The sequence below is a fragment of the Methylophaga sp. UBA2012 genome (assembly GCF_002335235.1).
GTDB lineage: Bacteria > Pseudomonadota > Gammaproteobacteria > Nitrosococcales > Methylophagaceae > Methylophaga > Methylophaga thalassica.
Genome location: NZ_DDCG01000007.1, coordinates 1 through 45,390, shown reverse-complemented (window position 1 = coordinate 45,390; position 45,390 = coordinate 1). Strand labels below are relative to the sequence as shown.

The following is a 45,390-nucleotide window of genomic DNA, read 5'->3' as shown; positions in this document are numbered from 1 at the left end:
CTTCCTGAGCATCGGCAAGAGCCGTGCCAAGGTATTCATGGAGAAGAACACTGGCGTGACCTTTGCCGATGTCGCTGGCGTCGATGAAGCCAAGGCGGAGTTGGTTGAGATCGTCGATTTCCTCAAGAATCCGCAGGAGTATGGACGGCTCGGGGCGCGCATTCCCAAGGGCGTGTTGCTGGTGGGCCCGCCCGGCACCGGCAAGACATTGCTGGCCAAGGCTGTTGCCGGCGAGGCGGCGGTGCCCTTCTTCTCCATCTCAGGCTCGGAGTTTGTCGAGATGTTCGTCGGCGTGGGTGCGGCCCGTGTGCGCGACCTGTTCAAACAGGCGCGCGGGCAGGCGCCGGCGATCATCTTCATTGATGAACTGGATGCTTTGGGCCGCGCACGCGGTGTCGGAGGACCGACCGGCGGACACGACGAGCGTGAGCAGACGCTGAACCAGTTGCTCACCGAAATGGATGGCTTCGACAGCTCGGTCGGGCTGATCATCCTCGCCGCCACCAACCGCCCCGAAATCCTCGATCAGGCCTTGCTTCGCGCCGGTCGCTTCGACCGTCAGGTGCTGGTGGACCGGCCCGACAATAAAGGTCGCCTGGATATCCTGAAGGTCCATGTCAAGAAGATCACCCTGGCCCACGGTGTAGATCTGGAACAGGTGGCGGCGCTAACCACCGGCTTTTCCGGCGCTGATCTGGCCAATCTCGTAAACGAAGCAGCGCTGAACGCGACGCGGCGCAAGGCGCAGGCTGTGGAACTGCAAGACTTCACCGCCGCCATCGAGCGCATCGTGGCCGGCCTGGAAAGGAAGAACCGTGTGCTCAATCCGAAGGAGCGGGAAACCGTGGCCTATCACGAGATGGGGCATGCGCTGGTGGCGCTGGCGCTGCCCGGCACCGATCCGGTACACAAGATTTCCATCGTTCCGCGTGGCATCGGTGCACTCGGCTACACCCTGCAGCGGCCCACCGAAGACCGATTTCTGATGACACGTGCCGACCTGGAGCACAAGATCGCCGTGCTCCTGGGAGGGCGTGCGGCTGAGAAGCTCGTGTTTGGCGAGCTGTCCACAGGGGCTTCAGACGATCTCGCGCGGGCCACCGACATCGCCCGCGACATGATTACGCGCTTCGGCATGGATGAAGGCTTGGGATACGTTGCTTTTGAGGCACAGCGGCCGCGTTTTCTTGATGCGCCTGAACTGGTACAGGGTGGCTGCCGGGTAGCCGAATCGACTCAGGCACGCATCGACCAAGCCATCCGTGACATCGTGATGGATGTGTTTGATCGTGCATACCGAATTCTCGAAATTAACCGAGAAGTGCTGGAGCGGTGCGCGCGCGAACTACTCGCACGGGAAACGCTGGATGAATACAGCATCCGGCAACTGACGCAGGGGCTACAGCTCGAACCCCCATGTCACAGCGGCCCAACTGCCGGAGCCATGACTTCCTCTGCGTCCCAAGGACCCACCTCATGAGTAACAGCATTCATATCGTCTACCCACACTGCTTATCAGCTGTTCGACCCTTGCAGAAAGTGCGTAGCCGCGATGCATAGCGACCCCAGCCACACAATCTTTGACGAAATGCGCTCCGAGTTGCAGAAACTTTGGAACCTCTGTTTCCCCCATAAGGAGCGTCACCTTTGAACGAGACGCCTCAAATCTCAGCCCGACACGGTGGCCAGATTAACCAGAATGCCCATTTTGGCAGTTGGTATCTCGATCTTGGCTCGCAACTCCTCACTTGCTCCGATGAAGCCTGCCGCGTGCTCGGCCTGGATGTTGGTGCGCCAATAGCCTTCGAGCGATTCCTGCAGTGCATTCACCCTGAAGACCGCCCCCTCTTCGATAGGGCATGGGATGCTGCCATGTGCGGAAAGTCCCTTGATCTGCAGTATCGCATCGTCAGCGGAGGGCAGGTTCGCTGGATACACCTGCGGGCAACATTCAAGGGCGACGCCTCTGGTCGGCCCAGAGCGGCAGAGGGGACGGTAGAGGACGTCACCGATCTCAAGAGGATCGAGCAGGCGCTGAACTCTATGCGCCTACAGCGAGAAGAGTTGGCCAGCCACGTTCCCGGTATGCTTTACCAATACCGTCTTCGTCCGGACGGCAGCTCGCACTTCCCTTATGCCAGCGCGAAGATACGGGAAATATACGGGGTTGCACCGGAGGATGTTGTCGAAGATGCCACTCCGGTGTTAGCGGCGCTCCATCCTGAAGACCGCGACCGTGTGCATGAAACCATACAGGCGTCGGGGCAGTCACTCGCGCTTTGGCATGACGAGTACCGGGTGCAGTTTCCAGACGGTCGGGTGATCTGGGTCGAAGGCGAGGCGTCGCCTGAAGCCATGCCTGATGGGAGCATCCTCTGGCACGGCTATATCCATGATGTTACCGCACGCAGAAGATCCGCGGAAGAGCTCCGCCTTGCGGCTAAAGTTTTTGAGCACGCAGGAGAGGGCATCCTCGTTACGGATGCTCAAGGCCACATTGTCAACGTCAATCGGGCGTTTTCCGTGATCACTGGTTATGCGCGGGAGGAAGTATTGGGCCAGACACCCCGTCTGCTCGAGTCCGATCGCTATGACGATGAGTTCTATCAGACCGTTTGGCAGGCTCTGCTTGAGCACGACTACTGGCACGGAGAGCTCTGGTGCCGACGCAAGAACGGCAGTCAGTTTGCCGCGCTGCTGACAATCAGTGCAGTGCCGGATATGCGTGGCAATATCGAGCATTACGCAGCCATGTTTTCCGACATCACAGCGCTGAAGGAGAACCAGCAACAGCTTGAACGCGTTGCTCATTACGACCTGCTCACCGGCTTGCCCAATCGACTATTGCTTGGAGACCGCCTTAAGCAGGCCATTTGTCAGACACGTCGGCGTGGCATGCACCTGGCGGTTGTCTTCATCGATCTGGATGGATTCAAGAAGGTCAACGACCAGCACGGCCACGCAGTCGGCGACAAATTGCTTTCCGTCCTGTCCAGACGTATGACGCAGGTGTTGCGCGAAGACGATACCTTGGCCCGTCTTGGTGGTGATGAGTTTGTCGCTATTCTGCTCGACCTGCCGGATATTTCCGTCAGCGTACCGATTCTCGATCGCCTGATCGAGGTGGCTGCACAGCCCATACCGATTGGTGACGCACTGTGCGAGGTGAGCGCGAGTATCGGTGTGAGCTACTACCCGCAAGGCGAAGATATCGACGCCGACCAACTGCTGCGGCAGGCAGATCAGGCTATGTATCGTGCCAAGCAAGCCGGCAAGAATCGATATCACGTTTTCGATACGGAGAAGGATCGTACGCTGCGCACCCGTCACGAAGGATTTGACAGCATAGAGAATGCACTTGCCAATGGGCAGTTTCTGCTTTATTACCAACCTAAGGTCAACATGCGCACCGGTGAGGTGCTGGGCGCCGAAGCCTTGATCCGCTGGCAACATCCGACGCGTGGCTTGTTATCTCCTGCCTCCTTCATACCGATCATTGAGAACCATCCGCTCGGGATTGACGTGGGGGAATGGACCATCGAGGCTGCGTTGACCCAGATCGAAGTTTGGCGTAAAGCCGGCCTTCATGTACCGATCAGCGTGAATATCGGTGCGCGGCACTTGCTGCAACCGGACTTCATCAGGCATCTACGGGGTATGTTGTCACGACATCCCGGCGCCCAGCCGCAAGACCTTGAACTGGAAATCCTCGAAACCAGCGCCGTGGAGGACTTCGCTCAAGTGTCACAGTTGATGGCGCTGTGCGGGAGGATGGGATTGCGGTTTGCCCTCGACGATTTCGGCAGCGGCTATTCATCGCTGACCTATCTGAAGCGCCTGCCCGCGCACCTGCTCAAGATCGACCAGGGTTTTATACGCGACATGCTCGAGGATCCGGACGATATCGCCATCCTGGATGCGCTACTGGCACTGGCAAGGTCGTTTGGCAGGAACTGCATCGCGGAGGGCGTCGAATCCATCCAGCATGGTGAAATGCTGCTGCGTATGGGATGCGAGTGGGGCCAGGGTTATGCCATCGGGCATCCGATGCCGGCGCAGGAATTCGAGCAATGGCTACACACCTGGCAGGTACCCTTATCCTGGATGGGATTCAAGCCTGACAGTCGCTCCTCGCTGCCCGTGCCGTTCACATACGCCGACCACCGGGTCTGGATTTCCCAGATGATCGACTATCTGTCAGGTAAGACCCAAGTGCCGCCTCAACCCGAAGCACTCCAATACTGGCGGGATCAAAGTGGCCGCCCTACGTTCTTCGGCAAGGACCCCGATGATCAGGTCGATGTCCTGCATCAGAGCATCCAGCAGTTAGCGCACACCCTGAGTGAAATGAAAAATGCCGGCCGTGTCGAGGCATTGAGGGCTGGCATCGACAAGTTGCAACATTTGCAGGCGGATCTGCTGGGATTGCTGCCGCCAGACCAGAAGCCGGATGCAAGAGGCTGATCCACCCATCGGCGGCGCCACTGGCGCGCAGGACATTATGCGCTGGGTGGCTTCGCAATTGCCTCGGCAATCCAGGTGTAATCGGGTCGTCTTCTCGGACTCCCCGTTCCATTAACGTTTCATTGAAAGAGAGAGCAACGCTTATGCATAAAGAATCTGGCCACACGACCCTTGACGAGATGCGCTCCCAGTGGCGGTTGATGACGGTTTACGAGCGCTTCGAGCAGGTCGTCGCCCTCGTTCTGTCGGCGGTAATTGCCGTCATCATCGTGGTGTCGCTGTTCCAGCTCATCGCTATCGTCTTCACGCTGCTGGTCCTCGATGCCTTCAATCCCCTGGATCACAAGGTATTCCAGAATGTGTTCGGCATGATCATGACGCTCCTGATCGCGATGGAATTCAAGCATTCGATCGTCAGAGTGGCGCTGCGTAAGGAAAGCATCATCCAGGTCAAGACCGTCATTCTGATCGCGATCCTAGCACTGGCCCGCAAGTTCATCATCCTTGGCCCCGACGTTGATCCTGCCAAAGTGGCCGCCCTGGCGGGGACGATACTGGCCTTGGGTCTGACCTATTGGCTCATGCGTGAACGCGACGACCGGAAGACCGAGTGATTGAACCATGGCTCTTAATAGTCTAGACGGTCGACACGATGCTAGGTCGAGGCACCGCTGGCTCAATCGCTTTCAAACCGTGTTGCTGGTTTTTACCCTACTGATCGAACCTGTCGTCCCCTCCGCGACGACCTTGCGCCTGTATGGCGCCCGTCCCTTGCGCAGCAATGAAGCCCCTGTAATCTGGTCGTTGCTGCGAGCACTTATGCCAAGGTCGTTCGCCCCGATGTGCCCAGCACGCCGGGGCCTGAGCGGCCTTTGGCGCTAAATCACTCGAAAGGAGCCTCCGTCATGTCTTTCCCCGGTCCTTACCCACAACGCCCAGCTCCGGATCATTTCGTCCGGCGCTGGCTCGTCATCACAGCATGCGTTGCAGCACTCATGCTGTTCTGGCAGTTCCTGCCCGCCATCGAAGCCTGGTTCAGCCCGCGCCAAGCTGCTGAGCGCACCGTCACGCCGCGTGGCGATCTGGCCGCTGACGAACAGGCCACCATCGAACTGTTCGAAAAATCACGCGCCTCGGTGGTCTACATCACCACCGCGCAGCTGGTGCGCGACGTCTGGACGCGCAATGTCTTCTCCGTGCCCCGTGGCACGGGATCGGGCTTCATTTGGGACGACGCCGGCCACGTGGTGACCAACTTCCACGTGATCCAGGGGGCATCGTCTGCCACGGTCAAACTGGCCGACGGTCGCGATTATCAGGCTGCGCTCGTTGGCGCCAGTCCTGCGCACGACATCGCGGTACTCAAGATTGGCGTCGGCTTCAAGCGCCCGCCGGCGGTGCCGGTGGGCACCAGTGCCGATCTCAAGGTGGGGCAAAAGGTCTTTGCCATTGGCAATCCCTTCGGGCTCGACTGGACGCTCACCACTGGCATCGTTTCCGCGCTCGACCGCACGCTCGACGGCGAAGGTGGCGGCCCTGCCATCGATCACCTGATCCAGACCGACGCCGCTATCAACCCCGGCAATTCCGGTGGCCCGCTGCTCGATTCGGCTGGGCGGCTGATCGGCATCAATACCGCCATCTACAGTCCGTCTGGCGCCTCGGCCGGCATCGGCTTTGCGGTGCCGGTCGATACCGTCATGCGCGTGGTGCCGCAACTCATAAAGACCGGCAAGTACATCCGTCCGGCGCTGGGCATCGAGGTGGATGAGCAGCTCAACGCGCGTCTGCAGGCGCTGACCGGCAGTAAGGGCGTATTCGTATTGCGCGTGACGCCGGGCTCGGCGGCGCACAGAGCCGGGCTCGTCGGCGTCGAGGTCACCGCAGGCGGTATCGTGCCCGGCGATCGCGTTATCAGCATCGACGGTATCGCCGTCGACGACGTCACCACATTACAGGCCCGGCTAGACGACAAGAACGTTGGAGATGTTGTGGTCTTGTTAGTGGAGCGAGCCGGCAAGACTCGCGAGATGCTTGTGGAACTACAACCGGGAGTTTGATGGAAAGTGGGTCATGGATCTGCACAGCGAAGGAGCGCGACGGTATCACGCCAGCGACCAAGGCGCTGACACCGGAGCAGCAACGAATACAGGAGCTTGAAGCTCGCGTGAATCGGTTAGGGCGGGAAAAATCGATTCTAAAAAAGACTACAGCGGCTTCCTTTAATATATGCCGTTCTTGCTCGGAACGTTTCAGCTCCCGTTTTAGCCGGGCGTTCTCGGCACGAAGATCTTGCTCTTCTTCCCGCTTTTCGGTTGGCTTAGGGAAGCGCTTTAACCAGCCATACAGGGTTTTTGTGCTGATCCCCAAACGTTCTGAAACGTCGGCAACGCTATAACCATGAACCGAAACCTGATTCACTGCTTCTTGTTTAAACTCATCTGAGTATCGAATACCTTTACCCATATTTTTCCTCTTATGGTTTAAGTTACATTTTTACCATAAAAGGTGTCGGGAAATCTCAGGCCTTACCATATCTTTGTGCGTCAAGTGGTACATGAGAATAACTGATTTCACCACTAATTAGTGATAGCATCTAGGCAGTGCAAATGCGGCTAGAGAGCAAACAGCAGTATTTGTCTTGCGGATATGAAGTGAGGAACTTTAAGGGTATTGATATCCCAGTTTCCCACTTATCCCAGTTCTAAAATGGGTGGTCAGAAGCTAGTTTTGAAGGAGTTTCCCAATATTTACACTTTTTTTTGCAAATTTCGGTGCTCCGAAAGCACTCCGAAAAACTTACAAAATATTATTTTTAAACGATTTTTTACTTTCTGTATCGGTAAATAAGCCAGTCAGAATCTATCTTTACGCATCTCCAGCGTTTGCAAACTGTTTAGTAAGAAGTCGATAAATAGTCGGATTCTGGCTGGTTGATGCTGGTTTTTTAAGGTAATGACATTAATTGGCGCACTAATGACGGCCTGTTCTGGCAATACTTGCACTAATTTGCCTGTGCTTAAGTCCTCAGCTACATCCCAATACGACTTCAGCACTATACCCATACCATTTAATGCCATAGCATGAGCTGCCTCACCATCATTACAACTTATGGCTTGCTGAATGTGTAAGGTTTGCGAAGGAAAGGCCCAGTTTATCTCAGTATGGCGACTAATAATAATGCAGTGGTGCTGGTAGAGTTCGTCTAGGATCTGAGGCGTGCCATTTTGAGCAAGATAGCCTGGTGACGCGCATAAAATACGATCATTATTCAGCAACCGACGTGCGACCAGTCTGGAATCTGGCAGTTCACCATAACGAATAGCGACATCAATACCTTCTGAAATCATCTCTTCAATGCTGTCACTCAATAGCAACTGGATTGTGATATTCGGATGCAGTCGTCTGAACTTAGCAATCAGTTTGACCAAATGGCGTCGACCAAAACTGTTGGGAGAGGTAATAGTTAATGAGCCAGATATCTGTTCTGACTTCTGCAAGATGGCTTCTTCAGCCTGTTCTAATTCCGACACGATACGTTGAGCATAATCATAAAGTGTTTGTCCTTCATCACTGACAGACAATCGTCGCGTACTTCGATGAATCAGTTGAACATCCAGATATTGCTCAAGCTTGCTCAATCGTTTACTGGCAGCAGCGAGCGAGATGCCTAAGGCTTGTGCGGCTGCAGTCAGGCTACCGAGCGTGACCACTTTTTCAAATACTCTTAATCCGAGTAGATCATCAATACGTTTCATTGTTAACTAATTCGAAATAGTGAATTTACATTATATCTATTTAATCAATATTGTCGCTCACCTACAATAAACAGACATAATTGATAAGGAGAACATGATGAAAATTGATTTCACTGGTAAAAAAGCATTAGTCACAGCCTCTACAGCGGGCATAGGGTTTGGCATTGCATCTGGCTTAGCCGAGTCTGGAGCAGAGGTCGTTATCAATGGCCGAAGTGATGAGAGTGTTGAGAAAGCAATAGCACGTATCAAACAAAAACTGCCCGAAGCCAAACTTATTCCTGCTGCGGCCGATTTATCAACGGCTGCCGGCTGCGAAGAACTGGTTCATAACGTGCCTGAGGTGGATATCCTTGTGAATAATGCGGGAATCTTCGGTCCGGCTGATTTTTTTGAGACAGATGATGAAACCTGGGATACCTATTGGGCAACCAATGTGATGTCCGGCATGCGATTGTCACGAGCCTATTTGCCTGCGATGCAGAAAAAACAATGGGGCCGGGTTGTGTTTATTTCGTCAGAGTCTGCCCGCAATATTCCTGATGACATGATCCATTATGGGGTATCAAAAACGGCCCAGTTATCACTGTCTCGTGGTCTTGCCAAACGCGTAGCAGGAAGTGGTGTGACAGTGAATAGTGTGTTGCCTGGACCAACACTTTCTGATGGCTTTAAAGCGATGATAGCGGATGAAGTAGAAAAAACAGGCCAGTCTTATGAAGAGGTAGGTCAATCTTTTGTTATGGAAGCCAGACCGAGTTCAGTCATCCAGCGACCTGCTTCGGTAGAAGAAGTAGCCAATATGGTGGTGTATGTCTGTTCTGAGCAAGCATCGGCCACCAGTGGTGCTGCGCTCAGAGTCGATGGTGGTGTCGTAGACGATATTGTGTAACTGACAGGCATGGCATGCAGTTAGGACCCATTCTGGTGAACAGACGAATAGCAATTGCATTATTAGTAGCGTCGGCGTTTTTTATGGAAACGTTAGACGCCACGATAATCGCTACCGCTTTGCCTGCAATCGCCAAGGATTTCGATATTGCAGCAGCACATTTATCTGTGGGTGTCTCGGCTTATCTTGTGGCATTAACTATTTTTATGCCGCTCAGCGGCTGGGCGGCTGATCGGTTTGGTGCACGACGGGTCTTTTCGCTGGCGGTACTGATATTTATTTTTTCCTCAGTGTTATGTGCTTTGAGTACTGGGCTGATGAGCTTTACAGCGGCCAGGGTCTTACAAGGTTTTGGTGGCGCGATGATGGTGCCTGTTGGCCGCCTAGTGGTATTACGAGATACACCCAAAAATCAGATTGTGAAAGCGGTGGCTATTCTAACCTGGCCGGCCTTATTCGGGCCGGTATTAGGCCCTTTTTTGGGGGGCTGGATCGCAACCCACTGGAGCTGGCATTGGATTTTTCTGATTAATGTACCCATTGGTTTACTGATATTAATCGTTACCCACTGCTTAATTCAGCCTCAGGCACATCGTGTAATGCAACGAGAACCTTTTGATATCCGTGGTTTTTTAATGACCGGAACCGGCTTTGGTATTTTTATGGCCGGTGTGGAATGTTTGAGTGCAGGCAGACTGCAGGTGGCATACAGTCTCAGTTTAATCATGGTTGGTTTAGCTTTGTTGGCGTTATCAATTAAACACTTACTTGGCAGTCAATATCCATTATTTAGTTTGAAGCCTTTAGCGATTAAAACTTTCAGAATTACCGCTGTGGGTGGTTCGTTTTTCCGAATAGCTGTGGCATCTGTGCCTTTCTTATTGCCGTTGATGTTCCAACTCGGGTTCGGCATGTCAGCGGTGGATGCTGGCATTTTATTACTGTGGTTATTTGTTGGTAATTTGTGCATGAAACCTGCCACCACCTGGATTATGAATACCTTTGGTTTCCGCCGGGTGCTGATAGCGAATGGACTGATGGTATCGGCTGGGTTTGTTGCTATGGCCATGTTTACAGTGAATACACCACATTGGTTAATGGTTCTGGTGTTATTTATTAGTGGCATGAATCGCTCCATGCATTTCACTGCACTTAATACTATTGGCTTTGCTGATGTGGGTGAACAGCAAATGCGTGATGCCAGCACACTGTTTTCAGTCCTGCAGCAGATGAGTCGGGGTATTGGCATCGCCTTTGCCGCTCTGGTATTGGCTTTTTCCATGTGGTTTTTACATGGAACCACACTAGTGGAAACTCAGACTGAGGACTTCCAGTTAGCCTTTTGGATCATTGCTGTCTTGGCGTTAATTTCAATTGCCGATACATTGAGTTTATCAAGAGATGCGGGTGCTTCTATTCTCAAAGCTAAAACAGTGTCTTGATCTGGTTAATGGTGCTGAAAGCGTGGTTGTTCGTAAAGTTTGACAGCAGCATGTATCTCACTTAACTTCAAATGCATTAATAACTTTTAACAGGTCAGGCATACATGGAATTTCTTTCACACTGGGTGTCGGTTTTATCCGGCTGGGTTTGGGGACCACCGATGCTCATCTTGCTGGTCGGCACCGGGCTTTATCTGACCGTGATGTTAAAGGGGCTCCAGTTTCGGGCGTTAGGCCATGCACTCAAGTTAGTATTTCATAAAGAAGATAAAGCGGATGGTGATATCAGTCATTTTGCCGCTTTAACCACGGCGCTGGCTGCAACGGTCGGAATTGGCAATATTGTTGGGGTGGCGACCGCGATTTCATTAGGTGGCCCAGGCGCCGTATTTTGGATGTGGGTGACAGGGCTGGTCGGCATGGCGACCAAATATGCAGAAGCCATGTTGGCGGTGAAATACCGTGAAGAGGGCGAGAACGGTATGCGTGGTGGCCCGATGTATTACATATCAAAAGGCGTAGGTTTACCGTGGCTAGGCAGTTTATTTGCTATTTTCACTGTCGGTGCCGCGTTTGGTATTGGTAATATGACCCAGGCCAATTCCGCAGCTGCAGCCGTACAGCAGGTATTTGGCATCGAAACCAGTACCACGGGTTTTGTACTGATGGTTTTAACGGGGCTGGTATTAATTGGCGGAATTCGTTCAATCGGACGATTCACTTCAATGTTAGTGCCTTTTATGATTGTGGCCTATTTAGGTGCGGCACTGATTGTGATTGGTATCAATATAGATGAAGTGCCAGCGGCCTTTCATTTAATTTTCTGGCATGCATTTAATCCTATCGCCGCGGGTGGTGGTTTTGCTGGTGCTGCTGTCGCGGCGGCGATTCGTTACGGTGTGGCACGTGGTGTGTTTTCGAATGAATCGGGCTTGGGCTCAGCCCCCATTGCTGCGGCGGCAGCCCGGACGAATGATCCGGTGAAACAGGCATTGGTTTCTATGACTCAGACCTTTATTGATACTCTGGTGGTGTGTACAGCAACAGCGTTGGTGATCTTAACGGCCACGGCCTGGCAGGACGGGGTGAAAGCCAATATCTTAACCAGTATCAGTTTTGCCGAAACATTAGGACCAACCGGCACTTATATTGTTGCGATAGCCACGGCTCTATTTGCCTTTTCCACCTTAATTGGCTGGAGTTATTACGGTGAAAAAGCACTGGAATATTTATTGGGTGAGAAAGCCATTATCATCTTCCGTATCGTGTTTGTCGCTGCAGTCATTGTTGGCGCCACCCGTGAGTTGAAGTTTGTCTGGGACTTTTCTGATTTGATGAATGGTTTAATGGCCATTCCAAACCTTATCGGGATTTTATTGCTGTCGAAAGTGGTCAAAGAAGAGAGTCAGCGTTATTTCAATACTAAGTGAGCCATTGTCATAAGAATGGTCATAAATTTATCTGTTTTACATTAAGGAGAGCACAATGAGTCGTCATTTTGACAATGCTGAAGGGCTAAGCGAGACACATGATCCTGCCACCCATGATTTTGTATTTAATCAGACTATGTTCCGCATCAAAGATCCGAAACGCACTCTGGCGTTTTACACTGAAGTGATGGGGATGACTTTAGTGAAACGATTTGATTTTCCAGAGATGAAGTTTACCTTGTATTTTATGGCGGCATTATCACCTGAACAAGTGAAAGCGATTTCAACGGATAACGATGAGCGTATCAAACAAACATTTGCCATGCCTGCGATGTTAGAGCTAACACATAACTGGGGTGATGAAGATAACGACGAGGTTAGCTATCACAATGGCAATAGTGATCCGCGTGGGTTTGGCCATATCGGTTTTGCTGTGCCAGATATTGATGCGGCATGTGAGCGATTTGAATCCTTCGGTGTGCCGTTTGTGAAGAAACCTAATGATGGCAAGATGAAAGGCATTGCCTTTATTCAAGATCCAGATGGTTACTGGATTGAGATTTTCACGCCTGAACGTCAGCCAGAATTACTAAAAGATCACTTAGGTTAAATGAAAGCATTAAAAAAGGGGCGTTAAGCCCCTTTTTTTTGCGTGGCTGGTTAGACTAGCTTTTAGGTCCAAGCAGGAACCAAATCAGCAGACCTAATACAGGAAATAGCAGAAGGATAAGTATCCATAATATCTTAGCGCCACCACCAGCAGGGCTATTGGCAACCTTAATAATGGCCCAGATAACAATGATTAACCAAATCAGACCTAATATGCCGCCCACTTGTAAATCCATTTTTCTCTCCTTAATTTCAACAAATATAAGTCAGCTTAAATTAAGCTGATGACGGATACAAAATTATTTCTGTTGTGGCGAAGGCGATGGTGTTTCTTCATACAGGCCACCACCCAATGATTTGTATAGCGTTAATTGATTACGAAGTCTGAGCAGTCGGGTATCAATCTGATTTAATTCACTGTTGATAGAACTACGCTGGGCATCCAATACATCCAGGTAACTATCTATACCAGCGTTGAAGCGATATTGAGCTAATTCCAGACTGCGTTTGGTGGATGCCGTTAGATCATTCTGTGCTTGCAATTGTGCATCTAAGGTATAACGCGCTTCCATCTCATCACGCACTTCCTTAAATGCTTCCTGAATCACTTGTTGATACTGAGCGATATTAATGTCTTTTTGTAACTCTGCCACATTCAGGTTGGCTTGATTGACACCCCAATCAAGTAATGGCAGGGTAAATTGCGGTGCGATAGACCATTGACGGCTTGATGCCTCCCCTAATTGACCAAAGCTTGTACCGCCAAAACCGAGTGAGGTGGTCAGACTGATACGCGGGAAGAATGCGGCTCTGGCTGCACCAATATCAGCATTGGCAGACTTAATATTGTACTCAGCCTGCATCACATCAGGACGTTTTAACAACACATCAGAAGTCAGATTAGCAGGAATATCACGCAATGTTTTTATTTGATACCAGTCTTTTTTCCATTCATCCTTATCCAAGCTTTGGCCCACTAAGAGCTGTAAGTTGGTGAAGTTCTGATTTGCTTGTTGCTGGTATTGCGCTTCCAGAACACGTGCTTCGTGCAGAGCTGTTTCGGCTTGTCTGACATCCTGTTCAGAAGCTAAGCCACTTTTGAAGCGTTTTTCAATCAGTTGATAACTTTCAGCACGTGCTTCCCGTGTTTCTGATGATAATTGATGTTGTGCATCACTCGCTAACCAACTAAACCAGGCATCAGCTACTTGGGCAATCAGGGTCAGTTGCATGCTGTCGCGTGATGATTTAGAAGCCAGGAACTGTTGTAATGCAGACTCTGACAGGCTATCTATTCGTCCAAAGAAATCGAGTTCCCAAGCAGATACACCTAGCCCAACACTATAAGTATCAGTAATGCCACTTCGGCCTGTACCAGTTAATGACTCTGGGGTGCGTTGACGTGTCACCGAGCCTTCTGCATTAACAGTGGGTAATTTGGCGGCTTTTTGAATACGAAATTGTTCACGTAATTGTTCGACCGTCAGCGATGAAACTCTAAGATCCTGGTTATTGGCTAACGCAATGCTGATCAATTGATCCAATTTCGGATCTAGATAAAAATCTTTCCAGCCGAGTTCAGCCACATCGGTTGAACTCTCGACTGATTGATTAGCAATGGCAATATTCGGCTCAGGTCTTTGATAATCTGGCATCAAAGAACATGCGGATATCGTTAATATCGCCGTTATAGCAACAGATAGTTTAAGAGGTTTTATCATAATCAGGCCTTTTTAACTTCATTATGTGATGATTTTTTAGTCACTTTTTCACGCAAACTAAATACCACAACAAAGAAGACGGGTATAAAGAATATGGCTAATGCGGTAGCGGTGAAAACACCACCAAAAACACCTGTACCAATGGCATTTTGACTGCCAGAGCCAGCCCCCGTAGCTACCATCAGAGGTAATACGCCAAGCATAAAGGCAAGTGATGTCATGATGATAGGGCGAAGACGCATTCTGACCGCTTCCATGGTGGCATCAATCAGCGACATACCATCTTCATAAAGTGATTTAGCAAACTCAACAATCAAGATGGCATTTTTTGATGCCAGACCAATAGTCGTTAACAGGCCTACCTGGAAATACACATCATTCGATAATCCACGGGCCATGGTAAACAATACAGCCCCGATAATACCCAGAGGTATAACCATCAACACGGAGAAAGGCACTGCCCAGCTTTCATATAATGCTGCCAGACATAGGAACACAACCATGATAGAGATAGCATAGAGTAGCGGTGCCTGATCGCCAGACTCTCTTTCTTGATACGACTGCCCTGTCCATTCATAAGCAAAGCCGGAGGGGAGTTTTGCCACTAACTCTTCCATCGCTTTCATGGCATCACCAGAGCTTACACCTGGCGCACCTTGACCTTGAATATTGACTGAGGAGACACCGTTATAGCGTTCAAGTCGTGGCGAACCATAAATCCAGCGTCCCTCTGAAAGAGAGCCTAATGACACCATTTCATTATCATCATTACGGACATACCATTTTGAGACATCTTCAGGCATCATTCTGTATGGCGCATCACCTTGCACGTAGACTTTCTTGACCCGACCATTATCAATAAAATCATTGACATAGGTCGAAGCCCAAGCTGTGTTGAAGGTTTGGTTAATTTGGTTTAAATCCACTCCAAATGCCGCGGCTTTTGTATGATCCACATCAATCTTAAATTGCGGAGTATCTTCCTGACCATTGGGTCGAACCCCCGTTAGACGTGGATCCTGGGCAGCCATACCTAGTAGTTGATTTCTGGCATTCATCAATGCTGCATGACCTTGCCCACCCACATCTTTTAGCTGTAAATCAAATCCACTGGCATTACCGAGTTCAGTAATGGATGGGGGGATGATAGGAAATACCATCGCATTCTTAATGGATGAAAAATATTGGAATGCACGTCCAGCAACGCCTTGAACACTCAATTCCTGACCCGGTCTTTCATCCCAGGGTTTCATATCTGTAAAGGCCATACCATTATTCTGGCCACGACCAGCAAAACTGAAGCCGATGATCGAGAAAACTGAGTTCACACTGTCTTTCTCTTGATCAAGATAATAGTCTTCAATTTTATTCATCACTTCAGCAGAGCGTTGTTTTGAGGCATTGGCTGGTAATGTCATTAAAGTAAACATGATGCCCTGATCTTCTTCAGGTAAGAAAGAGGTGGGAAGTTTAGTGAATAAAACTGCCAATACGCCGACGATTAATAAATAGATAACCATATATCTGCCAGTGCGGTGAATCATATGCCCGACAGAGCTTTGGTATTTATTTGTCGCTCGGTTGAAGTTGCGGTTAAACCAGCCGAAGAAGCCTTTTTTATCATTGTGTTCATCATCGCCAGCTCTGAGTAATGTTGCACACAAGGCGGGAGTCAATGTCAGGGCAACCAACACCGATAAGGCCATAGCAGAGACGATAGCTACGGAGAATTGTCGGTAAATTACGCCCGTTGAGCCACCAAAAAAGGCCATAGGAATAAATACGGCTGAAAGTACCAGAACAATACCTACTAAAGCACTGGTGATTTGAGCCATCGATTTTCGGGTGGCTTCACGAGGGGATAGCCCATCTTCATGCATCACACGTTCAACGTTTTCAACCACCACGATAGCGTCATCAACCAGTAAACCAATCGCCAACACCATGGCAAACATCGTCAGTGTATTAATACTAAAGCCGAAAGCGAACAGCACACCGAACGTCCCTAATAATACAATTGGCACGGCAATGGTTGGAATCAATGTGGCCCGGATATTCTGTAAGAATAAATACATGACCAGGAACACTAAAACGATCGCCTCAATTAAGGTGTGAATAACGTTTTCTATCGAGATTCTGACCGATGGTGTAGTGTCGTACGGATAAACGACTTTCAGGCTTTCTGGAAAATAAGGTGATAACTCGTCGATACGCTCACGAATTTTTTCGGCTGTTTCCAGTGCATTTGCACCTGATGCTAAGTTAATACCGATACCAGCAGCTGGTTGCCTATTGTATTCCGTTTCAAATTGGTAATTCTCACCACCTAATTCAATACGAGCCACATCAGACAGTTTGATGCGGGAACCATCTTCATTTACACGTAAGATGATTTGGCCGAACTCTTCCGGTGTTTCCAGTTGAGTCTGTACGATTATACTGGCATTAAATTCTTGACCTTTAACAGCGGGTGCCCCTCCGAGTTCACCGGCAGCAATTTGCACGTTCTGTGCACTAATGGCACTGGTCACATCAGTAGTGGTCAATTTGTAATGCGCTAATTTATCCGGATTGAGCCAAATACGCATGGCGTATTGCGAGCCAAATACTTGGATTTGACCTACACCATTTATACGGCTTAAGGGATCTTTGATATTGGCTGAGACATAGTCAGCAATGTCATATTTATCCAGACTGCCATTATCAGAGTAAAAGCCAAGCACCATTAAAAACGCTGCACTGGACTTGGTAACTTCTATGCCCTGATTTTGAACTGCTTGAGGTAACAAAGGCATGGCAGATTGTAGTTTGTTCTGTACTTGTACCTGGGCAATATCGGCATCAGTACCTGCATTAAAGGTGACCGTTAACGAGCCTGCACCAGAGGAATCACTGGTACCAGACATATAGAGTACATTATCAATCCCCGTTAGGTTTTGTTCGATAACCTGAATAACCGTATCCTCAACCGTTTTTGCAGAAGCGCCAGGATAGGTTGTACTGATTTCTACTGAGGGTGGAGCTACCGTTGGATACTGGGATATCGGTAATTGAAAAATGGAAATTATCCCCGCCAACATGATAATAATGGATATAACCCAGGCAAATACAGGGCGATCAATAAAAAATCTAGCCATGGTTACGCTCCACTATCCGCTGTTTGTAATGTATTGTTATCAATCTTAACTGATGCTTCTGGTGCGACTTTTTGCAGACCCTCAACAATGATTTGATCACCAGCATTAAGCCCTGATTTAACAATCCAGTTGTCATTAACAGCCTGGTCAAGCTCTAGTTGACGTAATTCCACTTTATTTTCTTTGTTAACAACTAAAGCTGTAGCATTTCCTTCACGATCAAAAGTAATACCTTTTTGTGGGGCCAGAATAACGTTTTCCAGCTTTCCTTCCTCAATAGTAGCTTTGACAAACATGCCAGGTAATAACAAATGTTCTGGATTTGGCATGATGGCTCTCAGCACGACATCACCCGTTGTTGGATCGACATTTGCCTCAGCAAATTTCAACGAGCCTGTTTCTGAGTAAGAACTGCCATCTTCTAGTGTGACAGTGACTTTAGGCGCTTTTTCTTTATTTATCTGGCGGGCAATAATGCGCTTACGTAAATCGAGTAGTTGTTTCGATGGTTGGGATATATCGATATATATAGGATCAAGCTGATTAATAGTGGTGAGTACGGCAGCTTGTTGTGCTGTGACCAAAGCGCCTTCTGTAAAATTAGACTTACCTATTTGGCCTGAGATAGGGGCATAGACATGAGTATAGTTCAAATTAGTCTCTGCCGTTTTTAATGTCGCTTCCTGCACTTTGATATCAGCTTCTGCTTGCTGATATGTGGCCAGAGCATCATCATAGTCTTGTTGACTGATGGCATTATCCGCTAGCAGGTTTTTGTATCTGGCCTCTTTAGCTTTGGCAGTCTTGAAAGCGGCTTTGGCTCGCATTAATTGCGCTCTAGCATTGGCAACTTCGGCTTGATACAAGGCGGCATCAATTTGATATAACTGCTGGCCTTCTTTTACTTGAGCGCCTTCTTCAAAGAGGCGTTTCTCAATAATGCCATTAACTTGCGGGCGCACCTCCGCTTGCCGGAAGGCTGTAGTGCGAGCAGGCAGTAGGCTGCGTAAAGTCACTTTCTGTGGAGCAAGCGTCACAACATCGACATGACTAGTTTGTTGTTGGCCTGCTGGGTTAGCTTGCTGTTGTTCATCAGACTGACATGCTGTTAATGCTAGCAATACAGACAATGATATGACACGAAGAAAAGAAGGTGAGAATTTCATTAATAACTCCATTATTGAGTCTCAATTTTTGATGTTGATATGGCATCCCATGATGCGTCGAGCATAGTATTCAGATCATTTGAGGATATCTTGATAGTGCCTCTTAGTTGCTGACCTGCAAGGTTCACGTAAGGCTCTATACCAAAGCTAGTCAGAACATCGTTAGGTAACTCCTTCAAAATCCCTTGTTTCCGACCCTGCTCATATAAGTCTGAAAGTGGTTGTAACTGACGCCAAGTATCTTGATATAGGTCATCAAGTACTTTTTCAGGTAAGTGATCGAACTGGGGTTTACATAAAGTCATAGACTTATTCTTGATGAAAAATTGCCATAGTCGTATACATAGCTCTCGATATTGTTGCTCTAAGGGTAAGGTTTTATCGTGATTATCAAAAATAGCTTCTGCAACTGTACTAATAATAGTGCTATGCAAACTGACTATCAGCTCATCCTTGTCTTTGAAATAAAGATAAACTGTTCCTGCAGCAACACCGGCTTCTGCGGCAAGTTGCTTAATAGAGAATCCATGAAATCCTTTTGAGGCTAATAGCTTTAGCGTTGCTGATAAAATGGCTTGATGTTTATCTTTGCAAGAGGATGCACACATGAAATTCCACCTAAATGAATGAACGTTCATTCATTTTATGGTTAAAACAAATTTTAGTAAAGTGTATTTTTGTGACAAATGTTTAAATTATGAAGATTTGATCGTGTCTCGTAATACTTGCAAGCGTTGTTTATCTGCATCTAACTTTAAGCTTAATAAAGCACGTTGATAAGCAAGTTCAGAGTGTTTGTCTACACAGCTCTCAAAGCATTCGGGACAGATTTGTTTTAAGGCTAGTAATGATTTTTGCAGTCGTATATGAATCTCGAGCATGCTAGCTCCATCCCGGCTGATGGGGAGAAAAATATCATCAAAAAGATTATCCAGCTTCACTTCTGGCATCCGAACATGTGGGTAGGCAATACTCTCATCAGCATCATCAAGATTTTTATGCTCTTGCCATAGTGACAGGACTCTGACTGCCCGACTCAAAATATCAATGGCAGTACCCGGATCATTCACGGCGGGAGAGAGTGCGCGGGAGGCGATTTCAGCGAGTACGGTGAAACCGAAGCGGGGATCCTGATCAAATGATCTCAGGTCATTGACGGTAAGTGCTCTATTGATAGTTTCGTCAATCGTGTCAGATTGAGCACCGTCATAATAAGCAACAGCTTCGCCTGGGTGAACAAAGTGACCTGGCTCTATATACAAACAGATTTCAGTTTTATTCGATTCGGCACAGCGGTTTAGCCCACCCAAATCAATATGCTCGATATAACCAATCTGCGTAACATATACAGCGTTTTTGCCTTTCTTGGGTGGGTTGTCTTTATCTAAGCGTTTCGCACCAAGACATGGATAGTCAATACGTTGTTTCATGGCTTCTGTAAGAGCTTCTTCCACACGGTTCGTGGTTTCACTCAAACGGCCTAATAAAGATAGGTGCTCTATCCAACGCAAGATGGTGACAACGATCAGGATGATAACGCCGATAGTCACGGTAAACAGGATTAAACGACCATTTTCTCCATAGATATCGGTGCTCAAGGCAATAATACCGACCAGACTGAACAAAAAAGAGCCGATAAACGTTGCAAGTACATTCTGGGTCGTGGTGTCTTGCCTGACCAGTTGGGTTGCTCTTGGGGTCGCACTTGAGCTTGCTGCTGCATAAGCAGAGACCATAACACTGAGAGAAAACGTCGTGACGGCAAGCATGCTCGAAGCGAGGATATTTAGGATGCCCCGAACAGCCTCAGCACCAATCTCAAATGGAAGAGGGCTGTGTATCAATGATTGTGCGGGAATGGCGATTAATGCTGTCACAATAGCCAGTACTGCAAATAATGAGGCTCTCAACCACAATGTGCGCGTGAGTTGAGTTAATAACCATTGCCATTTTGATATCATCTTCTACCCTCTATCCGTATCGTTTCAGAATAATGAACCCGTCGTTAACAGGCAACAAAGACAATAAATGACGGCAAAAAAAAACCGATGTTGAAACACCGGTTTTTTGAGGTCATATGTTTTTGCTTATGGCGAGAAAGAAGAGCCGCAACCACAGGTTGTTGTAGCATTTGGATTACGAATGACGAATTGAGAACCTTCAATGCCATCTGTGTAATCAATCTCTGCACCAACCAAGTATTGATAACTTGCTGGATCAATCAATAAAGTGACACCACCTTTTTCTACTTGTGTATCACCATCACTGACTTCTTCTTCGAAGGTAAAGCCATATTGGAAACCTGAGCAACCGCCTCCAGTAATGAATACTCGCAGCTTGAGCTGATCATTACCTTCTTCAGCGATAAGATTGCTGACTTTTGCTGCCGCTGCCTCGGTAAAAATGATTGGGCTGGGCATTTCGCTTGTCATGTCATCACTCCGAATAAATGGTTAATTAATAGCCATTATCCAATTCTGACTAAAATAGTCAAGATTTAGCTTTTTTGCTCAAGGTGGAAAGACGCTTTTTCATCAAAGACTTCATGCTCGACATGGAGTATATCTTCCTCTTCGTCCTGAGAGCGAATTAAGTGACCGTTCACTTCACTTCCCATGGCCATCTCGATCATGCGGTAATAAAGGTTGCCATTGATACGTGCTTTTGGCGCAAGCTCCACATGTTCTGATGCGAAGACATTACCATTTATTTCACCATTGATGATGAGATTAGGCACACGGACTTCCCCATCAATTTTTCCTTGTTCACTCAGGGTTAATAAGGAACCATCATCATTGGCAACAATAGTTCCTTGAATGCTGCCATCGATACGTAAACCACCACTGAAGTTGATATCGCCTTTTAGGTGTGTATCACGACCAATTAATGTATCTATGCGGGTCGTTGTTTTTTTCTTTTTTGGTTTATCTTTTTTGAACATGATGAACCTCATTTATGGCAGGGTAGTGGACACTTCCCACTGAAAAGTACGTTTAGTTAAGACTTTTTTATTTTGTTTTAATTCGATATCAATGCTTTTCGGTTGTTCATTCTCTTCGATGCTGAATACACCTTCAAGCACTTGCACATGTTTTAGTTTCAAACTGTGTTTATTGGCGAGCCGAGGTTTGGTTTTATCATCGGCAAAATTCAATGTCACCAATACATCCCCTTTGATTGCTTTTGAGATTTTTTTACCTTGGGTAATAACAATCCGATAGAAATACTGCGATAGATTATCTGGATTGGCTCTGAGATGAAGCTCTCGTATCTGAAGTTCACTACTGGCATTACCCTGGGTAATATTCTGATAGAACAATAGTTCTTTGTTCAGCTCAATGACTTGATCCTGCAATCTTTCTAGATTCGATTGTAACTGAGAGTCGGTGGCATCCTGCATCGCCTGCATTCGCGAAATATCATTTACCTGCGAGGAGAGAAGTTTATTTTGCTCAAGTAACTTCTTGTTTTCTTCCTGAAGAATTTTGTTCTGTTTTGTTAGTTCAGCAAGGTGTTTGTTTTGTTCACTTTGCCATTGGGTGGTCCAATACCAGACAATCGAAGTTGATACTGTGAGTGTTATCAGCAGTAGCAAAAAGGTTCTAAACGGTCGTCTGGTTTGGATTACATACGGTTTATCAATCATCAGGGCATCATCGCAATTACATTAATCCCTGTTTTTTCATCGAGGCCAAACATGATATTCATATTATGGATAGCCTGGCCTGAAGCGCCTTTGACCAAATTATCAATTACAGAAAGAACAACCACCGTATCACTGTTTTGAGGTTGGTGTACTGCGATTCGGCAGATATTACTACCCTGAACACTACGTGTTTCTGGCATGGAGCCGATCGGCATCACATCCACAAAAGGCTCGTTAGCATAACGCTCTTCAAACACTTTTTGTAAGTTCACATCGTGCGCGGTGAGTCGGCCATATAAGGTGGCATGAATGCCTCTCACCATGGGGGCCAGATGTGGAATAAAGGTTAAATCCACTTCTTGCTGGCAATGCTGGGACAAGACTTCACGGATTTCAGGCAAGTGGCGATGACCACTCACGCCATAGGCTTTAAAGCTGCCACTGGTTTCTGCCATCAGCATGGGGATGGCCGCTTTTCTGCCAGCACCACTGACGCCAGTTTTTGCATCCGCAATTAAGTGCAGGGGGTCAATTAATCCTGCTTCCAATAATGGCAAAAAGCCCAGTTCTGTGGCTGTTGGATAACAGCCCGGTACAGCAACTAACTGTGCGTCTTTGATCTTGTCGCGATTCAGTTCCGGTAAACCATAAACGGCATGTTCAAATAACTCAGGACAAGTATGCTGGGTGTTGTACCACTGCTCCCAGACAGCAAGGTCTTTGAGCCTGAAGTCAGCAGAAAGATCGATAACCCGTGTATTACGTTTAATCAATTCAGGTACTAATGCCATCGCCACGGTATGAGGGGTGGCGAAGAAAACCACATCACATTGAGCAAGAATGTCGGGATCTGGCTCTGAAAAGGCGATATTTACATGACCACGCAAGTTTGGAAAAAGATCGCTGACGGGCATGCCTGCTTCACTTCGGGAGGTGATAACTTCCAGTGAGACCTCAGGGTGATTAGCAAGTAATCTTAATAGTTCGACACCTGTATATCCGGTGCCACCAACAATGCCGACTTTGATCATAACTTACTCTGTCGTCCGATAATGAAAGACCAACATAATAAAAGAGCACAGGCCAAAGAGAAAGCCCGTATCGATTATTGTTGGTTGAAAAGTTGTTCCAAACGGTTCTTTTGCTGAATATATATAGCCGTTGGGTAAGCGTGATTATCAGTAAATTGTAGTTGATTGATATAAAGCGGATATGTCTGGTTATTTTGTCGTAAGGAATGAATAAGCTGATGGACTTGAGCAAATAAGCTTGTATCATCAGCACGGCCTTCAAACCATTTTTTACCACACATAATGGTGCAGGCTGCATCCAGTGCCGGACTCTCCATGGTCACCTGAACAGGTAGAAAAGTTTGTGTTGAGTTCTGTCGGGCAATCGCATTGATTTTCCAGCCCTGCTGGTGATGGCTGAGCAAATAAAAGCGGATATGTTTAAGTTTATTGCATGCCTTAATGTGTGACAGAAACATTTGAAGGTGCCCCATCAGGGTCGACTCACTGAGATGCTGAACTTGCTGGCGGACAAGATTGGCATATTCATCAATAAGATAATACACCACGGTATTTTTCTCGAGATAAAGAAAAATACTTACTTGCTCAGCTGTCTGATAGCTCAATAGGGTATTCAGTAGTTGGTCTTTATCAAGATAGCTATCCAGCGCCTGCGCTGTGAAAGTGTGTGTATTGTCAGCAAGGTGTTGCCAGATGGTTTGTGACATCGGCCGTCTTACATATTCAACTTGCCCATCATGCCATTGAAGTTGATAAGGACGATCGGCCAGATTAATCAAAAATTTTCCACGTTGTGAATGAGTTTGATAAAGCTGGCAAACTTGCGGTATTAACGTTTCAAAGCGATGGTTTATTGATTTTTCAAATCCTGGCGTTGTACACCAGCTATTCACTCTGGGAGGAGCTGCTGGCTGCCAAAGTAGCAGACTGGTGAGCATCTCCAGCACAGCCGTCTGACCCTGATAAAATGTACTGTAAATCTGACCATGGCTGGAGATAAACAAGCAATCGATCGTTAATACCAGACTTTCTTTAAAGGAACTGTAATTGAGCGGATCATTTTGTTTGCTGGCGAGTTGTAAACCCTGTTGAGAAAGTTTATTGCTGGGCTGCTGCTCCAGATTAGGGAATACCAAAACCTGAACAATGGTTTCCGTTGTTGTGATGTCTGCTTGTTGCTTCGGGATATCAAGCAGGCCCAGACCCTGGTTGATAATGTAATGACTCAGCTCTATGACAGATGATGTTGTGTACTTCTGGTGCTGGTCTGTCACACTCAGCCAGTTGGTTTTTGCTAACAGATGATGATTGATCGCCCAGCTTAAAACATCGATGAGTTGCGAATGTTGGTATAAGCCCGATTTTGCATTATCTGCAAGCGGCACCTGACTGACCAGCCAGTCTTGTTGATCCTTGAATCTGTATAAATACAAACGGCTTTCATTAAGTTCAGGCCGTAATGATAGTGGCAGTGAGGGAATCTGATTTCCCTGCGGTTGAAAACGCAAACGGTATAACTGCTTGAGATAAGTTATCTCATGGCGGGTATCCAGTTGATGTTTTTTACAATAAAGCTCGAGCTTTTCTAATAAAGACTGAATAACAGGGGATAATCTGGTAAACCAAAGTTGGTTTTGTTTGATATTGGAGTGGCGATTATCCAATGTTTGTAATTGGATTTCAGACCATCCCCACAACGTTGTCAGCTGTTTTACAAATTCTCTGCGCCATGGATGCTGAGCTTGGTTTAGCTGAACAGAAAGTGCTTCCTGACTTTCCTTATAGAATACTTCTCTGGCGATATTGATTAATGATTCTTCGGCGTATGATTCAATAATGGAGAGTTTTAATGCCTGGTTCTCCAGAGCGGAAAAGCGAGACTCACCGCGATAAATAGCTTGTTTTAAAACAGACGACAGTAATGGAAAAGACGTCACCGTTTCTAATAGTAGTGGCAGATAGAGCAGATCAAGTGAGACATGTCCGTCTAACAGAACGTCTTTGCCTACGGCATAAGTCGTTTCAAACAAGGCATTTTGATCAACAACCTTGACCGGACCAAAATCCGCCAGATTGTATTGTTTAAATTTAGCCTGTGATTTGAACTCATCAACAATGGCTTGATGATCCGTCGCTTCTTCATGGCTTATCAGCCACCAATAAGGGTCAGCACCTGCCAGTACAATACCTTGTGTATAAAACTGTTCTTTTTGCCCTTCAGATAAGGCAGTGTTATCAGCTAATGCCTTTTCGGTGAGTAACTGTGTTTTTAGCCATAGCCCATTTTCTTCGCACCAAGCTGTTATGGCATCTAACTTTAATTGCAGTTGCTGGCGCTGTTCAATATCGACAAGATCAGAACAGAGTACCCATAACTCAAATTCCGTTTTATCGGAGTAGCTGTAATGATGGTGAGGGTTGATAAGATAAAGGCCGCGCAAGGGATAACGACGTAAAGCGCGTACACGATGACTGAAGCTGCGATTCAGTTGTTGTGCTTTGTTTATCGTGTCCTGTGACGGGCGATAATCAAGCAAGCCGGCCGGCACATCATCACTGATATAACCCGGCAGCAGCTTGGCATTGATATGTAAGAAAAGGGGCAATAATTGAAAAATTAACGCCTGACGAGCAGGCGCCATTTCAATTAAGTGTTGAAAGCGCTGATAATTTAGCGATTGGAATAAACGATAAGCCTCAACGCGATCCACAAACAATCCGCGGTTATTTAATGTCTGAAGTGACGCATGCCAGTAAAGACCATGGCAATACCATGCTCATTTGCTGCCGCAATAACTTCATCATCACGCATAGAGCCGCCTGGTTGAATAACAGCTTTAATACCTGCCGCTGCTGCCGCATCCAGGCCATCTCGGAATGGGAAAAAGGCATCAGAAGCCATCACGGCACCTGGTACCGTTAAACCCGCATCTTCAGCTTTAATACCCGCAATTCGACTACTCACAACACGGCTCATCTGTCCGGCACCAATACCAACAGTCTGTTGATTTTTGACATACACAATGGCGTTTGATTTCACAAACTTAGCGACACGCCAGGCAAATAATAAGTCAGCCATTTGTTCTTCAGATGGGGCTATTTCAGTGACCACTTTCAGATCGGCTTTTTGCACCAGTGCTTCATCACGGTCCTGAACTAATAAACCACCGTTAACACGTTTGTAATCGAGTCCAGTTGCGGCATTGTTTTCAAATTCGCCACAGGCCAATAAACGCACATTGGCTTTTTGAGCGACGATTGCCTGGGCTTCTTCACTGATTGATGGTGCGATAATGACTTCGACAAACTGGCGATCAATAATGGCTTTTGCTGTCTCAGCATCTAATGGACGATTAAAGGCGATAATACCGCCAAAGGCCGAGGTTGGATCGGTTTCGTAAGCTAAGTCATATGCCTTGAGCAAGCTATCTGCGACAGCCACACCACATGGGTTGGCATGTTTAACAATCACACAGGCAGGCGCTTCAGGGAACGCTTTCACACATTCCAGCGCGGCATCTGTATCGGCAATATTGTTATATGACAGTTCTTTACCCTGCAATTGCTTGGCAGCACTGATGGTGCCAGAGGCAGGATTCGCTTCGGTATAGAAAGCGGCATTTTGGTGAGGATTTTCACCGTAACGCATGTCTTGTTTTTTCACGAACTGGCTATTAAATGTACGTGAGAAAGAGACTTTTTCTTCACCGGTTAATTTGCCCAGATAGTTGGCGATAGCACCGTCATAATGTGCTGTATGTTCAAATGTTTTTACTGCTAAATCAAAACGGGTGGCATCATCGACACCGCCATTGGCTTCGATTTGTGCTACAACGTTGGCGTAGTCAGCAGGATCAATCAACACAGTGACATCCGCATGATTTTTGGCCGCAGCACGCAGCATGGTGGGGCCACCAATATCAATATTCTCAATAGCCATCGGCAAGGTGCAGTCATCACGTGCAATCGTGGCTTCAAATGGATAAAGGTTAACGACAACCAGATCAATCGGAGCAATATCATGCTCAGCCATGATGGCATCATCGGTACCACGACGTCCTAATAAACCACCATGAATTTTGGGGTGTAATGTTTTGATACGGCCATCCATCATTTCTGGGAAGCCAGTATGTGAGGAGACTTCTTTTACTGGTAAGCCTGCTTCGGCTAATAATTTGGCTGTACCGCCAGTGGATAACAGTTCTACACCGAGCTTGTTTAATTGCTGGGCTAATTCAAGCACACCAGTTTTGTCTGATACGCTCAATAGAGCACGTTTGATTTGATTCATTGAAAATCACTTCCAGGAGATAAAAAATTCGATTTATAAGCCGTATTGCTTAAGCTTTTTACGTAATGTTCCACGGTTAATACCGAGAATTTCAGCTGCACGACTTTGGTTGCCGTTGGTATGTTCCAGGGTGGCTTTGAGCAGGGGAACTTCGACTTCCGTCATTAACATTTCATACAAGTTGGCTGCAGGATGACCTTCCAGTTGTTCGAAGTAATCAGCCAGTGCACGCGTCACACACACATTCAATGGTGCCGCTGTTTGCTCAGCGGCGACAGCTAGCTCTGCGCATGTAGTTGAATCTTTGGCTAGCGGTTGAGTCATGCGGCTTGAATATCCTGTTGTTCTTGTAGTTGATCAAAAAACTGACGTGTAAAGTCTACCTGTTGTTGCGGTGATTCGAGCAAATTCATTTCCTGACGGAAGGCATTACCATTTCGTAGGCCTTTGCTATACCAGGCAATATGTTTTCGCGCCATTCGGACACCAGAAAAATCACCATAAAAATCGTACAGGTTTTCCAGGTGTTCAATCAAGATTTGACGAATTTCAGCAACAGAAGGAGATGATAACAGTTTGTCATGCTCAAGGTAATGGATAATTTGTCTAAAAATCCATGGGTTACCCTGGGCAGCACGCCCGATCATTAAGCCATCAACGCCGGTTTTATTAAGTACTTCAGCTGCTTTTAACGGTGAATCTATATCGCCATTAGCAATAATTGGCATGGATGAAATAGCCGCTTTTATTTCTGCAATGGTGTCGTATTCGGCTTCGCCTTTATAGGCATCCGCTCTTGTTCTGCCATGAATCGCTAACGCTTGTATGCCAGATTGTTCGGCAATACGGGCAATGGTTAAGCCATTACGGTTATCTCTATCCCAACCGGTACGTATTTTCAGGGTGACAGGCACATCGACAGCATTCACCACCGATTCAAGAATACTGGCCACTAATGATTCATCCTGCAATAGAGCAGAACCCGCCATCACATTACAGACTTTTTTTGCAGGGCAACCCATATTGATATCAATGATATGGGCACCTTGATCGACATTATGTTTTGCTGCTTCAGCCATCATTTTGGGATCGGCACCAGCAATCTGTACACTACGTGGTTCCGGCTCACCTGCATGGTTGGCACGTAATAAAGATTTTTTGCTGGCCCACAATGCTTTGTTTGCGGTAATCATTTCTGATACGGCCATTCCCGCACCAAGTCGACGACAAAGCTGGCGGAATGGGCGATCCGTCACTCCTGCCATCGGCGCCAGAAATAAATTATTCGGCAAACGGTATGGCCCGATACTGAGGGTGTTACCTTGCATGACGGGTGCCGTTTAATCGAGTCCAATCTTCCTTGATGGTAGGCGCTTGCATATCAAACCATGCAGCATAGCTATCCGATACTTCCTGAGCCTGTACCTCTAATATGCCTGACAACACCAGCTCCGCACTGGGTTTGGTCAGATTGGCAAAACGTGGCGCAAGGGTTTGAAGTGGGCCGGCCAGAATATTCGCCAATAATAGGTCACATGGTTCATCCGGACAGTCACCGGGCAAATAGGCTTCGATCTCGACGCCATTACGTTCAGCATTGGCACGTGTCGCTTCAAGTGCCTGTGGATCGGTGTCGACACCAATAACACGTTCAGCCCCCAGCAAGGCGGCAGCAATCGCCAAAATACCACTACCGCAGCCATAATCAATCACGTATTTACCTTTGAGATCTGCCTGGTCTAACCAGTTCAGACATAAGGCTGTGGTGGGGTGGGTACCGGTACCGAATGCCAGACCGGGATCGAGCATAATATTGACCGCATCAGGTGCTGGTGGTGTATGCCAGCTGGGACATATCCATAAACGCTCGCCAAACTGGATAGGATGAAAGTTATCCATCCATTCCCTTTCCCAGTCTTTATCTTCAACGGCTTCAACGCGATATGGCGGTATATCGTTTACCAGCGTTGATAACATCTTGCCGACATCATCAGGATTGGTTTCCGCATCAAATAAGGCAACAACACGTGTTGCCGTCCACAAAGGTGTGGTACCCAGATCGGGTTCGTAAATAGGCTGATCGGCATCATCTTCAAAGGTGACAGCCGCTGCACCGCACTCAGAAAACGCATCAGACAAGGCATCTGCCTTGTCTGATGTGGTGTTACAAATAAATTGAATCCAGGCCATGGTTGATTACATGCCCAGTTTCTTTTCAAGGTAATGAATATTGGTGCCACCCGTTTGGAAGTGAGTGTCGTCCATGATGTCACGTTGCAGCTCAACGTTAGTTTTAATGCCTTCAATACCAATTTCTTTTAAGGCCGTTTGCATACGGGCAATCGCGATATCACGTGTTTTACCGTAAGCAATCAGTTTGCCGATCAGAGAATCATAGTTTGGTGGTACACGGTAGCCACTATAAATGTGAGAATCCATACGGATACCGGCACCGCCTGGTGCATGATAAGACGTAATTTGTCCTGGGCTTGGCATAAACGTGCGAGGGTCTTCAGCATTGATACGGCATTCAATGGCATGTCCACGCATGACAATATCTTCTTGTTTAATAGATAGTGGTTCACCAGCCGCGATGCGTATTTGTTGCACCAGCAGATCAACATCAGTTACACGTTCAGTAACCGGATGCTCTACCTGAATACGGGTATTCATCTCGATGAAATAGAATTCACCATCCTGATAGAGAAACTCAAAGGTACCAGCACCACGGTAACCAATGCGCACACAAGCTTCCGCACAGATTTTACCCATACGATCACGCATTTCTGGGGTGATGCCTGGAGCAGGAGCTTCCTCAACAACTTTTTGATGGCGACGCTGCATAGAGCAGTCGCGTTCACCTAAGTGAATAGCATTGCCATGCTGATCGGCGAGTACCTGGAATTCAATATGGCGAGGATTTTCCAGGAATTTCTCCATATAAACCATGCCATTACCAAATGCTGCTTTTGCTTCACTACGTGTTAAGGCAATAGCGTTCAGCAAGTGTGCTTCACTGTGAACTTCGCGCATACCACGACCACCACCACCACCGGCGGCTTTAATAATGATCGGATAGCCGATTTCACGTGCCAGACGTAAATTGGTTTCATCATCATTACCTAATGGGCCGTCAGAGCCTGGTACACAAGGTACACCAGCTTCTTTCATCGCTTTAATTGCCGATACCTTATCACCCATCAGACGGATGGTATCAGCACGTGGACCGATGAAAATAAAGCCACTTTCTTCTACACGTTCTGCAAAGTCAGCATTTTCAGATAAAAAGCCATAACCGGGGTGAATTGCTGTGGCATCTGTAATTTCAGCAGCACTGATAAGTGCAGGGATGTTGAGATAACTTTCACTAGAGGGGGCAGGGCCAATACAAACAGTCTCATCAGCTAGCAAAACGTGTTTTAAGTCACGGTCTACGGTTGAGTGAACAGCAACCGTTTTGATGCCTAGTTCCCAACATGCCCGCAAGATACGCAAGGCAATCTCGCCTCGGTTAGCAATAACAATTTTATCGATCATAATTTGGTTTTAATCCACAATTCAGGGTGAGCAATGGCTATGCTGAGATAGCCAGCGTGACTGTTATTCGATAATGACTAGCGGCTCGTCAAATTCAACAGGGTCACCGTTTTCAACCAGAATAGCTTTAACTGTTCCGCTACGGTCAGCTTCGATTTGGTTGAACATTTTCATCGCTTCGATGATACAAATGACATCACCAGCAGATACGGATTGGCCAACTTCAACAAATGGCGCGGCTTCAGGTGATGATGAACGATAGAAAGTCCCCACCATTGGTGAGCGGACAGCATTGGCTTCATTGACCGTTTTGGCTGTTTCTACTGCGGGTGCTGGCACAGGGGCTGCCGCTGGAGCAGCATAATGAGCAGGTGCTGGAGCGCTGTAAGAAACAGCCGCAGAATGGTGATTACGACTGATACGTACTGATTCTTCACCTTCTGAAATTTCAATTTCAGATACGTCAGATTCTTGGATCAAATCAATCAGTTTTTTTATTTTACGAATGTCCATGCTAAAACCTTATATTTAGTCGTTATGGGTTGAGTTGTCTGATGGCAGATGCCAAAGCTAATTCGTAGCCTTGGGTGCCAAGTCCACAAATCACGCCTACTGCAATATCTGACAGGAAGGAGTGATGGCGGAATGTTTCGCGTGCGTGAATATTAGAAATATGTACTTCGATGAAAGGAATTTTGACCGCGGATAAAGCATCTCGTAATGCCACACTGGTGTGTGTGAAGGCAGCCGGATTAATAATGATGAAATCAGCCTTACCTCTGACAGCATGAATTTTTTCAATTAATTGATGCTCTGCATTGGTTTGAAAAAAATCGAGTTGGTGTGAGGCATCTGTTGCGATTGCATCCAGGCGTTGTTGAACATCGTCCAGCGTGTCAGCACCATAATGTTCAGGCTCGCGTGTCCCAAGCAGATTGAGATTGGGGCCGTTAAGCACAACAATATTCGCCATTGCGATCCTTCAATTACGGGTCAAAGATAATAGGCGGAATTGTGCACCAGCAAACTGATGATGTCCAGTTTATCGAAATAAAAAGCGGCTTTTTGTTGCTATTTTCGCCGAAAAGTCTGGTTTCTGGAGTTTTCTGTTATTGGCGCTGAATCTGCTTAATGTGATCTAAGAAGGTATCGGTTTTTACAAACCCAACCAGCCGGTGTTGCTTTAGTTCTTTGCCTGTTTTATCGAAAAACAACATGGTCGGAGGGCCAAATACCCGCAGTGATTTCAGCATATCCTGATGGACTTGCGTATTTTCCGTCATATCCAGTTGCAGCAAGGTGTAATTTTTCATTGCGGCAATGACTTCAGGATCCTGAAACGTTGTGTTTTCCATCGTTTTACATTCGGTACACCAGTCGGCATAAAAATCCAGCATCACCGGTTGTGTTGTGCTGGCCAGTCGACGATTCAGTTCGTTCAGATCGCTTATACGTGAAAAAGTAAGGTGTTGTGACACCGGTGACTTGTCAGAGCTTAGTGACATCGCCTTAAGCGGTTGCCAGACATTTTGGCTGCCACTCGCACCACCAATCATCAACATTGCGCCGTATATAAAGAGTATTAAACCGACACCTTTACTAAGTTTATTGAGATCCGTGGCATCAATATCAAGATGATTAAATGCGCCAAGGTAGACGGCGGTCACAATTAATAAGCCGCCCCAAAGAATCAACGTCAGCCAACCGGGGATGATGCGTTCCAACATCCAGATGGCCAGACCTAATAGCAGCACGCCAAACACCGATTTAATAAACATCATCCAGTTGCCGGCTTTAGGAAGCAGTTTGCCAGCCGATGTACCAATGATAAGCAGAGGTATACCCATCCCTATACTCAGCGCAAATAAAGCGAGTCCGCCTAATACGGGATCGGCATGTTGGCCGATAAAAATTAAGGTACCCGCCAGCGGTGGCGCCAGACAAGGGCCAACAATCAAGCCTGACAGTAAACCCATCATCGCTACTCCCATCAGTTTGCCACCCTGCTGCTTGTGACTGAGTTGATGTAGGCGGTGTTGAACGGCGTGGGGCAGTTGCAACTCGTATAAGCCGAACATGGATAAAGCGAGAATAACGAATAAGGCACTGAATGCACTGATTATCCATGGATTTTGAAACATCGCTTGTAAATTTTCACCGAGTAATCCCGTGATCACTCCGGCAATGGTATATGTCACTGACATCGCCAAAACATAGACAAGCGACAAGGTGAAAGCACGGCGGGTAGTGATGTGTTCTCCTTCGCCGACAATAATGCTGGATAAAATAGGAATCATCGGGAAGATACAGGGGGTAAATGCCAGTAACAGGCCCAATCCAATAAAGCCGAGAATGATTTGGCCTAGGTTTTCCTGTTCCAGTTTCTGAGCGATACGGTCTTGTTCGGTGAGTTGATTAGCAATGGGTTTGGCGTCATCCGCTTTTTGTTGCGGGGCCTGGCTGAGGGCTGGTAAAGCCAGATCAACTTGTTGCTCAGAAGGCGGATAACAAATACCAAATTTTTCTGAACATCCCTGAAAGCGTGCTTTGAGAGTAAATGTGCTTGGACCTTCAGGGCGCTCAATGGGAATGATCAGTGATAAATCATGATGATAAACCTGCACTAAACCAAAGGTTTCATCTTGCTTGTTTTCGCCTGCGGGTAGCGATATCTGGCCTAACTTAACGTTGTCATTACCAACCACTTCAAACTGAATTTTATTCTGGTACAGGTAGTTACCATCGAGTACTTTCCAATGTGCCAGAATGCTGTTGGCATCATTGACTTCTGCGCTGAATTGAAAAGCGTCTTCGACAAGTGGTGGGACCTCTTCATCACTGCCCAGACCTAAACCATCAAACAGGCTGCTGCGCGCATGTGCATTAAAAACGGTTAGCAGTAATATAAAAAATAAAAATTTTTTCATCAGTCTCAAATGCTTGTCAGAAGGTTGTATAACAAGACAATCATAGCAGGCAATAGTTACATCGGTCTTGTCTGGGGTATGCCTCATGTCACATTGCTGTAATAATTGCGCCGTTTTGGGTAGTTATTAACGGAATCATCGTGGAAATAAAAGACATCCATAAAATTGAAAAACAAGCCTACAAGAAGAGTCATGCTGAACTAACCAGAATCGGCATGGCCCTTTTTTTTATGGTGGCCGTGCTCGGCTACAGCTTTGTTACCAGTGGCGGCGTTCCCAATAATCTCTTTCTGGCAATAGCCACTGTCTTTGGCGCATATATGGCAATGAATATCGGTGCTAATGATGTTGCCAACAATGTCGGGCCTGCGGTGGGATCCAAAGCTTTGACAATGACTGGTGCCATTGTCATCGCGATGATCTTTGAGGCCAGCGGCGCCATTATTGCTGGTGGCGATGTGGTTTCCACGATTAAAAATGGCATCATCGATATCAATGCCTTTGGTCAGGAGAGTGATACTTTCATTTGGGCAATGATGGCCGCATTACTAGCGGCTGCTCTCTGGTTAAATATGGCGACATTTGCTCGCGCACCTGTTTCAACCACGCATTCTATTGTCGGTGGTGTGATGGGAGCAGGTATTGCCGCAGCAGGTTTTAATATTGTGAACTGGGGAACGATGGGCGCCATAGTGGGCTCATGGGTAATTTCTCCAGTGATTGGTGGTGTGGTGGCCGCCGCTTTCTTGTTTGCCATCAAAAAAACCATCATCTTTCAGGAAAACAAAATAGCCGCCTCGCTGAAATGGGTACCGGTGTATGTATCGATCATGGCATGGGCTTTTGTGACTTATCTGGTCTTAAAAGGCCTGAAACACATCTGGCCGAAGTTCTTAACCTTGGTCAATGACTGGTTGTTCACCGTCGACATCGTTGATAAACCAAGCATGTTGCAAGCATCAACTATTGGTTTGATCGTCGCTTTTATTTCCTTCTTTTTAGTCAAAGCCTCATTGCGCCGTCGTTTGCCCAAGCTGAAAAACGATCGTGAAAGCATCAATATTCTGTTTACCATCCCATTAATTTTTGCTGCGGCTTTATTGAGTTTTGCTCATGGGGCGAATGATGTGGCTAATGCAATCGGGCCGTTGGCAGCGATCCATGATGCTGTGATGACTGGCGGTATCAATGCCAAAGCGGGCATACCCTTCTGGGTAATGGCTGTCGGTGCCTTTGGTATTGCGCTTGGACTTGGCCTATATGGTCCCCGTTTGATTCGCACCGTGGGTGGTGAAATTACTGAACTGGATCAAATGCGTGCATTTTCGATTGCGATGGCAGCCGCTATCACGGTCATTATCGCCAGCCAGTTAGGTTTGCCTGTCAGCTCAACGCATATTGCTATTGGCGGTGTTTTTGGTGTTGGTTTCTTGCGTGAATGGATGGATAAGTCGAGTAGCCTCAAGCAAGAAATTGAGCGAGATAAACAAGAAATTCAGGAAGAAAAACGTTTATTAAGCGCATTACGCAGTGAGCTGAATATGTTGCTCGATAAAAAACAAAAATCAGCGGCTGATTACCAGCGCATCACTCAGTTATATAGCTCAATTGACCGTGAAAAAGACACGCTCAAAAAAGCCAAAAAAGTATTGAAGAAAGAAAAGAAAAGTCTTTACGTCAAACGCGATATTGTTAAAAAAATTGTTACAGCCTGGTTAATCACTGTCCCTGCTGCCGCAGTATTAGCCGCGTCATTGTTTTACATGATTAAGGGAATTATGAGTTAAAACAACGGCATGTGTTTTGACATAAAACTGTCATAAAGCCACATTTTCCAGCGGAAATTGTGGCTTTATATTTTTCAGATAGTCTATAAAGTAGCCTGCAATGGTAATAAAAACACGGTTGTTACGAAATTGTCATAATTCAGAGGTAAGATACTCGGACTATGATTGAAGAAATACTGGGATGAATTTATGGCTACAAGCGTATTAGTGGTTGAAGATGATGTCGCCATCAGGGATATGTTGACGTTCACCCTGAAACAGGCCGGTCTGACTTGCGAGTCGGTTGGTGATGCAGAATCTGGTTTGGACTTATTAAAAAATAACCAACCCGATATGATTTTACTCGACTGGATGTTACCTGGCATTGATGGCATTGAGTTTATTCGTCGTCTGCGTGCTAACGAGTTTTTGGCCAATATTCCCGTCATCATGCTTACTGCCAAAGGTGAAAGCGAAGACATGGTCAAAGGTCTTGCTGTTGGGGCTGATGATTACGTCAATAAACCTTTTTCACCACCCGAGCTTATCGCTCGTATTAAAGCGGTATTACGTCGCTGCCAGCCGCCCGAAAATGAAGATGCTCAGAAACTCCAGTTTGGCAATTTAGTGCTGGATACAAAAAGTCATCGTGTCACTGTTGATGATGTGCGTGTTGAATTAGGGCCTACCGAGTTTCGCTTATTACACTTTTTCATGAAAAATCCTGAACGCGCATATGGTCGCTCACAGTTACTGGATTATGTCTGGGGCGATACCGTGTACATTGAAGAACGTACCGTCGATGTCCATATACGTCGTTTGCGCAAAGCACTTGAGCCAACAGGCCATGATCAATTTATCCAGACCGTTCGAGGTGTTGGATACCGTTTTTCAGTCGATTAAGCGAACTGAAATATGCAATGGGATAATTGGCGGCTACTGACACTAGTCAGTCTGGCAGGTTTTGTCGGGCTGTTATTTGGTCAAATGATGGCGTTTATGTTTGTTGCCACTTTGGCCTATGCTTTGTGGCTTCAGCATAACTGGTACAAACTCTGGTATTGGTTACAAAAACCCAAAAAACGTCGCTCGCCCAGTGCAGAAGGGGTCATTGATGATGTCTGTCGTCAGATTGAGCAGATGCGTCAACAAAATAGTAATCGGAAAAGAAAACTAACCGGATACCTTAAACGCTTTCAATCAGCAACAGCCGCCTTACCGGATGGCATCGTTGTCTTGGGTGAGTTTGGTGAAGTGGATTGGGCAAATCAGGCCGCTCGAGAGTTATTAGGCGTACGCTGGCCCCGGGATAACAATGTCAGGATCAATAATCTCATTCGTGAACCTGCTTTTCAGCACTTACTGGAAAATCATATCCACCTCGGCGGCACGACGACGGTCAAATCACCGCTGAATGAAGATGTGCAGCTGGAAGTCAAGCTGGTGAACTACATGGGCTCGGGCCGCTTATTGATTGCCCGTGATATTACCCAGACCATCAAACTTCAGCGTATGCGTCGTGACTTTGTTGCTAATGTTTCGCATGAACTAAAAACACCTCTAACCGTTTTACGAGGTTATCTGGAAGCGTTTACCGAAGAGACCGATCCGGAACAGTGGAAAATGGCTCTGCCAGCAATGCGTCAGCAAAGTGAACGTATGCATTTGATGATTAAGGATTTATTGGTCTTATCTCAGTTGGAGACTGGAGAAAAATCATTACGTCGTATTCCTACTGATGTGGACAAGTTGCTGCATTCCATCATTGAGGATGCCAAGGCATTGGAGCACTACCATGAGCATCAGTTCAGTCTCCATCTGGAAACAGATAAATGGTTGATTTGTGATTTGGGTGAAGTACGAAGTGCAATATCTAATCTGGTCTTTAATGCGGTGAAATATACTCCTGCGGGTTGCAAGGTCACACTCAGCTGGCGCGAAACAGATGATGGCGTCTGCATTGAAGTAACGGATGAAGGGGAAGGTATAGCGGCTCATCACTTAGATCGGCTGACGGAACGTTTCTACCGTGTTGATAAAGGTCGTAGTAGTGATGCTGGCGGCACAGGGCTGGGCTTAGCGATCGTTAAACACGTGCTGCAAAGACATGGCGCAAGACTGATTATCACTAGCGAGTTAGGCAAAGGTAGCAGTTTTAAATGTTGCTTTCCTGAGACAGCAGCAGTGGAGAAAATCCCGGTATAAATGCCCGTTAAACAAAGAAAAAATGCCTCTGTCATCTCTTTGTCATATATTTTTCATATGCTTGTCACACGCTAAACTCATACTACCTAGCGCTTACGTTAATAACGTTGCTTTTTTCTTTTAATTTTTGGGAGTTGAACACTATGTTCAAGAAAAACCTTGCTCTGCTAGGTGCTGCAATGACGATGGCTTTCTCGCCGCTGACATTCGCTGGTGATATTGATCCTGCTTTACCTGACTACGAAAAAGTGAGCGGTATTTCAGGTAGCTTATCGAGTGTTGGTTCAGACACATTAGCTAACTTGATGACAATGTGGGCTGAAGAGTTCAAACGTGAATATCCAAATGTGAGTATTCAAATTCAGGCTGCAGGTTCTTCAACTGCGCCACCTGCATTGACTGAAGGTACTTCTAACTTTGGTCCAATGAGCCGCAAAATGAAAGATAAAGAAGACGCGGCATTTGAAGCAAAATATGGCTACAAAGCCACACCCATTCGTGTCGCTATCGATGCTTTGGCTGTCTATGTGCACAAAGACAACCCAATTGATGGTCTGACTATTCCTCAAGTGGATGCGATTTTCTCTGCAACCCGCACCTGTGGTTACCCAGAAGACATTACTAACTGGAAACAGCTAGGTCAGGATTTAGGTAACATCCAACTTTACGGTCGTAACTCTGTTTCCGGTACTTATGGTTACTTTAAAGATCACGCTTTATGTAAAGGTGACTACAAAAACAGCGTAAATGAGCAACCTGGTTCAGCATCAGTGGTTCAAGGTGTTACAAAATCGCTTAACGGTATTGGTTACTCAGGTATCGGTTATAAAACGTCTGGTGTTAAAGCACTTGCTTTAGCTAAAGAAGAGGGCGGTAAAATGATTCCTGCAACATTAGATAATGCAGCGAATGGTTCTTACCCGCTTTCACGTTACTTGTACGTTTACATCAACAAAGCGCCTAACAAACCATTAGCGCCAATTGACCGTGAATTCATTAAAATGATCCTGTCAAAAGTGGGTCAGAAAGTGGTAGTAAAAGATGGTTATATTCCACTACCAGACTCAGTTGTAGAAAAAGAACTGCAAAAGCTGCAATAAAACAGCATTTGTCATGATCGGGAAGACGCCTCGTTTTTACGGGGCGTTTTTTCTAAATTTATCGCTAAAAACACTCTAAGTCAGTATGTTTAGCAATAAATAAAGCTGAAAAATAAATGAAGTGGTATTGCTAGATGCAAGAACAAACAGTCGAAGATAGTGTATTACCTGCGCCAGGTTCCAAAGTAGCAAATCGCAGACGTGCATGGCGTGAGGTGAAAGATCGTATTGCCAAATATGGTGTGGCAGTCGGTGGTATTTCAGTCATCCTGGCTATTGTGCTGATTTTCTTTTATCTGCTCTATGTGGTGATGCCCTTATTTCAAGGGGCAAGTCTGAAGACAGAAGCGACATATCACAGCGATTTTAAACAACCTGCCTTTTTATCCCTGAATGAATACAACACGGTGGCCATGGCTGTCGAAGCTAGCGGCATGGTACGTTTTTTTGATGCCAAAACCGGCAAAACGATGACCGAAACCTCACTGCCATTGGCGGGGAAAACCATCAGCACTGTCAGTGCTGGTGCCGCAACGACAGGTGTATTTAGTTATGGTTTTAATGATGGCAGCGCATTAGTCATTAAAGAAAAATACAAAGTGACTTATCCAACGGGAACACAACGCGTTATCGTGCCAGAAGTCACTTATCCATTAGGTGAAAAGCATGTTGTGATTGATGATCAAGGCAAGTCAATCAGCCTGCTTTCAGTTCAGAGTTATGAAGATAAAACAACATTCATTGCTTACACCGAGGATAAGCGTCTAATACTGAAACGCTTTGAGAAAGAAGTGGATTTCCTTGATGACACCCAATTTACCATCAACGAAGAAAAGCATGAGATCCCCTTAACGGATGTCAGTGATCTGACTCAGGTCAAACTGGATGTTGATCAACGTGAGCTTTATCTGGCCGATGATAAGGGCTTTATTTATTACTACGATGTTCAGCAGCTAGATAAACCGCGTTTAATTCAGAAAATCAAAGCGGTACCCACAGGCGTGGATATTACGAGCTTTGAATTTCTGACAGGCGGTATTTCTATTCTGGTGGGACGCAGCGACGGTCAGATTGATCAATGGTTTCCGGTCAGAGACAAGGACAATAACTACACCTTACATAATGTGCGTAGTTTTGATGCTCAGAGCAGTCCGATCATTGCCATTGCACCAGAGCAAGCCCGTAAAGGCTTTTTAACGCTGGATAAAACCGGACATTTGGGGATTTATCACACCACCGCTCACCGGACATTATTGGTTGAACCATATGTCGACAGTGAAGCGGTTATTGGCCTCTCACCAAGGGCAAATGGTCTTATCAGCATGACTGATAATGGCGATGTGAAGTTACTGGATATCCATAACGAACACCCTGACATCTCTTGGCATTCCTTATGGGAAAAGGTCTGGTATGAGAGCCGTGATAAGCCTGAATATATTTGGCAGTCATCATCAGCCAGTAATGATTTTGAACCTAAATTTAGTTTAACGCCATTGACTTTCGGCACCATCAAAGCGGCCTTCTACGCGATGTTGGTAGCTGTTCCTCTGGCGATTATGGGCGCAATTTTTACCGCCTATTTTATGTCGCCTAGAATGCGTAGCTTTGTGAAACCGACCATCGAAATTATGGAGGCTTTGCCAACGGTTATTTTAGGTTTCCTCGCGGGTTTATGGTTAGCACCATTAGTCGAAGACCATTTGCCTGGTGTGTTCACATTACTGTTTATGTTGCCGGTGATGATTATTTTGACTGCCTGGGGCTGGACAAAATTACCTAAAGCCTGGCGCGAACGCATTCCTGATGGCTGGGAGCCAGCAGTGTTGATTCCAATTGTGTTGTTAGTCGGTTATGTCTCGATGGCGACCAGTGGTGCGATTGAATTGTGGCTGTTTGATGGCAATATGCCGCAATTTTTAAATGATGTCGGTATTAACTATGACCAGCGTAATTCGCTGGTAGTCGGACTGGTCATGGGTTTTGCGGTGATTCCGACAATTTTCTCTATTACCGAAGATGCGATTTTTGGTGTGCCGAAACATTTGACGATAGGTTCATTAGCTTTAGGTGCAACCCCATGGCAAACCATGACGCGAGTGGTGTTGCTGACGGCGAGTCCAGGTATCTTCTCTGCGGTGATGATTGGTTTAGGCCGTGCTGTCGGTGAGACGATGATTGTATTGATGGCGACAGGTAATACACCGATTATGGACTTCAATATCTTTGAAGGCTTCAGAGCGTTATCCGCGAATATCGCTGTAGAGATGCCAGAGGCTGAAGTGGCTAGTTCGCATTATCGCGTATTGTTCCTGGCGGCATTGGTATTGTTCTTAGCGACATTTGTGTTGAATACCGTTGCTGAAATTGTGCGCCAGCGCTTACGTAATAAATACAGCTCGCTGTAGTTAGGAATATAGAATGAAACAACGTTCTTCAATGAAAATCTGGTTTGATAGCGGTAAACCTTGGGTTTGGTTAAATGCCGGCGCGGTCAGTATCAGTCTGGTGATGGTCATCGGCTTGATTGGTTTGATCGCCGTGAGAGGCCTGAGCCATTTCTGGCCTGCTGATATCGTTGAGCTGACCTATGCCGAACCCGGCGAAGAAAAAATCATGCTGGTGGGTGAACGCGTGGATCATGAAACGGTGCCTGCCGCTCGTTTGGCTTTATCAGGTGTGCATTTACCCGAAGGCCAGGAAACAGCCAATCGAACCTTATTAAAGATAGGCAATCGTGACTTTTTTGGTCTCGATTTTCGTTGGATTAACGATCCCTGGATTGAAGATACACAAAAACCTGACGGCCTGATATCAATAGAGCGACGTGAATGGGGCAACTTTTATGGTTATCTGGTCAATGTTAAACAGCAGGGTGAAGTTATCGCTGAGGGTGAACAGGCCTGGGATGCATTTCAGCAACGATTAGCCCGAAGTAATGCTTTGTATAACAAGATAAAAGATATCGAAAAGTCGGATATTGGCAAGATCAATCATGGTCTTGAAGAGCTGCGAATTGAAGAGCGTCGATTAGAGCTCGATAAGGTTGAAAAAGGCACGACACCGTATCTGGAAATTGAAGAGGAACGTAAGCAACTCAATACACGTTATGCAAAAATTCGTGAAGAGTTAGATGAATTATATTCAGAGCTGAATCGCGATCAAATCACCGTCAAGATTTCTGATGGACGTGAAGCCGAAATACCAATGGCAAAAATCGTTCAGGCATATAAACCGAATGCGATGACTACGCTACAGAAGCTGGGCCAGTATTTCCACAATGCCTGGGAGTTTGTGTCAGGCGAGCCGCGTGAAGCAAACACGGAAGGTGGTATTTTCCCGGCGATTTTCGGTACAGTCATGATGGTGATGATCATGTCTGTACTGGTCACGCCGTTTGGGGTAATTGCAGCTGTTTATCTAAAGGAATATGCCAAACAAGGTGCTGTGGTTCGATTGATTCGTATCGCGGTCAATAATCTGGCTGGTGTGCCATCAATCGTCTATGGTGTATTTGGTCTTGGTTTTTTTGTTTATTTCATCGGTGGTAGCGTGGATGAGATTTTCTTCCAGGCCAAACTACCAGCCCCTACCTTTGGTTCACCAGGTTTATTATGGGCCTCGTTAACCTTAGCGATTTTGACTGTGCCGGTGGTCATTGTCGCAACGGAAGAGGGCTTGTCGCGTATTCCGAGAGCGATTCGTGAAGGTAGTCTGGCGCTTGGGGCGACAAAAGCAGAAACCTTGTGGCGAACAGTATTGCCAATGGCCGCACCGGCGATGATGACGGGCTTGATTCTGGCTGTCGCCAGGGCGGCAGGTGAGGTGGCGCCGCTGATGATGGTTGGGGTGGTGAAACTGGCACCGTCACTAGCGATTGATAATATTGCGCCATACCTGCATTTGGATCGTCAATTTATGCACCTGGGTTTCCATATCTATGATGTGGGTTTCCAAAGCCCGAACGTTGAAGCCGCCAGACCGCTGGTCTATGCCACGGCATTTTTATTGGTATTGATTATTGTTGTGCTGAACCTGGCAGCGATTGGTATTCGTAATCGTCTGCGAGAAACTTATAAAGCAAGTGAGAGTTAAACGATGGAAGCAGTCAAAGAACAGAAAAATGTATCGCGAGGCATTGATATTGAGTCGATGCAAAGAGGGCCTCGTGTGAACCTGGATAATGAAACGCTGTGCCTGCAAGTCAAAGACTTTAACCTGTTTTATGGTGATAAACAGGCTCTGCACAATATCAATATGCAGATTCCAAAAAATCGAGTGACCGCGTTTATCGGCCCCAGTGGTTGTGGTAAATCAACGTTATTACGCTGTTTTAACCGAATGAACGATCTGATTGACTCTGTCAGGATGGAAGGTCAATTATTGCTTGATAAGATGGAAATTAATTCACCCTCAGTGAATGTGGCGGATTTACGCCGTCAGGTCGGAATGGTATTTCAAAAACCCAATCCATTTCCTAAGTCTATCTATGAAAACGTGGCGTATGGTCTGCGTCTGCAAGGTGTCAATGATCGTTCTACTTTGGATAAAGTGGTCGAAAAATCATTAAAAGGCGCCGCCTTATGGGATGAAGTCAAAGATCGTCTTCACGAGTCAGCGATGGGTATGTCAGGTGGTCAGCAGCAACGTCTAGTGATAGCCCGTGCTATTGCTATCGAACCCGAAGTCTTGCTGCTTGATGAACCGGCCTCGGCTCTGGATCCACTCTCTACATTAAAAATTGAAGAGTTGATTTACGAACTGAAAGAAAAGTATACGATTGTTATCGTGACTCATAATATGCAGCAAGCGGCGCGGGTATCTGATTACACTGCATTTATGTATATGGGCGAATTAATAGAGTTTGGTGCCACTGATGAACTCTTTACCAACCCAAGTAAAAAACAAACAGAAGATTATATTACCGGCCGTTACGGTTAATCCGGGCTGAGGAGAGACGCATATGGTTACAACTACTTCCCAACATATTTCGCAACAATTTGAGAATGAATTACAGGATATCCGTTCTCGTGTTTTAGCGATGGGTGGTTTAGTCGAGCAGCAAGTTCATAACGCGATGGAAGCCCTGATTAAAGGTGATGCCGATATTGCTCGTGAAGTGATTGCTTACGACGATGAGGTAAATTCATTAGAAGTCAGTATCGATGAGGAATGTATTCAGATTATTGCGCTTCGCCAGCCAACGGCAGGGGATTTACGCCTTGTGTCCGGCATATTAAAAACCATCACCGATTTGGAACGCATTGGTGATGAGTCTGTGCGTATTGCAAGAATGGCACTGAATCTGTCTGAAAAAGATCGTCCCAAGCATAATTACCGTGAGCTGCAGGCCATGGGTAATCATGTGCGTGGCATGTTACGCGATGCATTGGATGCTTTTGCGCGATTTGATGTGGATATGGCTTTACGCGTGGCAAAAGAAGACCGTGAAGTCGATGCCGAATATGAGGCGATTTTACGTCAGCTAATGACCTATATGATGGAAGATACCCGAGCCGTTACTCGCGTGATTGATATGATGTGGTCTGCGCGTTCATTGGAACGTATTGGTGATCATGCTAATAATATCTGTGAACACATTATTTATCTGGTGGAAGGTAAAGATGTGCGCCATTTGAGTATCGAAAAAGCCGAACAAGTGATTAAAGGTCAACTTATTGAATAAAAAAAGAGGATTTTCGTCACGACTAAAAAGGGCCTGGTTGCGTTTGAGACCAGGCTTTTTTTATGGAAAAGATGATTTAACATTGTTCACCAGCAACCAGCTAGTGCAGAATAAACCGAAAAACGAACTGACAGGTGCTATGGAAGAAACAAATCATGATGTGCTGGCGGCGGTGGACCTCGGCTCTAACAGCTTTCACATGATCATCGCCCGAATGCGTGATGGCCATTTTCAAGTGGTCGACAGACTTCGGGAAATGGTACAGCTCAGGGCTGGACTGGATAAACATCACTACCTCTCACTGGAAGCTCAGGAACGCGCTATCGCTTGTCTGGAGCGGTTTGGTGAGCGCATAAAAGATTTACCTTATGGCAGCGTCAGGGTCGTTGGCACCAATACGCTTCGTATTGCACATAATTCACGGCGTTTTCTGCGTCAGGCCCGGCTTGCCTTGGGTCATCCGATTGAAATTATCACCGGTGAAGAAGAAGCCCGACTGATTTATCTGGGCGTGGCTCACTCGTTGGGCTTTGATGACAGCCGCCGTTTAGTGATGGACATCGGCGGTGGCAGTACCGAATTTAT

Annotated in this window: 36 protein-coding genes and 2 pseudogenes; 17 read left to right on the top strand and 21 right to left on the bottom strand. The window is 46.7% G+C overall.

Annotation, left to right across the window (positions count from 1 at the left end):
* The 4 genes from ftsH to B2248_RS06600 form a co-directional block, all read left to right on the top strand.
* Positions 1-1,480 (top strand): ATP-dependent zinc metalloprotease FtsH (gene ftsH, locus B2248_RS06620; RefSeq protein WP_286722503.1); only part of this gene is annotated, 1,480 nt, incomplete at its 5' end.
* 167 nt (positions 1,481-1,647) lie between these two features.
* Complete coding sequence (locus B2248_RS06615; RefSeq protein ID WP_273178485.1) at positions 1,648-4,464, top strand: sensor domain-containing protein; 2,817 nt, start codon at positions 1,648-1,650, stop codon at positions 4,462-4,464.
* 143 nt (positions 4,465-4,607) lie between these two features.
* Positions 4,608-5,078 (top strand): phosphate-starvation-inducible PsiE family protein, encoded by a 471-nt coding sequence (locus tag B2248_RS06610; protein ID WP_273178483.1) that lies wholly within the window; start codon positions 4,608-4,610, stop codon positions 5,076-5,078.
* Positions 5,079-5,369: 291 nt separating this feature from the next.
* A complete protein-coding gene (locus tag B2248_RS06600; RefSeq protein WP_273178481.1) occupies positions 5,370-6,524 on the top strand; it encodes a S1C family serine protease in 1,155 nt (384 codons plus the stop codon).
* A 202-nt stretch (positions 6,525-6,726) separates the two neighbouring features.
* Here B2248_RS06600 and B2248_RS14770 read toward each other — a convergent pair.
* Both B2248_RS14770 and B2248_RS06595 read right to left on the bottom strand, forming a co-directional pair.
* A pseudogene (locus tag B2248_RS14770) lies at positions 6,727-6,930 on the bottom strand (transposase); the annotation flags it as partial.
* Between the two features lie 389 nt (positions 6,931-7,319).
* Positions 7,320-8,222, bottom strand: coding sequence for a LysR family transcriptional regulator (locus B2248_RS06595; RefSeq protein WP_273178479.1), 903 nt, complete (start codon positions 8,220-8,222; stop codon positions 7,320-7,322).
* A gap of 97 nt (positions 8,223-8,319) precedes the next feature.
* Between B2248_RS06595 and B2248_RS06590 the strand changes: the two genes are divergently transcribed.
* From B2248_RS06590 to gloA, 4 genes are all read left to right on the top strand, one after another.
* Positions 8,320-9,114 carry an SDR family NAD(P)-dependent oxidoreductase gene (locus B2248_RS06590; RefSeq protein ID WP_273178477.1) on the top strand — a complete coding sequence of 265 codons (795 nt, stop codon included), beginning with the start codon at positions 8,320-8,322 and terminating at the stop codon, positions 9,112-9,114.
* Between the two features lie 14 nt (positions 9,115-9,128).
* Entirely contained in the window at positions 9,129-10,556 is a 1,428-nt protein-coding gene (locus tag B2248_RS06585) for a DHA2 family efflux MFS transporter permease subunit (RefSeq protein WP_273178475.1), read from the top strand.
* A gap of 104 nt (positions 10,557-10,660) precedes the next feature.
* Positions 10,661-11,986: an alanine/glycine:cation symporter family protein gene (locus tag B2248_RS06580; protein WP_273178473.1), complete on the top strand. Its 1,326-nt coding sequence runs from the start codon at positions 10,661-10,663 to the stop codon at positions 11,984-11,986.
* A 55-nt stretch (positions 11,987-12,041) separates the two neighbouring features.
* Positions 12,042-12,596: a lactoylglutathione lyase gene (gloA, locus tag B2248_RS06575; protein WP_273178471.1), complete on the top strand. Its 555-nt coding sequence runs from the start codon at positions 12,042-12,044 to the stop codon at positions 12,594-12,596.
* Between the two features lie 55 nt (positions 12,597-12,651).
* On the opposite strand, the gene B2248_RS06570 is transcribed toward gloA, so the two are convergent.
* From B2248_RS06570 to dsbD, 19 genes are all read right to left on the bottom strand, one after another.
* Positions 12,652-12,831, bottom strand: a complete 180-nt coding sequence (locus tag B2248_RS06570) for a PLDc N-terminal domain-containing protein (protein WP_007144013.1) — start codon at positions 12,829-12,831, stop codon at positions 12,652-12,654.
* 63 nt (positions 12,832-12,894) lie between these two features.
* The gene (locus B2248_RS06565; RefSeq protein WP_273178469.1) at positions 12,895-14,316 is read right to left on the bottom strand and encodes an efflux transporter outer membrane subunit; all 1,422 of its coding nucleotides are present in this window, start codon (positions 14,314-14,316) and stop codon (positions 12,895-12,897) included.
* Between the two features lie 2 nt (positions 14,317-14,318).
* Entirely contained in the window at positions 14,319-17,453 is a 3,135-nt protein-coding gene (locus tag B2248_RS06560; RefSeq protein ID WP_273178467.1) for an efflux RND transporter permease subunit, read from the bottom strand.
* Between the two features lie 2 nt (positions 17,454-17,455).
* Positions 17,456-18,619, bottom strand: a complete 1,164-nt coding sequence (locus B2248_RS06555) for an efflux RND transporter periplasmic adaptor subunit (RefSeq protein ID WP_273178465.1) — start codon at positions 18,617-18,619, stop codon at positions 17,456-17,458.
* An 11-nt stretch (positions 18,620-18,630) separates the two neighbouring features.
* Positions 18,631-19,227, bottom strand: a complete 597-nt coding sequence (locus B2248_RS06550; RefSeq protein ID WP_273178464.1) for a TetR/AcrR family transcriptional regulator — start codon at positions 19,225-19,227, stop codon at positions 18,631-18,633.
* Between the two features lie 87 nt (positions 19,228-19,314).
* Complete coding sequence (locus B2248_RS06545; protein WP_273178462.1) at positions 19,315-20,580, bottom strand: DUF2254 domain-containing protein; 1,266 nt, start codon at positions 20,578-20,580, stop codon at positions 19,315-19,317.
* A gap of 126 nt (positions 20,581-20,706) precedes the next feature.
* Positions 20,707-21,051, bottom strand: a complete 345-nt coding sequence (gene erpA, locus B2248_RS06540; protein ID WP_007144007.1) for an iron-sulfur cluster insertion protein ErpA — start codon at positions 21,049-21,051, stop codon at positions 20,707-20,709.
* Positions 21,052-21,116: 65 nt separating this feature from the next.
* Positions 21,117-21,560, bottom strand: a complete 444-nt coding sequence (locus tag B2248_RS06535; RefSeq protein WP_007144006.1) for a bactofilin family protein — start codon at positions 21,558-21,560, stop codon at positions 21,117-21,119.
* Positions 21,561-21,572: 12 nt separating this feature from the next.
* Positions 21,573-22,265, bottom strand: coding sequence for a DUF6776 family protein (locus B2248_RS06530; protein ID WP_007144005.1), 693 nt, complete (start codon positions 22,263-22,265; stop codon positions 21,573-21,575).
* Positions 22,265-23,296, bottom strand: a complete 1,032-nt coding sequence (gene argC, locus B2248_RS06525; protein ID WP_273178461.1) for an N-acetyl-gamma-glutamyl-phosphate reductase — start codon at positions 23,294-23,296, stop codon at positions 22,265-22,267. The genes B2248_RS06530 and argC overlap by 1 nt, the downstream gene beginning before the upstream one ends.
* Before the next feature lie 74 nt (positions 23,297-23,370).
* Positions 23,371-26,007, bottom strand: coding sequence for a class I adenylate cyclase (locus B2248_RS06520; RefSeq protein ID WP_273178460.1), 2,637 nt, complete (start codon positions 26,005-26,007; stop codon positions 23,371-23,373).
* 17 nt (positions 26,008-26,024) lie between these two features.
* A complete protein-coding gene (purH, locus tag B2248_RS06515; RefSeq protein ID WP_273178459.1) occupies positions 26,025-27,587 on the bottom strand; it encodes a bifunctional phosphoribosylaminoimidazolecarboxamide formyltransferase/IMP cyclohydrolase in 1,563 nt (520 codons plus the stop codon).
* Between the two features lie 33 nt (positions 27,588-27,620).
* Positions 27,621-27,911 (bottom strand): DNA-binding transcriptional regulator Fis, encoded by a 291-nt coding sequence (gene fis, locus B2248_RS06510; RefSeq protein WP_273178458.1) that lies wholly within the window; start codon positions 27,909-27,911, stop codon positions 27,621-27,623.
* Positions 27,908-28,915 carry a tRNA dihydrouridine synthase DusB gene (gene dusB / locus B2248_RS06505; RefSeq protein ID WP_273178457.1) on the bottom strand — a complete coding sequence of 336 codons (1,008 nt, stop codon included), beginning with the start codon at positions 28,913-28,915 and terminating at the stop codon, positions 27,908-27,910. Before dusB ends, fis begins: the two co-directional genes overlap by 4 nt.
* Positions 28,905-29,777, bottom strand: coding sequence for a 50S ribosomal protein L11 methyltransferase (gene prmA / locus B2248_RS06500; protein ID WP_273178456.1), 873 nt, complete (start codon positions 29,775-29,777; stop codon positions 28,905-28,907). The genes dusB and prmA overlap by 11 nt, the downstream gene beginning before the upstream one ends.
* Before the next feature lie 6 nt (positions 29,778-29,783).
* Positions 29,784-31,124, bottom strand: coding sequence for an acetyl-CoA carboxylase biotin carboxylase subunit (gene accC, locus B2248_RS06495; protein WP_273178455.1), 1,341 nt, complete (start codon positions 31,122-31,124; stop codon positions 29,784-29,786).
* A gap of 63 nt (positions 31,125-31,187) precedes the next feature.
* Complete coding sequence (accB, locus tag B2248_RS06490) at positions 31,188-31,637, bottom strand: acetyl-CoA carboxylase biotin carboxyl carrier protein (RefSeq protein ID WP_273178454.1); 450 nt, start codon at positions 31,635-31,637, stop codon at positions 31,188-31,190.
* 22 nt (positions 31,638-31,659) lie between these two features.
* A complete protein-coding gene (aroQ, locus tag B2248_RS06485; RefSeq protein ID WP_273178453.1) occupies positions 31,660-32,097 on the bottom strand; it encodes a type II 3-dehydroquinate dehydratase in 438 nt (145 codons plus the stop codon).
* 136 nt (positions 32,098-32,233) lie between these two features.
* Entirely contained in the window at positions 32,234-34,051 is a 1,818-nt protein-coding gene (gene dsbD, locus B2248_RS06480; protein ID WP_273178452.1) for a protein-disulfide reductase DsbD, read from the bottom strand.
* A gap of 140 nt (positions 34,052-34,191) precedes the next feature.
* Between dsbD and B2248_RS06475 the strand changes: the two genes are divergently transcribed.
* From B2248_RS06475 to B2248_RS06435, 9 genes and pseudogenes are all read left to right on the top strand, one after another.
* Complete coding sequence (locus B2248_RS06475) at positions 34,192-35,838, top strand: inorganic phosphate transporter (RefSeq protein WP_273178451.1); 1,647 nt, start codon at positions 34,192-34,194, stop codon at positions 35,836-35,838.
* Positions 35,839-36,027: 189 nt separating this feature from the next.
* Positions 36,028-36,720, top strand: coding sequence for a phosphate regulon transcriptional regulator PhoB (gene phoB / locus B2248_RS06470; protein ID WP_273178450.1), 693 nt, complete (start codon positions 36,028-36,030; stop codon positions 36,718-36,720).
* A gap of 12 nt (positions 36,721-36,732) precedes the next feature.
* Positions 36,733-38,022, top strand: coding sequence for a phosphate regulon sensor histidine kinase PhoR (gene phoR, locus B2248_RS06465; protein WP_273178449.1), 1,290 nt, complete (start codon positions 36,733-36,735; stop codon positions 38,020-38,022).
* A 143-nt stretch (positions 38,023-38,165) separates the two neighbouring features.
* The gene (locus B2248_RS06460) at positions 38,166-39,122 is read left to right on the top strand and encodes a PstS family phosphate ABC transporter substrate-binding protein (RefSeq protein ID WP_007143991.1); all 957 of its coding nucleotides are present in this window, start codon (positions 38,166-38,168) and stop codon (positions 39,120-39,122) included.
* 134 nt (positions 39,123-39,256) lie between these two features.
* A complete protein-coding gene (locus B2248_RS06455) occupies positions 39,257-41,527 on the top strand; it encodes an ABC transporter permease subunit (RefSeq protein WP_273178448.1) in 2,271 nt (756 codons plus the stop codon).
* A 13-nt stretch (positions 41,528-41,540) separates the two neighbouring features.
* Positions 41,541-43,214, top strand: a complete 1,674-nt coding sequence (gene pstA, locus B2248_RS06450) for a phosphate ABC transporter permease PstA (RefSeq protein ID WP_273178447.1) — start codon at positions 41,541-41,543, stop codon at positions 43,212-43,214.
* 3 nt (positions 43,215-43,217) lie between these two features.
* Positions 43,218-44,060: a phosphate ABC transporter ATP-binding protein PstB gene (gene pstB, locus B2248_RS06445; RefSeq protein WP_007143988.1), complete on the top strand. Its 843-nt coding sequence runs from the start codon at positions 43,218-43,220 to the stop codon at positions 44,058-44,060.
* A 22-nt stretch (positions 44,061-44,082) separates the two neighbouring features.
* Complete coding sequence (gene phoU / locus B2248_RS06440) at positions 44,083-44,805, top strand: phosphate signaling complex protein PhoU (RefSeq protein WP_007143987.1); 723 nt, start codon at positions 44,083-44,085, stop codon at positions 44,803-44,805.
* Positions 44,806-44,944: 139 nt separating this feature from the next.
* Positions 44,945-45,390, top strand: a pseudogene (locus tag B2248_RS06435) (exopolyphosphatase); the annotation flags it as partial.

Coding starts and splice junctions, on each gene's coding strand:
- B2248_RS06610 (WP_273178483.1), top strand. CDS start 4,608: ATGCATAAAGAATCTGGCCACACGACCCTTGACGAGATGCGCTCCCAG.
- B2248_RS06600 (WP_273178481.1), top strand. CDS start 5,370: ATGTCTTTCCCCGGTCCTTACCCACAACGCCCAGCTCCGGATCATTTC.
- B2248_RS06595 (WP_273178479.1), bottom strand. CDS start 8,222: ATGAAACGTATTGATGATCTACTCGGATTAAGAGTATTTGAAAAAGTG.
- B2248_RS06590 (WP_273178477.1), top strand. CDS start 8,320: ATGAAAATTGATTTCACTGGTAAAAAAGCATTAGTCACAGCCTCTACA.
- B2248_RS06585 (WP_273178475.1), top strand. CDS start 9,129: ATGCAGTTAGGACCCATTCTGGTGAACAGACGAATAGCAATTGCATTA.
- B2248_RS06580 (WP_273178473.1), top strand. CDS start 10,661: ATGGAATTTCTTTCACACTGGGTGTCGGTTTTATCCGGCTGGGTTTGG.
- gloA (WP_273178471.1), top strand. CDS start 12,042: ATGAGTCGTCATTTTGACAATGCTGAAGGGCTAAGCGAGACACATGAT.
- B2248_RS06570 (WP_007144013.1), bottom strand. CDS start 12,831: ATGGATTTACAAGTGGGCGGCATATTAGGTCTGATTTGGTTAATCATT.
- B2248_RS06565 (WP_273178469.1), bottom strand. CDS start 14,316: ATGATAAAACCTCTTAAACTATCTGTTGCTATAACGGCGATATTAACG.
- B2248_RS06560 (WP_273178467.1), bottom strand. CDS start 17,453: ATGGCTAGATTTTTTATTGATCGCCCTGTATTTGCCTGGGTTATATCC.
- B2248_RS06555 (WP_273178465.1), bottom strand. CDS start 18,619: ATGAAATTCTCACCTTCTTTTCTTCGTGTCATATCATTGTCTGTATTG.
- B2248_RS06550 (WP_273178464.1), bottom strand. CDS start 19,227: ATGTGTGCATCCTCTTGCAAAGATAAACATCAAGCCATTTTATCAGCA.
- B2248_RS06545 (WP_273178462.1), bottom strand. CDS start 20,580: ATGATATCAAAATGGCAATGGTTATTAACTCAACTCACGCGCACATTG.
- erpA (WP_007144007.1), bottom strand. CDS start 21,051: ATGACAAGCGAAATGCCCAGCCCAATCATTTTTACCGAGGCAGCGGCA.
- B2248_RS06535 (WP_007144006.1), bottom strand. CDS start 21,560: ATGTTCAAAAAAGATAAACCAAAAAAGAAAAAAACAACGACCCGCATA.
- B2248_RS06530 (WP_007144005.1), bottom strand. CDS start 22,265: ATGATTGATAAACCGTATGTAATCCAAACCAGACGACCGTTTAGAACC.
- argC (WP_273178461.1), bottom strand. CDS start 23,296: ATGATCAAAGTCGGCATTGTTGGTGGCACCGGATATACAGGTGTCGAA.
- purH (WP_273178459.1), bottom strand. CDS start 27,587: ATGAATCAAATCAAACGTGCTCTATTGAGCGTATCAGACAAAACTGGT.
- fis (WP_273178458.1), bottom strand. CDS start 27,911: ATGACTCAACCGCTAGCCAAAGATTCAACTACATGCGCAGAGCTAGCT.
- dusB (WP_273178457.1), bottom strand. CDS start 28,915: ATGCAAGGTAACACCCTCAGTATCGGGCCATACCGTTTGCCGAATAAT.
- prmA (WP_273178456.1), bottom strand. CDS start 29,777: ATGGCCTGGATTCAATTTATTTGTAACACCACATCAGACAAGGCAGAT.
- accC (WP_273178455.1), bottom strand. CDS start 31,124: ATGATCGATAAAATTGTTATTGCTAACCGAGGCGAGATTGCCTTGCGT.
- accB (WP_273178454.1), bottom strand. CDS start 31,637: ATGGACATTCGTAAAATAAAAAAACTGATTGATTTGATCCAAGAATCT.
- aroQ (WP_273178453.1), bottom strand. CDS start 32,097: ATGGCGAATATTGTTGTGCTTAACGGCCCCAATCTCAATCTGCTTGGG.
- dsbD (WP_273178452.1), bottom strand. CDS start 34,051: ATGAAAAAATTTTTATTTTTTATATTACTGCTAACCGTTTTTAATGCA.
- phoB (WP_273178450.1), top strand. CDS start 36,028: ATGGCTACAAGCGTATTAGTGGTTGAAGATGATGTCGCCATCAGGGAT.
- phoR (WP_273178449.1), top strand. CDS start 36,733: ATGCAATGGGATAATTGGCGGCTACTGACACTAGTCAGTCTGGCAGGT.
- B2248_RS06460 (WP_007143991.1), top strand. CDS start 38,166: ATGTTCAAGAAAAACCTTGCTCTGCTAGGTGCTGCAATGACGATGGCT.
- B2248_RS06455 (WP_273178448.1), top strand. CDS start 39,257: ATGCAAGAACAAACAGTCGAAGATAGTGTATTACCTGCGCCAGGTTCC.
- pstA (WP_273178447.1), top strand. CDS start 41,541: ATGAAACAACGTTCTTCAATGAAAATCTGGTTTGATAGCGGTAAACCT.
- pstB (WP_007143988.1), top strand. CDS start 43,218: ATGGAAGCAGTCAAAGAACAGAAAAATGTATCGCGAGGCATTGATATT.
- phoU (WP_007143987.1), top strand. CDS start 44,083: ATGGTTACAACTACTTCCCAACATATTTCGCAACAATTTGAGAATGAA.